Source organism: Thalassospira profundimaris, assembly GCF_003326795.1.
Lineage (GTDB): Bacteria > Pseudomonadota > Alphaproteobacteria > Rhodospirillales > Thalassospiraceae > Thalassospira > Thalassospira profundimaris_C.
In genome coordinates this window covers 56,455-114,125 of sequence record NZ_JPWI01000008.1, presented here as the reverse complement: position 1 = coordinate 114,125, position 57,671 = coordinate 56,455, and the positions used below count along the sequence as shown (strand labels likewise).

Annotated in this window: 56 protein-coding genes (2 of these 56 only partly in view); 28 read left to right on the top strand and 28 right to left on the bottom strand. The window is 54.0% G+C overall.

Translation table 11 applies throughout. The annotated features are described in order from the left end of the window. On the top strand, positions 1-1,747 hold the 3' portion of the coding sequence (locus tag TH30_RS13275; protein WP_258548723.1) for an efflux RND transporter permease subunit. The gene continues 1,457 nt to the left of window position 1, outside the view; the window shows 1,747 of its 3,204 coding nt (coding positions 1,458-3,204); its start codon lies beyond the left edge, outside the window; the stop codon is at positions 1,745-1,747. Positions 1,748-1,848: 101 nt separating this feature from the next. Here the strand turns inward: TH30_RS13275 and TH30_RS13270 are convergent, their stop codons facing one another. Then, entirely contained in the window at positions 1,849-2,628 is a 780-nt protein-coding gene (locus tag TH30_RS13270) for a substrate-binding periplasmic protein (RefSeq protein WP_114098576.1), read from the bottom strand. A gap of 171 nt (positions 2,629-2,799) precedes the next feature. Here TH30_RS13270 and TH30_RS13265 point away from each other — a divergent pair, with 171 nt between their 5' ends. Both TH30_RS13265 and TH30_RS13260 read left to right on the top strand, forming a co-directional pair. After that, positions 2,800-3,717 (top strand): TIGR02285 family protein, encoded by a 918-nt coding sequence (locus TH30_RS13265; RefSeq protein ID WP_114098575.1) that lies wholly within the window; start codon positions 2,800-2,802, stop codon positions 3,715-3,717. Positions 3,718-3,854: 137 nt separating this feature from the next. After that, on the top strand, positions 3,855-4,739 hold the full coding sequence (locus TH30_RS13260; protein WP_114098574.1) for a hypothetical protein: 885 nt from the start codon (positions 3,855-3,857) through the stop codon (positions 4,737-4,739). A gap of 78 nt (positions 4,740-4,817) precedes the next feature. On the opposite strand, the gene pssA is transcribed toward TH30_RS13260, so the two are convergent. From pssA to TH30_RS13240, 4 genes are all read right to left on the bottom strand, one after another. Then, the gene (gene pssA, locus TH30_RS13255) at positions 4,818-5,678 is read right to left on the bottom strand and encodes a CDP-diacylglycerol--serine O-phosphatidyltransferase (protein WP_114098573.1); all 861 of its coding nucleotides are present in this window, start codon (positions 5,676-5,678) and stop codon (positions 4,818-4,820) included. After that, positions 5,678-6,367: a phosphatidylserine decarboxylase gene (locus TH30_RS13250; RefSeq protein WP_404969465.1), complete on the bottom strand. Its 690-nt coding sequence runs from the start codon at positions 6,365-6,367 to the stop codon at positions 5,678-5,680. The genes pssA and TH30_RS13250 overlap by 1 nt, the downstream gene beginning before the upstream one ends. A 187-nt stretch (positions 6,368-6,554) precedes the next feature. After that, complete coding sequence (locus TH30_RS13245; protein ID WP_114098572.1) at positions 6,555-7,670, bottom strand: Ig-like domain-containing protein; 1,116 nt, start codon at positions 7,668-7,670, stop codon at positions 6,555-6,557. 255 nt (positions 7,671-7,925) lie between these two features. After that, a complete protein-coding gene (locus tag TH30_RS13240; RefSeq protein WP_114098571.1) occupies positions 7,926-8,906 on the bottom strand; it encodes a hypothetical protein in 981 nt (326 codons plus the stop codon). 359 nt (positions 8,907-9,265) lie between these two features. Between TH30_RS13240 and TH30_RS13235 the strand changes: the two genes are divergently transcribed. The 9 genes from TH30_RS13235 (at position 9,266) to TH30_RS13195 (ending at position 17,628) form a co-directional block, all read left to right on the top strand. Continuing rightward, entirely contained in the window at positions 9,266-9,850 is a 585-nt protein-coding gene (locus tag TH30_RS13235) for an LOG family protein (RefSeq protein ID WP_114098570.1), read from the top strand. Between the two features lie 299 nt (positions 9,851-10,149). Then, complete coding sequence (locus tag TH30_RS13230; protein WP_114098569.1) at positions 10,150-10,935, top strand: DeoR/GlpR family DNA-binding transcription regulator; 786 nt, start codon at positions 10,150-10,152, stop codon at positions 10,933-10,935. Beyond that, entirely contained in the window at positions 10,932-12,056 is a 1,125-nt protein-coding gene (locus tag TH30_RS13225; protein ID WP_114098568.1) for an ABC transporter ATP-binding protein, read from the top strand. Before TH30_RS13230 ends, TH30_RS13225 begins: the two co-directional genes overlap by 4 nt. 16 nt (positions 12,057-12,072) lie before the next feature. Further along, on the top strand, positions 12,073-13,338 hold the full coding sequence (locus TH30_RS13220) for an ABC transporter substrate-binding protein (RefSeq protein ID WP_114098567.1): 1,266 nt from the start codon (positions 12,073-12,075) through the stop codon (positions 13,336-13,338). A gap of 92 nt (positions 13,339-13,430) precedes the next feature. Further along, positions 13,431-14,324, top strand: coding sequence for a carbohydrate ABC transporter permease (locus tag TH30_RS13215; protein WP_114098566.1), 894 nt, complete (start codon positions 13,431-13,433; stop codon positions 14,322-14,324). Further along, positions 14,321-15,169, top strand: a complete 849-nt coding sequence (locus TH30_RS13210) for a carbohydrate ABC transporter permease (protein WP_114098565.1) — start codon at positions 14,321-14,323, stop codon at positions 15,167-15,169. The genes TH30_RS13215 and TH30_RS13210 overlap by 4 nt, the downstream gene beginning before the upstream one ends. Positions 15,170-15,341: 172 nt before the next feature. Beyond that, complete coding sequence (locus TH30_RS13205; RefSeq protein WP_114098564.1) at positions 15,342-16,055, top strand: SDR family NAD(P)-dependent oxidoreductase; 714 nt, start codon at positions 15,342-15,344, stop codon at positions 16,053-16,055. An 82-nt stretch (positions 16,056-16,137) separates the two neighbouring features. Continuing rightward, positions 16,138-16,383 carry a tautomerase family protein gene (locus tag TH30_RS13200; protein WP_114098563.1) on the top strand — a complete coding sequence of 82 codons (246 nt, stop codon included), beginning with the start codon at positions 16,138-16,140 and terminating at the stop codon, positions 16,381-16,383. Between the two features lie 183 nt (positions 16,384-16,566). Further along, positions 16,567-17,628: an NAD(P)H-dependent flavin oxidoreductase gene (locus tag TH30_RS13195; protein ID WP_114098562.1), complete on the top strand. Its 1,062-nt coding sequence runs from the start codon at positions 16,567-16,569 to the stop codon at positions 17,626-17,628. A gap of 31 nt (positions 17,629-17,659) precedes the next feature. Here TH30_RS13195 and TH30_RS13190 read toward each other — a convergent pair whose 3' ends face one another. Then, positions 17,660-18,643, bottom strand: a complete 984-nt coding sequence (locus TH30_RS13190; RefSeq protein ID WP_220150316.1) for a LysR family transcriptional regulator — start codon at positions 18,641-18,643, stop codon at positions 17,660-17,662. Between the two features lie 143 nt (positions 18,644-18,786). Here TH30_RS13190 and TH30_RS13185 point away from each other — a divergent pair, with 143 nt between their 5' ends. Then, positions 18,787-19,827, top strand: a complete 1,041-nt coding sequence (locus tag TH30_RS13185; protein WP_114098673.1) for a D-cysteine desulfhydrase family protein — start codon at positions 18,787-18,789, stop codon at positions 19,825-19,827. Between the two features lie 187 nt (positions 19,828-20,014). Further along, a complete protein-coding gene (locus TH30_RS13180; protein WP_258548722.1) occupies positions 20,015-20,986 on the top strand; it encodes an EamA family transporter in 972 nt (323 codons plus the stop codon). Positions 20,987-21,215: 229 nt separating this feature from the next. Here the strand turns inward: TH30_RS13180 and TH30_RS13175 are convergent, their stop codons facing one another. The 6 genes from TH30_RS13175 to TH30_RS13150 all read right to left on the bottom strand — a co-directional run bounded on the left by TH30_RS13175 (position 21,216) and on the right by TH30_RS13150 (position 29,939). Next, complete coding sequence (locus tag TH30_RS13175; protein WP_147251999.1) at positions 21,216-23,069, bottom strand: autotransporter outer membrane beta-barrel domain-containing protein; 1,854 nt, start codon at positions 23,067-23,069, stop codon at positions 21,216-21,218. 282 nt (positions 23,070-23,351) lie between these two features. Then, a complete protein-coding gene (locus TH30_RS13170; RefSeq protein ID WP_181850279.1) occupies positions 23,352-24,170 on the bottom strand; it encodes a transporter family protein in 819 nt (272 codons plus the stop codon). Positions 24,171-24,221: 51 nt separating this feature from the next. Then, positions 24,222-25,226, bottom strand: a complete 1,005-nt coding sequence (locus TH30_RS13165) for a formylglycine-generating enzyme family protein (protein WP_220150315.1) — start codon at positions 25,224-25,226, stop codon at positions 24,222-24,224. Between the two features lie 7 nt (positions 25,227-25,233). After that, positions 25,234-26,829 (bottom strand): arylsulfatase, encoded by a 1,596-nt coding sequence (locus TH30_RS13160; protein ID WP_114098670.1) that lies wholly within the window; start codon positions 26,827-26,829, stop codon positions 25,234-25,236. Positions 26,830-27,234: 405 nt separating this feature from the next. Further along, positions 27,235-28,836, bottom strand: a complete 1,602-nt coding sequence (locus tag TH30_RS13155) for a DHA2 family efflux MFS transporter permease subunit (RefSeq protein WP_114098559.1) — start codon at positions 28,834-28,836, stop codon at positions 27,235-27,237. Continuing rightward, on the bottom strand, positions 28,836-29,939 hold the full coding sequence (locus TH30_RS13150; RefSeq protein WP_114098558.1) for an HlyD family secretion protein: 1,104 nt from the start codon (positions 29,937-29,939) through the stop codon (positions 28,836-28,838). Before TH30_RS13150 ends, TH30_RS13155 begins: the two co-directional genes overlap by 1 nt. A gap of 96 nt (positions 29,940-30,035) precedes the next feature. On the opposite strand from TH30_RS13150, the gene TH30_RS13145 reads away from it, so the two are divergent. Further along, on the top strand, positions 30,036-30,707 hold the full coding sequence (locus tag TH30_RS13145; protein ID WP_114098557.1) for a TetR/AcrR family transcriptional regulator: 672 nt from the start codon (positions 30,036-30,038) through the stop codon (positions 30,705-30,707). Here TH30_RS13145 and TH30_RS13140 read toward each other — a convergent pair. Beyond that, positions 30,688-31,392 carry a glutamine amidotransferase gene (locus TH30_RS13140; protein ID WP_114098556.1) on the bottom strand — a complete coding sequence of 235 codons (705 nt, stop codon included), beginning with the start codon at positions 31,390-31,392 and terminating at the stop codon, positions 30,688-30,690. The genes TH30_RS13145 and TH30_RS13140 overlap by 20 nt on opposite strands. 11 nt (positions 31,393-31,403) lie before the next feature. Continuing rightward, the gene (locus TH30_RS13135; RefSeq protein ID WP_114098555.1) at positions 31,404-32,132 is read right to left on the bottom strand and encodes a hypothetical protein; all 729 of its coding nucleotides are present in this window, start codon (positions 32,130-32,132) and stop codon (positions 31,404-31,406) included. 147 nt (positions 32,133-32,279) lie between these two features. Here TH30_RS13135 and TH30_RS13130 point away from each other — a divergent pair, with 147 nt between their 5' ends. Next, positions 32,280-32,786, top strand: a complete 507-nt coding sequence (locus TH30_RS13130) for a MarR family winged helix-turn-helix transcriptional regulator (RefSeq protein WP_258548721.1) — start codon at positions 32,280-32,282, stop codon at positions 32,784-32,786. Positions 32,787-32,937: 151 nt separating this feature from the next. Here TH30_RS13130 and TH30_RS22120 read toward each other — a convergent pair whose 3' ends face one another. After that, a complete protein-coding gene (locus tag TH30_RS22120; RefSeq protein ID WP_181850277.1) occupies positions 32,938-33,111 on the bottom strand; it encodes a hypothetical protein in 174 nt (57 codons plus the stop codon). Positions 33,112-33,533: 422 nt separating this feature from the next. Between TH30_RS22120 and TH30_RS13125 the strand changes: the two genes are divergently transcribed. Then, a complete protein-coding gene (locus tag TH30_RS13125) occupies positions 33,534-34,748 on the top strand; it encodes an NADP-dependent isocitrate dehydrogenase (protein WP_114098553.1) in 1,215 nt (404 codons plus the stop codon). Positions 34,749-34,965: 217 nt separating this feature from the next. Here the strand turns inward: TH30_RS13125 and TH30_RS22115 are convergent, their stop codons facing one another. Continuing rightward, positions 34,966-35,709, bottom strand: coding sequence for a hypothetical protein (locus tag TH30_RS22115; RefSeq protein ID WP_258548720.1), 744 nt, complete (start codon positions 35,707-35,709; stop codon positions 34,966-34,968). Between the two features lie 198 nt (positions 35,710-35,907). Between TH30_RS22115 and TH30_RS13110 the strand changes: the two genes are divergently transcribed. The 3 genes from TH30_RS13110 to TH30_RS13100 all read left to right on the top strand — a co-directional run bounded on the left by TH30_RS13110 (position 35,908) and on the right by TH30_RS13100 (position 38,318). Then, complete coding sequence (locus tag TH30_RS13110; RefSeq protein ID WP_114098551.1) at positions 35,908-36,438, top strand: sigma-70 family RNA polymerase sigma factor; 531 nt, start codon at positions 35,908-35,910, stop codon at positions 36,436-36,438. Further along, on the top strand, positions 36,428-37,213 hold the full coding sequence (locus TH30_RS13105; RefSeq protein WP_114098550.1) for a hypothetical protein: 786 nt from the start codon (positions 36,428-36,430) through the stop codon (positions 37,211-37,213). The genes TH30_RS13110 and TH30_RS13105 overlap by 11 nt, the downstream gene beginning before the upstream one ends. A gap of 109 nt (positions 37,214-37,322) precedes the next feature. Continuing rightward, entirely contained in the window at positions 37,323-38,318 is a 996-nt protein-coding gene (locus TH30_RS13100; protein WP_147251993.1) for a TapB family protein, read from the top strand. Between the two features lie 75 nt (positions 38,319-38,393). Here the strand turns inward: TH30_RS13100 and TH30_RS13095 are convergent, their stop codons facing one another. The 9 genes from TH30_RS13095 to TH30_RS13055 form a co-directional block, all read right to left on the bottom strand. Then, positions 38,394-39,152 carry a substrate-binding periplasmic protein gene (locus TH30_RS13095; RefSeq protein WP_181850276.1) on the bottom strand — a complete coding sequence of 253 codons (759 nt, stop codon included), beginning with the start codon at positions 39,150-39,152 and terminating at the stop codon, positions 38,394-38,396. A 176-nt stretch (positions 39,153-39,328) separates the two neighbouring features. Then, a complete protein-coding gene (locus tag TH30_RS13090) occupies positions 39,329-40,192 on the bottom strand; it encodes a pirin family protein (RefSeq protein WP_114098547.1) in 864 nt (287 codons plus the stop codon). Between the two features lie 182 nt (positions 40,193-40,374). Continuing rightward, positions 40,375-40,977 carry an NAD(P)H:quinone oxidoreductase gene (gene wrbA, locus TH30_RS13085; protein ID WP_114098546.1) on the bottom strand — a complete coding sequence of 201 codons (603 nt, stop codon included), beginning with the start codon at positions 40,975-40,977 and terminating at the stop codon, positions 40,375-40,377. A gap of 108 nt (positions 40,978-41,085) precedes the next feature. Then, the gene (gene glpQ / locus TH30_RS13080; protein ID WP_114098545.1) at positions 41,086-42,135 is read right to left on the bottom strand and encodes a glycerophosphodiester phosphodiesterase; all 1,050 of its coding nucleotides are present in this window, start codon (positions 42,133-42,135) and stop codon (positions 41,086-41,088) included. A gap of 137 nt (positions 42,136-42,272) precedes the next feature. Next, positions 42,273-43,460, bottom strand: a complete 1,188-nt coding sequence (locus TH30_RS13075) for a vWA domain-containing protein (protein WP_114098544.1) — start codon at positions 43,458-43,460, stop codon at positions 42,273-42,275. Between the two features lie 5 nt (positions 43,461-43,465). Then, positions 43,466-44,314: an AAA family ATPase gene (locus TH30_RS13070; RefSeq protein WP_114098543.1), complete on the bottom strand. Its 849-nt coding sequence runs from the start codon at positions 44,312-44,314 to the stop codon at positions 43,466-43,468. Positions 44,315-44,457: 143 nt separating this feature from the next. Next, entirely contained in the window at positions 44,458-45,453 is a 996-nt protein-coding gene (locus TH30_RS13065; RefSeq protein ID WP_114098542.1) for a helix-turn-helix transcriptional regulator, read from the bottom strand. Between the two features lie 219 nt (positions 45,454-45,672). Further along, positions 45,673-46,248: a YdeI/OmpD-associated family protein gene (locus tag TH30_RS13060; protein WP_114098541.1), complete on the bottom strand. Its 576-nt coding sequence runs from the start codon at positions 46,246-46,248 to the stop codon at positions 45,673-45,675. Between the two features lie 171 nt (positions 46,249-46,419). Then, a complete protein-coding gene (locus tag TH30_RS13055; RefSeq protein ID WP_114098540.1) occupies positions 46,420-47,040 on the bottom strand; it encodes a TetR/AcrR family transcriptional regulator in 621 nt (206 codons plus the stop codon). A gap of 142 nt (positions 47,041-47,182) precedes the next feature. Here TH30_RS13055 and TH30_RS13050 point away from each other — a divergent pair, with 142 nt between their 5' ends. The 8 genes from TH30_RS13050 to TH30_RS13015 all read left to right on the top strand — a co-directional run bounded on the left by TH30_RS13050 (position 47,183) and on the right by TH30_RS13015 (position 55,231). Continuing rightward, complete coding sequence (locus TH30_RS13050; protein ID WP_114098539.1) at positions 47,183-48,271, top strand: ABC transporter substrate-binding protein; 1,089 nt, start codon at positions 47,183-47,185, stop codon at positions 48,269-48,271. 158 nt (positions 48,272-48,429) lie between these two features. Then, positions 48,430-49,293, top strand: coding sequence for an ABC transporter permease (locus TH30_RS13045; protein ID WP_114098538.1), 864 nt, complete (start codon positions 48,430-48,432; stop codon positions 49,291-49,293). 1 nt (position 49,294) lies between these two features. After that, complete coding sequence (locus TH30_RS13040; protein WP_114098537.1) at positions 49,295-50,086, top strand: ABC transporter permease; 792 nt, start codon at positions 49,295-49,297, stop codon at positions 50,084-50,086. Further along, positions 50,083-51,198, top strand: coding sequence for an ABC transporter ATP-binding protein (locus tag TH30_RS13035; RefSeq protein ID WP_114098536.1), 1,116 nt, complete (start codon positions 50,083-50,085; stop codon positions 51,196-51,198). Before TH30_RS13040 ends, TH30_RS13035 begins: the two co-directional genes overlap by 4 nt. Then, positions 51,198-51,929: an MBL fold metallo-hydrolase gene (locus TH30_RS13030; protein WP_114098535.1), complete on the top strand. Its 732-nt coding sequence runs from the start codon at positions 51,198-51,200 to the stop codon at positions 51,927-51,929. Before TH30_RS13035 ends, TH30_RS13030 begins: the two co-directional genes overlap by 1 nt. A 70-nt stretch (positions 51,930-51,999) precedes the next feature. Next, the gene (locus TH30_RS13025; protein ID WP_114098534.1) at positions 52,000-53,424 is read left to right on the top strand and encodes an aldehyde dehydrogenase family protein; all 1,425 of its coding nucleotides are present in this window, start codon (positions 52,000-52,002) and stop codon (positions 53,422-53,424) included. Between the two features lie 66 nt (positions 53,425-53,490). Further along, on the top strand, positions 53,491-54,210 hold the full coding sequence (locus tag TH30_RS13020) for a hypothetical protein (protein WP_181850274.1): 720 nt from the start codon (positions 53,491-53,493) through the stop codon (positions 54,208-54,210). Between the two features lie 169 nt (positions 54,211-54,379). Then, positions 54,380-55,231, top strand: coding sequence for a tetratricopeptide repeat protein (locus TH30_RS13015; protein WP_114098532.1), 852 nt, complete (start codon positions 54,380-54,382; stop codon positions 55,229-55,231). Between the two features lie 62 nt (positions 55,232-55,293). Here the strand turns inward: TH30_RS13015 and TH30_RS13010 are convergent, their stop codons facing one another. From TH30_RS13010 to TH30_RS13000, 3 genes are all read right to left on the bottom strand, one after another. Then, complete coding sequence (locus TH30_RS13010) at positions 55,294-56,553, bottom strand: MFS transporter (protein WP_114098531.1); 1,260 nt, start codon at positions 56,551-56,553, stop codon at positions 55,294-55,296. Between the two features lie 65 nt (positions 56,554-56,618). After that, entirely contained in the window at positions 56,619-57,329 is a 711-nt protein-coding gene (locus TH30_RS13005) for a TetR/AcrR family transcriptional regulator (protein WP_147251992.1), read from the bottom strand. A gap of 228 nt (positions 57,330-57,557) precedes the next feature. Continuing rightward, a protein-coding gene (locus TH30_RS13000; protein ID WP_114098529.1) for a DUF2798 domain-containing protein crosses the window boundary here: on the bottom strand, positions 57,558-57,671 show its final stretch. The gene runs 117 nt beyond the window's last position; 114 of the gene's 231 nt are visible here — the last part of the coding sequence; its start codon lies beyond the right edge, outside the window; its stop codon occupies positions 57,558-57,560.

Genomic DNA, 57,671 nt, shown 5'->3' with positions numbered 1-57,671 from the left:
CAAACCGGGCAGCGAAAACAATGCAAGCCTTGAAGCCATCGCCGCAGATCATGCCGATGACATTGACAAGGTCACGGGCGGCACGGGCCTTTATGTTCGCATCCTTAAGGGGTCGCTTCGTTTCTATTGGCTGATTGTACCACTGGCCTTTGTCGTACTGATCGTTGTCTGGGGTGCCTTTGGCAAACTTGGCAAGGGTGTTGAATTCTTCCCGGCAGTAGAACCTGAAGTCGCTGTTGTTCAGGTCCGCGCACGCGGCAACCTGTCCTATTACGAACAGGATGCGCTGCTTAAGGAAGTCGAAGACCGTATTCTTGCCCTTGATACCCATCATGAAGGCGAGAACTGGTTTGACACGGTCTATGCCCGGTCGGGCAAAAGTGCCGGTGGCAACGAAGCCCCCGAGGATGTCATCGGGGTGGTTCAACTTGAATATGCTGACTGGCAGACCCGCCCGAAGGCAACCGAGATTGAAAAACGCATTCTCGAAGATACGGCCGATCTTGCCGGTATTCAGATCGAAGTACGCGCCCAGGAAGCAGGTCCGCCACAAGGCAAGGATATCCAGATCCAGCTGCGATCCTTCTATCCCGAACTGCTTGATCAAACAGCAACCATGCTGTTGACCGGTCTGCAGGACATGGGGGGTATGTATAACTTCGAAGACGGCAAGTCGCCCCCGGGCATTGACTGGGAATACACAGTCGACCGTGCCCAGGCGCTTAAATTCGGGGCTGATATCAACCAGATCGGCAACGTCGTCAAACTGGTGACCAATGGGATCAATTTCTCGACCTATCGCCCGGATGATTCGACCGAGGAAATCGATATTGTCGGCCGTTATCCGGCGCGTTACCGGTCGCTTGACGAGCTTGAAAACCTTCAGATCGTTACCGAAAAGGGTCTGGTGCCGCTTGCAAACTTCATCTCGCGGACCCCGAAACCCAAAACCGGAACACTGACCCGCGTTGACAGCCGCCGTGCGCTCACCGTCAAGGCAGACGTTCAGGATGGGATTCTGGTCGATACCAAGCTTGGCGAGGTCAAGGCATGGATGAGCACCCTTGAAATTGATCCGCGCGTGTCGGTCGAATTCAAGGGTCAGGATGAAGAACAGAAGAAGTCGGCAGAATTCCTTGTGAATGCCTTTACTGTCGCACTTTTCATCATGTTCATCATTCTGGTCACCCAGTTCAACAGCATCACAAGTTCGCTTCTGATCATGATCGCGATTATCATGTCAACGGCGGGCGTGTTCCTTGGTCTGATGATTACAGGACAAGCTTTCTCGATTGTGATGAACGGGATCGGGGTGGTTGCGCTGGCCGGTATCGTTGTGAACAACAATATCGTTCTGATCGATACCTTTGACCGGCTTAAACACACAGCAGGCAGCATCGAAGCCGCCATTCTTCAAACCGGCGCACAACGTTTGCGCCCGGTGATGCTGACGACGGTGACGACCATTCTTGGTCTGGTGCCGATGGTGCTTCAGATCAATATCGACTTCGCCGCCCGTGCGGTTTCGGTTGGCGCACCATCGACCCAGTGGTGGGTACAGCTTTCGACATCCATCGCATTCGGTCTGGCCTTTGCCACGGCACTGACACTGATCTTTACGCCCTGCGCCTTGATGATGCGTCACAAGCTTGGCGGCAAGTTCCGCGGCTTTGGCCCATGGATCAGGTCGCTTGTCAGCGTCTGGACGGGACGTGCCAACAAGACCCAGCATGATCCGAACGCCTAGAACAGAATAGCCGCGCGACTTTTCCCCCGACCCCGCCGCGCGGTTACACCGGCCCCCTCCCCCGAGGGGGCCGGTGATTTATTTCCGGGAAATTGTATTGATCAGTTGGATGGGGAAGATGTCGTCATCGCCCAGATCTGATCATAGCTGCCGCTGTTTTTGAGCTGATCAAGTGCTGCACGCAGAACTTCTACCGCATCATCATCGGTCGCAAGGCTGGCCGCCAGATAAAGATCGCTTGAAAGTTCGGGTATCCGGGCAACAACCTTAAGCCGATTGCTATCGACATCAAGCATGCGCACCCGATAGGGCAATGACAGGGCATCACCAGCAATCAGATCGGCCCTTCCGGCATATAACATGCGAATGGTGGCTTCTGCGGACGGGACCATTTCCACATCGAAGCCCGACTTTTGCAAATATTGCGCCTTTACGTCGCCCAGCTGTCCGGCCACGTGAAAATCGCTTAGTTCCCGCCAGTTGTCCGTAGCCTGCACGCCGTTTCTGTCTAGCGCAAACAAACGCACCTGATAGGGGGCCACGGTACCAATCCATTTGAATTTTGTTTCACGATCCGGTCGGCGGGCGATACTGAAAATCAGGGTATTCGGCTGTTCAAGCGCCGTCGCATAGGCCCGCGCCCAGGGTTCGACATGGATTTCACATTTGGTCTGGCTCAGCACGCAGATCCTGTTGATCACATCCACTGCTGGGCCGTGCGCCTCGTTGGTTGCTTCATCAAAAATCACATAAGGCGGAAAGGATGTTGTCATCACGCGCAGGTCGGCCGCAAAGGTCAGGACAGGGAAAACAGCCGCAAGACCGCCGACAAACCAGCCAAGCCATCTTCCGGCCACTACCCTTGATTGATTAACCGACATCACCCAACCTCGCTAAAATACTCTTTTAAGGTAGATATTGCTTATATTGTTCGGATCAAGACGTCGCGGCACTCAAATACATACTTTACTAACAAGCTGACCTGTATCCTTGCGATAAAGCAAAACAAAAAAAGTGAATGCGAGGAGCAGCGGAATGGAGTGGTGTTGCGCATGAAATGTTCTGCAAGGTCGGGCTTGTATATCGCCGCATGGCTTTTTGCGTCACTTGCCGGTGAAAATGCGAATGCACAATCTTCGCAAACCACGTTGAGCTGGGCAGTTCCGCCATTTGCACCAGCCTTTATTACGGATGGTGATGAACTCCGTGGTTATGCCGCCGACACCCAGAACTGGTTTGTTGAAAAACTTCCGCAATATCAGCACGAAATCCTTCAGGTTCCGCTGGCCAGACTTCTGGCCGAGATGAAAAACGGAAACAGCGAATTACGCTGCTCGACAACCCTGATCCCGACAGAAGAACGTCGCGAATATATTACCTTTGCCAAGACAATCCTTTTGCATCTGCCGATCTCGGTTGTCATTCGCGTCAAGGACAAGGCGATGTTTGCCCCCTATGTGAACCAAGCGGGCCACATCGATCTTGCACAGCTGATCGCAAACAAGGACATGACAACCGCCATTCGCATCGGGCGGGCCTATGGTACACAGGTTGACAAATATCTCGACACGCATCGCGAAGACGCCAATGTCATGCAGGTCGCCGATGACACCAAGTTTTTGCGCATGCTTGAACTCAACCGGATTGACTGGACCCTTTATTTCCCGTCCGAGGCGGAATTTTACCGCCGTCGCCATGCGCCCGATCTTGATATCATGGCCATCCCGATTGCCGGAAACACCTCCTTGCTGACAGCAACGATCGGCTGTGCCGACACCCCGGAAGGGAAACAGGCGGTTGCTGAAATCAGCAAGATTGTCGATGAATATCCGTCCATGCCCTGGACAGATTTCTATGCCGACTGGCTGAGCCCGCAAGACCGGGAATGGTTCAAGGCCGCCCGCGAGCAATTCATCAATTCCGACCAGTTCGAAGCACGCCTGCAATATCGACAAGACACCCCAAAATAGAATTACATAACGATTTATTTGCATTTATGGATACAAATACCCTTATTAAGTAGGCAGCTCTTATAGCCTGCCTGAATGGGGAGATGATCCGGATGCGGCCTGCAGGCCACTGTTCCCGTCGCCTATTGGCGCGCAGCATGTTTGCTTTTCTGATCGGGCTGGGATGCCTGATCCCCTTGACCTCGACTGCCTCTGCGCAAACGGGTGAAAAGCAGTCTGTGACATGGACGCTTACCCCTTTGCCGCCAGCAATGCTTGAAAAGGACGGGCAGATTGTTGGTTACGGGGTTGATATCCTCAACTGGTTTTCCAGTCGCCTGCCACAATACAATCACATCAGGGAAATCGTACCGCTTCCACGGTTGCTTAAAACCATTACCGGACCGGGGACCTTTTGCAATATCGGCATGAACGCCACGCCGGAACGCAGGGAATTCCTGCATTTTTCCAACGCGGTTCTTCCCCATTTGCCCGTCAGCCTGATAACCAAAGCCGAACGCAATGAGCAGTTCAAGCCATTCATCAACAAGGATGGTGAAGTCGATCTTGAACGCATGATTGCCTTTGGCAAAATGAATGGTGCCCTGCGTTCACAGCGTTCCTATGGCCCGGTCATTGACGCCATTCTTCGACGCAACATCAATAATCCGGGACTGAGTTTTATTGGCAATGACGCCAATTTCCTGCAACTGATTTCTCTGGGGCGTCTGGACTGGACGCTTTATCTGCCCGCAGAGGCCGAATTTTATCGGCGCGCCAAACTTCCCGAAGAAATGTTTGCAAGCTGGCATATTGCCGGGAACGACCACTTAATGCCTGCATCGATTTCATGTAGCAAGACAGCAACCGGCGATGCCATCGTTGCTGCGATCAACAGGCTTGCCAAAGACAATCCTGACATGCCCTGGACAAGGTTTTATGCATCCGCCCTGTCCCGTCAGGACAAGCAGCATTACGAACAAAAACTGCAAGCCTATATCCGTAATGGCCCACCCGTACTGAATTTGGCGGTTGATCAGTAGGCCGGTTTCAGTCATCTGCGAAAACAACAAAAAAGCCGACGCATGCGTCGGCTTTTTCAATTCAGACCGGAAATCAGATCAGTTCTGATGGACGCGGTTCAGTCCCTCTTCGGGGTCGTCATCGGGTTCGCCATCATCATCTTCTTCATCGGCTGTGTCCTCTTCCTGCTGGTGCTCGACCCCCATACGACGATAGGACCGATAAGACAGCGGGAAGGTGATGAAATAGATCGCAGCGATGGCAGACAGCGTCAGCCAGGGCGAGGATACCAGAAACGCCACCGACGCCCCGAATGCCAACATCAATGGCAGCACCCAGGCACGCGGCACCTTGACCTTCTTGAAGCTGAATGTCGGCAACCGCGACACCATCAAACCCGCGATAATCACGCCATAGGGCGCAACGATATAGGGGCTGTCAAAAATGCCTTCGCCAAACTGGAAGGTCAGAACAATCGGCCACATCGCAAGGGCCGCTGCCGCCGGGGCCGGGACCCCGGTAAAGAACCGGTATGCCCAGGTTGGCAATTCCGGTTCGCCCAGCATCTGGGTGTTAAAGCGTGCAAGACGCAGCATCATGCAAACCGCAAACAGCAATGACAATGCCCAGCCAATGCCCCCAAATTCATGGAGCGACCAGAAATACAGCATCATCGCCGGTGCAACGCCAAAGCAGACAAAGTCCGACAGACTGTCAAGCTCGCCGCCAAAGCGGCTGGATGCGTTCAGCATACGGGCCAGACGGCCATCAAGACCGTCAATAATCCCGGCAATCAGAATGGCGGCAACGGCGGCTTCCCAACGATCCTGCATTGCAAAGCGGATCGAGGTCAGACCGGCACACATGCCCATTATCGTTGCGACATTAGGCACCAGCCGCGTAAGCGACATCGCCTTGAAGCGACGCGGACGACGAATGGGATCGATGCCGCCACTCATTAGCGGATCTCCCCAACTGCGGCTTCCTTGCCCTTGACCGAAACATCGGCAAGAACAGTTTCACCGGCAATCGTGGTCTGACCGACAATCACATTGGGTGACACGCCTTCGGGCAGATACACATCAACACGCGAACCAAAGCGGATCAGACCGAAACGTTCACCTGCCTTAAGCTGCGAACCGGTACCGACATCACACAGAATACGACGCGCAACCAGACCGGCAATCTGGACCACACCAAATTCACGGCCTTCCTTGTCGCGGACCAGAAGGATCTGACGTTCGTTGTTTTCCGATGCCTTATCAAGCTCGGCATTAACAAACTTGCCCGGAACATAGGCTTCGCCAACGATCTCGCCATTGACCGGGCAACGGTTCACATGGACGTTGAAAACGTTCATGAAGATCGAAACGCGGGTGCGCGGGGTCTTGTCGTCAAGTTCCAGTTCCTTGGGCAGCGGCGCCTGCGAAATCATGCATACGCGGCCATCTGCCGGCGAAATCACCAGATTTTCATCGGTCGGGGTGATACGGTCCGGGTCGCGGAAGAAATACGCGCACCAAAGTGTCAGGATCACACCGATCCAGCCCAGCGGTTCCGCAATCAGGAACAAACCCACAGTGATCGCCGCGAAGATCGCAACGAATTTCCAGCCTTCAGGATTGATCGGTACAAGAACGGATTTCAAAGTCTTAATTCCCTGGTTGCCATCGATTGGGCATATCAAATTGGTACGATTGGTACCATGCGGGGGCGTTCTTAGCATCTAGTGATGACAAAGGGCAACGCAACCCGTGTAAAACTGTTCACCCAAAATTCAAAAGGGGCAAAACACACTTACCATGTGTTTTGCCCCCGGGAAAGAAAAGCAGTGCTTACTGCGCTTTTTCTTCGTTGGGCAGTGCAAAGATCTGCCCCGGATAAATCAGGTCCGGATCACGGATCTGTTTACGGTTCTGGTTGTAAATGACCCAGTATTTCAGGCCGTCACCATAGGTCCGGCGCGCAATCCGCCACAGGCTGTTGCCCGGCTGAACCACATAGCGCGAACCCGGTTCCAGAATTTCATCCGGCTTTGCACGCTCAAACGGAATTTCAACACGCGCGGTTACCTTGCCGCCATCATCAAGCTGATCGGCGCGCATGGTGTAATTGCCCGGTTCGATCGGTTCGCCAATCGTCAGCGCCCAGTTGCCATTTTCATCGGCCGGGGCAGTTCCGACATGTTTGTTATCAAGATAGACCTGAACGGTGTGGTCCATATCCGCCTTGCCCGACATCGCGACACGACCCTGCTGGTCATAATCGACAACATCGATGGAAAGACGCGGCAGACCCGGTGCGGTTTCGTCGGAGGCGGCATCATCGGCATCCCCCGCATCGTCCATCTTGGCCGGTCCCTGCAGGACGGTTGCGGCACCCTCGCCTTCGGTCGGGACCTTAAGGGCGATGATCGGTTGGGATTCTTCTTTGCTTTCCGTGGCTTCGCCATTTTCCGTTGCCTCGGATGCGGCGCGGTCTTCCGGCTTGGCATCGGGGATCAGAACGACAACCTTGTCTTCGGCCTTGGCCACAGCACCGGTTGCGTCTTCGGATTCAAGCGACAATTCGCGATCACCACTTGCCAGCGGCTTGCCCGGAAGGACCACCCACTCGCCGCGCTCGTCTGCGGTTGCCTCGCCGATAACTTCTTCACCTTCGCGAATGCGAACCTTGCTGTTGGGGGCTGCACGACCGGCAATCACGGCATTACCGTCCGGTCCGATGCGCACGACATCAAAGCTTGGATTGGTGATTTCCGGGGCGTCGGATTCCGGCGTTGTCGCCGGCTCGGGGGTTTTGACCTCGGAGGTATCAGTGGTCGTAACCGCGGGCGCCTGAGTGACCGGTGCAGTCTCTTCATCCGCACTTTTGGTCAACATGTAATTCAGCGCAATCGCCGCAATGATCAGTACAACGCCGACAATGACGAGGATATAGGGTCGTTTCACCGGAAATATCCTTGAACGATGTTTATGTTATCGGGGTTTGCCCCCATGGTCGCACCCAAAACACTGGAATTGCTTGCCATATTCCCCTCAACCAATTCCTTTGGGCACGTTAATTAGAAACTTGTACTACTTTCAGATCACAGTTTCCATAACGTAACGAACAAACGATACCGCGGAACCGTTAGGTAAAGATGAATAGAATCAGTCTCTTTGCTTAATTAACAGGAAGCTCATCTATCCATCAGAAGCGCGATGTTACGAAACCGTCCCTGCCATCTGAGCACCGACATAGGCGACCAATGCCGCCATGATCAATGGTAGTGCCAAAACTCCGAACCGGATCACGCTGCCAATCACAACCGCCTGTGCCGGATTGGCTTCGGGGACAAGCGCGCCAAGCTTTGCCGCCCCACGCCCCGAAGACACCACCAGCAGCAATACCGCAAATGAAACGGCCGATGCGGGTATGGCAATCATCATCACCGCTGCACTTGCCATCAGGGCCCCGACCACACCCAGCCATACCGCCGCACGATATTGCGGGGCTGCCTTTTCCGAGACCAGCGCCACCATCAGCGCGATCCAAAGTGCGGCCTGAAAGACAACATGCTGATCAAGGGCGAACTGATGGGCAATGATCCCCTGCCCCAGTGCCAGTGTCATCAGAACGGCAACCGGGCCGGGCTTTGCCGCATTTGCCACATCGCCCCCACTTTCAGTGGTCGTCGATTTAGACGATCTGGTTTTGGCGATCTTGGTCTTTTTGCCTTTGGCTGCTTTGCCATCAGGTGCGTCATCCTCGGTAAAGTCGGGACGCGTCACCCACAGGAAACAGCCGCCAATCACCAGAAATGCGAGCCAGGCCAGAAACTTGATCCCGCCCGGATGATAGGACAATCCGTTGACCGGCGCCGCCAGAACAAGCCAGCCGCCAAGCAACAAAAGAACGCCCGAGACAATCAGGCAAACACGTTCAGACAGCCTTGCAAAATCAAGGATCGCCCCGCAAACACCGCCCAGCACCAGCATCAATAATGCCGCACCAACACCACCGCGCGCCGTATCAGGCAAGCCGATGGCTGCCGGAACCGCAACGGCCACAGCGGGAATGATCGCTGCCAGCACCAGACGCCGGGCCAGGGCACGTTCAAGTCCCAGCCAAAGCGCCAGCATCAAAACCGCAGCGATGATGCCCGATACCAGAAGGGCGAGTATAAAGGGATTGTCGACAAACACGTTGGGCGGTCCTGCCTTCTTTTCGTTGCTTCGCGATGTACTTCTTTATGCCAGGCACAAATCCGTGCGCAGCATTACCCATCCCACAATCAGGTTCATAACTTGTTAACCCTGCGCCACAGCAGCACGGATTAATCAGAACAGGAGCCCTTCGCGGTGACTGTCCGTGGGCATCACCGTTCTGGCAAATAAAAGCAACGAAAATGCGGCGCAAACACGTCATTTAAATTTAAACTGCTGCCATGCACAAATTCCTGCCCCATCGCTGATTTGATCGGCTATGTTCGTTTCGAGTACGGGGCATCATTGAAAAATGTTGCACCGCTACCTGCGAAACAAGAAACAAAAGGCAGGTCGCCATGACAAAAGTAAAATCAATCTGTGTATTCTGCGGCGCTTCGAACGGCAAAAATCCACAGCATATGGAAAATGCCGTCGCGTTTGGCAAAATGATGGCCGAACGGGGCATCGCACTGGTTTATGGCGGGGGTCGCATTGGCCTGATGGGCGCGGTCGCCGATGGCGTCATGCAGAATGGCGGCGAAGTTATCGGAATCATCCCCGAACACCTGCATGATATCGAAGTTGGCCATAAAGGCCTTTCCGAGCTGATCGTCTGCAAATCCATGCATCAGCGCAAGGTCGAGATGTTCAAGAGATCCGACGCCTTCGTTACCCTTGCCGGTGGCCTTGGCAGTCTGGATGAAGCCTTTGAAGCCATGACACTGCGTCAGCTGGGCATTCATGACAAGCCGATGGTATTCCTCAATGCGCTTGGTTATTGGGACAAGTGCTTTGACATGATCGACGGTATTATCGAGGAAGGCTTTGCACGCGAAAGCCACAAGAACCTCTATACGGTTGCCGATACGCTTGAAGAAGTATTCGAACAGCTTGCGGCAGAACCGGCACCGAAATTCGACCCGCGCGAAAAGCTTTTCTGATCGCGCTGCGAAACAGACAACCTTATGATTTGTCTGCATTAATCGATCAAAATTGACATTGTCATCTTGTCTGATGGCCCGAACGCCGCCCGATTTTTCGGGCGGCGTTTTTGTCACAATGTGACCGCCCGCAATCTCTGATCACCGGACTTTCATTTGATCATTTCCACGAAACCAAGGTTTTCCGCGGCTCTTATAACCGCCTGAATATTCATATGAATGTCATGCTTCTGAAATCTTAGTGACAACGAAGCCGCGTATGATCGTTTCATGTTCAAAGCAACAAATTGAACGATCAAATGAATATTTCGACACGACAACGCGACATCATCGACATTCTGCGCCGCGACAGCTTTGCCTCGATTGACAAACTGGCCGAACATTTTGACGTTACCCCGCAAACCGTGCGGCGCGACGTCAATATGCTAAGCGACGCCAATCTTGTGCGTCGGCGTCACGGCGGCGTTGAATATGCTGGCGAACCGGGCATGAACCTGTCCTATGAAAGTCGGCAGGTCACCAATATTGCCGCCAAGCACGCCATTTCATTGCATGTCGCAAACCTGATCCCGGACGGGGCATCAATCCTGATCGGGATCGGCAGCACGCTGGAACTGATTGCGCTGAACCTTGTCGAACACCGGCATCTGACGGTGGTGACCAACAATCTCAATGCCGCCATGGCTCTTGGCAACAATACCAGCAACCGGATCGTCATTCCCGGTGGCACCTTGCGCCTGCCTGATCGCGATGTCATCAGCCCCGATGCCGAGGCGATGTTTAACAATTACAAGGTTGATTACGGCCTGTTCGGGGTTGGCGGGATCGAGCCCGACGGCACGCTTACCGACTTTGATCATCGTGAAGTGTCATTGCGTCAGGCGATTGCCGCCAATTGCCGCAATTCGATCCTTGTGGCCGATCAATCCAAATTCGGCCGCCCGGCCCCGGCCAAGGGCGGTCATATCACGGCCCCTGACCTGATTGTGGTGGATGGCGTGCCCGGCGGATCGTTCGCCCCGCTGTTTAATCGTCAGGACGTCCGCGCACGTCTGCAAATTGCAAAAAGCGAAAATTCCAAATGAGTGCCCAATCGCCTTTCATCCAGATCAAAGCGGTATCGCGCGTCTTTAACGGCTGCAATGGCGTGCATGATCTGTCCATCGACATTCCACGTGGAAGCTTTGTCGTCCTTCTGGGGCCATCGGGCTGTGGCAAGTCAACAACTCTTCGACTGATTGCCGGTCTTGAAACCGCCGATCAGGGCACAATTGCCATAGACGGCAAGGATGTAACCAATATGCCGCCCTCCAGACGCGGCCTGTCGATGGTGTTTCAGTCCTATGCCCTGTTCCCGCATCTCAGCGTTGCCGAAAACATCATCTTTGGCCTTAAGGTCCGCAAAACCGGCAAGGAAGAAATCAGAACCCGCCTTGATGATGCGCTCAGTGTCACAGGACTTGCCGGATATGAAGATCGCAAACCTGCCGAACTTTCAGGCGGTCAGCGTCAGCGCGTTGCCCTTGCGCGTGCCATTGTCGCCGGTCATCCGCTGTGTCTGATGGACGAGCCGCTCTCGAACCTTGATGCCAAATTGCGCCATTCCGTCCGCCGCGATATCCGCGAACTGCAACAGCGCCTTGGTATCACGGTTGTCTATGTCACCCATGACCAGACCGAAGCCATGAGCATGGCCGATATCGTCATCCTGATGAAGGATGGCCGCATCGAGCAGGCGGGCAACCCGGCCGATCTTTATCTCAAACCCGCGACATCCTTTGCTGCCGGATTTGTCGGAAGCCCGCCCATGGCACTGATACCGGCATCGGCCTTGCCGGGTGACGTGATCCCGGCTGGTTTGGATATGACCAAACTGACCTTTGGCATTCGCCCCGAAGATCTGGTTTTGACCACCAGTGCAGATCAATCGGCATGGAGCATTGCCGCCACGGTCACCGGAAGTGAGTTCCTTGGCGCGGAAACCTTTGTTTCTGTTGCGATCCCGGGAACAGAGGGCGCAACCGCCCGCCTGCCCGGTCAGGTCCATATCGCGCCGGGGACAAAAGTTTCGCTCAGTTGGGCTGGCGCTGCGGCCCACTGGTTTGATGGCGAGGACGGCCATCGTCTTGAACCGGCGATGCCCCGTCAAACAGCGCAGGAACCAAATACCTCTATCGAAACTGACACTGCAATTCCGAGTTTGTAACAGGGAAAACAAATCCATGCGGAATATCGTAACCAGTGCCGCCTTTGCGGCCGGACTGATGGCAACGGCAGCATCACCTGCTTTTGCTGCGACCGAGTTGACCATGTATTATCCGATTGCTGTTGGCGGCCCGCTGACCAACGTGATTGACGGCATGATCGAAGGTTTTGAAGCCGAACACCCCGATGTCAAAGTCAATGCCATCTATGCTGGCAATTATGACGATACCCGTCTGCGTGCCGTATCCGCGCTTAAAAGCGGCGATCCGGCACAGCTGTCTGTCATGTTCTCTATCGATGTTTATGACCTGATCGAACAGGACCTGATTGTTCCGTTTGATGATGTCGTCAAAACCGCAGAAGACAAGGAATGGCTCAAGGGCTTCTATCCGGCGCTGATGGCCAATGGCGAAGTCGATGGCAAAACCTGGGGCATCCCGTTCCAGCGTTCAACCATTGTCATGTACTATAACAAGGACATGTTCCGCGAAGCCGGTCTTGATCCGGAACACGCACCGGCCACCTGGGAAGAACTGGTTTCGGCTGGCAAGGCCCTTGCCAAGGACGGCAAATGGGGCCTGATGGTTCCGTCGACCGGTTACCCGTACTGGATGTTCCAGTGCTTTGCCATCCAGAATGGCAAGGAACTGATGAGCAAGGATGGTACCGAAACCTATTTCGATGATCCGGCTGTTGTCGAGGCGCTTGAATTCTGGCGTGGCCTTGCCACCGACGAAAAGATCATGCCCGAAGGCACGATTGAATGGGGCACGCTTCGTCAGGCCTTCGTTCAGGGTCAGACGGCCATGATGTGGCATTCGACTGGCAACCTGTCGGCTGTCAAACGCGAAGCCAAGTTTGATTTCGGCGTCGCCATGCTGCCGAAACATAAAAAGCCGGGCTCACCGACCGGTGGCGGGAACTTCTATCTGTTCAAAAACTCCAGTGACGAACAGAAAGCAGCATCGCTTGCGCTGATCAAATACATGACCGCACCGGAACGTGCTGCTGAATGGTCGATTGCGACCGGTTATGTTGGCGTCACGCCAGAAGCCTATGAAACCGACGCGCTGAAATCCTATGCGGCTGAATTCCCGCAGGCGGTTGTTGCCCGTGATCAGCTTGAAGTCGCGATCCCGGAATTCTCCACCTATGACACTGCGCGTGTCCGCGAAGGTCTGAACAACGCCATTCAGGCTGCTCTGACCGGTGAAAAGTCACCGAAAGAAGCCCTTGAAGGTGCACAGGCCGAAGCAACCCGTCTTCTTCGGGCGTTCCACTAACCCGATCTGCACGCCGAAGCGGGTTTCACGCCCGCTTCGGCACCCTTGTTTGTGACTTGTTTAATCCATTATCTTATACGGACGTGCCGACCATGAATGACATGGCCCGACTTCAGAAACAAAGGCTGGCACTTTATGGCTGGATGCTTGTGGCACCGGCTTTGGCGCTGATGAGCCTGTTTGCCTTTTACCCGGCCATTGCAACCTTGTGGCACAGCCTGTTTACCCGCGGCACCACGCGCCGCCCGTCGGTCTTTGCCGGATTTGACAATTACGGCGACCTGTTTGCCGACCCGACATTCTGGACCGTGGCCTGGAACAACATCATTTATGCCGGAATCACCATTCCGGTTTCGATCATCTTTGCCCTGATCATGGCGCTTTGGGCCAATGCCCATATTCCGGCACGGTCATTCGTGCGCAGCGCCTATTTCACGCCGACGATCCTGCCGATGATTGCTGCGGCCAATTTGTGGCTGTTTTTCTATACACCCGACCTTGGCGTGATTGACCAGATCACCGGGTTCTTTGGCGCGTCCCCGACCAACTGGCTGGGACAACCTGAAACAGCACTGGCATCCGTCATCATGGTGACAATCTGGAAAGAAGCCGGATTTTTCATGATCTTCTACCTTGCTGCCCTTCAGACAATTCCGCCTGACCTGCGCGAAGCCGCCCGGATCGAGGGGGCAGGTCGATGGACCTATACGCGCCGGGTATTGCTACCGCTTTTGATGCCAACCACGATCTTTGTCTTTGTGAATGCGATGATCAATTCGGTCAAACTGATCGACCATCTGTTCATCCTGACCAAGGGCGGGCCGAATAACGCGTCAAAGCTGATCCTGTACTGGATTTGGGAAATGGCATTTTCCTATTTCGACAGCCCGCATGCCGCCGCCATGACCATTCTTGTTCTTCTGACGCTTGGCCTTGTTGCGGTCATTCAGTTCCGACTGGTTGAAAAACGGACCCATTACAGATGAATACTGCATTTGCCTCGCATCCGGCCAAACGCACCCTGCCTGATTTCGACAAGATCCTTGATACCATCGGCGCATGGGCTCTGGCGATTGTCTGGATATCGCCGCTTCTGTTTGCAACATGGGCCGCATTGCAGCCATCGGGCACCGCCCTTGGTCTTGATTTTTCAAGCCCGCTGACAATCGAGAATTTCGTCTATGTCTGGAACGCGGTGCCATGGGCAGGGTATTTTGCCAATACGGTGGTTCTTGTCACCCTGATCCTTGCCGGTCAGTTGGTTCTTTGCACGCTGGCAGGGTTTGCCTTTGCCCGGTTTGAATTCAGGGGCCGCGATACGATCTTTATCCTTGTTCTGCTGCAGCTCTTCATCCTGCCCGAAGTTCTGATTGTCGAAAACTATGCCATCGTTTCCAAGCTTGGCCTGTTTGACACCGCGCTTGGCATCGGGCTTCCCTATATGGCCAGCGCGTTTGGCATTTTCCTGTTGCGTCAGGCCTTCAAATCGGTGCCGGTCGAACTTGAAGAAGCCGCCCGGATTGAGGGATGCAGCTGGATGGGCGTTTTATGGAAGGTCTATGTGCCCGCGGCCAAGCCGGTCTATCTGGCCTATGCCCTGGTGTCGATTGCGACCCACTGGAACAATTTCCTGTGGCCGCTGATTGTCACCAACTCGCCTGATACCCGCCCGCTAACCGTCGGATTGTCGCTGTTCGGAGCACCGGAAACCGGGGTGGATATTTCAGTCATCAGTGCCGCAACCATCATGACCGTAGCGCCCCTTCTGATCGCGTTCCTGATTTTCCAGCGCCAATTCATTCAGGCCTTCCTGCGCGCCGGCATCCGATAACGGATCGTTTAAACTGAAACCAAAATACACAACTATTCCACCGAAAATCGGCATAGTGAAAAGCTTTTTTCGATAATTCACCTTATTAACCGGCATATCTATCCTGTTCACAACAGCGCAGATCGCGCAGACGAGCCAACTAGCGGCTCTCGCTTTTGTGAAAGGACTAGCTATGACCACGCAGAAAAAAACAGTCATCATCACCGGCGCATCCCAGGGTATGGGTGCGGCACTTGTTCAAGCCTATCGTGACCGCAATTACAACGTTGTCGCAACTTCCCGATCAATCAAGCCAGGTAACGAGATTGATGTGGCGACTGTTGCAGGCGACATCAGCAATCCTGCAACTGCCGAACAAGTCGTTCGTGAAGGCCTCGAACGCTTTGGCCGTATCGACACGCTCGTCAACAATGCAGGCGTGTTTCTGGCGAAACCGTTCATTGAAATGACGCAGGAAGACTACGACCATAATCTGGGCGTCAACGTTGCCGGTTTCTTTAACATCACCCGCCTTGCTGCTGCCGAAATGTTCAAGCAGGGTTCCGGCCACATCGTCAGCATCACCACCAGTCTGGTCGATCAGCCGATTGCCGGCATGCCGTCTGCTCTGGCGTCTCTGACGAAAGGCGGGTTGAATGCCGTTACCAAATCCCTTGCGATCGAATTTGCGCAGAACGGCATCCGAGTGAATGCAGTGTCGCCAGGCATTATCAAAACACCGATGCACCCCGAGGAATCCCACGAATTCCTTTCGAAACTCCACCCTGTTGGACGGATGGGTAATATCAGCGACATCACTGATGCCGTGCTTTACCTTGAAAACGCCAACTTCGTCACGGGTGAAATCCTTCATGTTGACGGCGGTCAAGCCGCAGGTCGCTGGTAATCGTTCACGCGATCACAAACGCAGGATCGACTTTCGGGATCGATCCTGCCCCCCCGATCACATTTTACAAAGGGTAATCAACATGCCGATCGTAACAGTTCAGGTTACACGCGAAGGTACCCAACCCGGTTCCGACAAAGTGACCGCAGAAGAAAAAGCCGCAATCATTCAGGGCGTGAGCGAAGTCTTGCGCGACGTCCTGAATAAACCGCTTGAATCCACATATGTGATTATCGAGGAAGTTGATCTGGAAAACTGGGGATGGGGCGGTATGCCGACCCAGCATTATCGTCAGTTACTGGCGCAGAGAAAATCTTCCACTATCTGAATTCAGAAAGCCTTGCCCGTCGCGCCTGCCTGGTTACAACGGGCAAGGCATATTGTTCATGGTGAAAATTCAGCACACCGGAGCAAATTCAAGCTGGTTTTGTCAGCAAAACCTGATTGCTGAGCGCCTTCGGCACCAAATATCAGCGCGCTGCTTTGGCACATCGAAAACGGGGACAGAACGATGACCAGGATTGGAAATTCCTTTCAACAGCTCGATCTCGGAATTCCGGTGGTTCAGGCACCAATGGCAGGTGTCTCGACGCCGGAGATGGCAGCCGCCGTCACAAACGCTGGCGGTTTGGGCTCAATCGCGGTTGGCGCAAGCACTGTGGATGACGCACGCGCGCAAATCCAGCGGGTAAAGGCGCTCTCCTCCGGTGTATTCAACGTAAATGTGTTCTGCCACAAACCAGCACTTCGTGATCCGATAAAAGAACAAAAATGGCTGGATACCCTGAAACCCGAATTCGCGCGGTTCGGCGCATCGGCACCCAACGACCTATCAGAGATTTACCAAACATTTCTGACAAACGATGCGATGCACACGATGCTGCTTGAAGAATGCCCGCGCGTCATAAGTTTTCATTTTGGATTGCCCCGTCCCGATCAACTCGATGCAATCAAAAACAGGGGCATTATGACATTTGCAACTGCGACCAATCCGAAAGAAGCGCTGGAAATTGAAGCCGCGGGCATTGACGTGATTGTTGCACAAGGCTGGGAAGCCGGAGGGCATCGGGGATGCTTCGATGAAAACAGCTTTGACAGCAAACTGGGAACCCTGGCACTGACCCGGATTCTGACTCAATCAGTTTCCATTCCGGTCATAGCCGCAGGTGGCATTATGGATGGATCGGGCATACGGGCTGCACTTGGTCTTGGCGCTGTTGCCGCGCAGTTGGGCACAGCATTTGTGACCTGTGACGAAAGTAAAGCCGACGCTACTTATCGTGCAAGGTTCACCGGAGAATCTGCAAGCAGTACTGTAATGACGCGGGCAATATCTGGTCGACCTGCGCGCTGCCTTGCCAACAAATTTACCGCTTGGGCGGAAAGCAGATCTGACGGGGAAGTCCCCGACTATCCGGTGACCTATGATGCGGGCAAGGCGTTAAACAGCGCAGCCAAGGCGCAAAACGAGCACGGTTTCGGCGCGCAATGGGCTGGTCAAGGTGCCCCGCTTGCGCGGCCAATGACGACAGCAAAGCTGATGCAGACACTTGCAACCGAACTGGCGGGGTAATCCACTTTCACCATAGCGGTGTCGTGCGTCCCTATATATCCAGCGAGCGGGCATCTTTTTCGAGCTTGGCAAGCGAAGCACGCAAGCGCGGTGCTGCAAAGTCAACAAAGGCACGCACCTTTGGAACCGCCATTCTCCCATGCGGCGCAATCAAATGTACGGGCAAAGGTGGTGCTTCGGCGTCAACCAGAACAATCTTGAGCTGCCCGGCGGATACCTGCCGGGCAACATGGTACGAATACAATCTCGTCAGCCCCAAACCAGCAACAGCTGAACCAACTGCGGCGCGAATGCTGTTGACGATGATGCGCGGCGTAAAACTTATGGTCTTGGGGATTTTTCCTGTTTGTCCGGGCGAAAAGGTCCAGGCATTGAGTCCAAAATGGGAGAATGCGATGATTTGATGTTTCTCCAGATCTTTTGGCTCATGGATGCGAGGATTGCGTTGCAGATAGTCGGGCGAAGCCGTAACAACGCGTCGAACAGCGGTGCCGACCTTTGTGGCGACGTTCGAAGAATCTGATAGCTCACCAATCCGAAGCGCCAGATCCACGCCCTCCTCTACCAGATTAACGAACCTGTCGAGCATCAGGAACTGGACAGAAACCGTCGGAAACTCCTTTAGGAACTCATCGATGATTGGCCTTAAAACTTCTTCGCCCAGGAATGGTGGCGCAGATATTGTAACCGTTCCCCTTGGGGCGGAGCGCTCACCTCCAGCCACCATTTCTGCCTCTTCAAGATCGGCAAGAATGCGCCGACAGGCAGCAGCATAATGTTCGCCGGTTTCACTGAGACGAAGCGACCTTGTTGTTCGATAAAGCAGGTCCGCACCGACATGACTTTCAAGCGCATTCAAAGCACGGCTAACAGCCGTTGGCGACCTGTTCAGACGGCGTGCTGCACCGGCAAGACTGCCTTCATCTATCGCAGCCAAGAATACCTTGATTGAGTCAATTTGGTCCATGATTACACCGATTTTCGGGATGCTGAGTGCTGATTGATAGATATTCACAACAAAACTGCAGCAAGTAAATATCTATGGGACGTTTATCCGCTCAGTGATCAGCACCGATAATCCCGCATATGAAAACTATCATATTTTCAGAATGTTCGCGCGATCACATTCTTATTCACTGCCGCAAAGAAGGGATGACAATGTTCTCGCACGATACCCTTGATCACTTTCCGAAGGTCAGCCTGCTGGACGACGCCACACCAATTCAGCGTCTGGAACGCCTTGAACAAACGTTGGGACTGCCAGCCAAAGACATCCAGTTATTTGTGAAACGCGATGACTTCAATTCACTGGGTGGTGGCGGTAACAAACTGCGAAAACTTGAATTTATTGTGGGTGATGCCCTGCACAGGGGTGCAGATACCGTGGTTGCCGTTGGCGGTTTACAATCAAATTTTGCCAGACTGACAGCAGCCGTTTGCGCGAAGCTTGGTTTGCAATGTGATCTGGTTTTGACATCGCCGACAAGTTCAATGCCCAATGACTTCGCACGTAACGGCAACATGGTGCTTGATCGTATATTGGGTGCGCACATCCACATTGTCCCAACCGGGATAACCGGCCGAGAATTTGCCCACGAGATTGCTGCCAAACTGTCACGGCGCGGATGCAATCCCTATCTCGTCGAACTGGGCGGTTCATCGCCGATCGGCGCCCTCGGTTATGCCCTATGTGCGTTCGAGATAGAGAATCAGATGCGTGCACTTGGGCAAAGTGTCAGTTCAATTGTCTTGCCAAACGGAAGTTCCGGCACCCATGCAGGCCTTGCCGCAGGGATGTACCTGGCAGGTAAAAATCCCGCTTTGATCAAAGCATTTTCTGTCCTCGCGCCAAAAGAAATTGCTCATGCTGCGACGGTTGAGAAAACACAGGCTGTGTTGAAGTTGCTTGGTTCCTCTGTTGAAGCCAATCCAATGGATATCGAGATATCTGACGAACAGTTGGGGGACGGTTATGGAATCCCGACAGACGCCATGAAAGCCGCTGTTCACCAGATGGCAAGAACAGAAGGGCTCTTTCTTGATCCCGTATATGGTGGGAAAGCCTTCGCCGGACTGCTTTCGGACCTCTCTTCCGGTCACTATCAAAGCGGCGAAAGAATCCTGTTTTTAATGACAGGCGGATCTCCGGGCATCTTTGCCTATGCCAATCACTTTCTGGACGAACCGGCATTCGACTAGTAATCGTCAATCGCCAATGTCTCTGCGAATTTGAGATCAGGTCGGCCAAATTCCGAAAGTAGCAGACCTGACTCTTCATGGATTAAATTCAGTAATTTAGCCAAATATTTCTGTCGATATTTTTCCTTATATGGTGCAGCATACGAAATCATTTTCATAACTTTTTTTAATTCTTCATATGTCCGTCATGATCTTGCTTTTCAGCACCACACTGATCTGGTCGCTGCTTTTGGTGAGCAACCGGATTGCATTGACCAGCTTTGATATTGATCCTTATGCCATGACATGCTGGCAACTGGTGTTTGGCGGGGTATCGCTGGTGCTTCTTGCGCCCGGTCGCAGGATCCCCTGGCGGCAATTCACCCTTCCGATCAACTGGGCCTATGGGGTTTTGCGGGTTCTGACCGGCGTAACCTGGACAGCGTCGCTTCTTTACATCAGCGCACCGGAAAGCGGCATTCTGTCGCAGACCGGCATGCCGATGGCCGCCCTTGCCGCGACCTTTATCCTTGGGCGCACGCCGGGACGGTCGGAATGGCTGGGCCATGCGATCCTGATTTCGGGAGCTGTGTGGATGGCATGGCATTTACCCGGTGGCTTTTCCAACCCAGCCGTGTTGCTGATGCTGGCATCCGAAGTCACCGCCATTGCATCAACTGTTCTGGCCGAACTTCATCCTGATAACCAGATCAAGGATACATGGGCACATCTGCGCTTCACCGGCGTCCTGTTGCTGATTACCGCGTCAGTCTTCCTGATCGTGCCGTCCTTTATCGAACGGATCAGTCCGGTTCCGATCCCGTACATTTCCACCGCCGGATTGTTTGGCACCGAAACATTGTTGGCAGGGCTTTTGATCGGGGTTCTGTTTCGCGGGCCTGCGATGGTTTTGTCACTTCGTTCTGTCAAGGTCGCAGGGATCGAGAAATACATCCTGTCGACCACGATCCTGCCCTTTGTCCTTCTGGCGCTTGAGATGCTGGCATCGCGGTTCGACCTCACGCCACCACCGACCCATGACAGTGTGTTCTGGATCTCTTCCCTTTTGGTGATGATCGGGATTATTCAGATAACAGTATCGAAACACCGCCATGCTGCGAAACTCAAGGCACTGGCAAAAATCGCGGCACCTGCCCCGACACCGGGCAAGGCCACCTGATTGGACTACCGGGCGCCTTTGACCCCGTCCCGGTATTCGACCAGTAACCGGCGTAATGTCGATCCCTGCAAGATGCGTATCCCCTTGTCCCAAGGAGATACCGTACGACTTCCCCGGTCGTTATGTTCCCATTGCATCTTGCCCCTTTCGGAGTCTCCCCCGAAAGGTCAAAACGCCCGGGTCCCCACCCGGGCGTTTTTTTTGGGCGTGCAACTGTCCGGGCAAGCGATCAGAAGGCAAATGAGACACGTGCCTTGGCTTCCCAGATATCAAGGCCGTTCTGCCCGAGACTGAGATAGCCCGCCCCGACATCAAAATAGATCCGGTCATCATAAATAAACCGCATCCCGCCGCGCAATGTACCGGTCACGTCTGATGTTTCCTCAAGCGTCAGGTTCCCCGAAAGGATCTTGCCGTCATTGGGCCGGTCAAAGGCATAACGCAGGCCGAGCTCGCCATAGGGTATGCCCAGAAGATTGCCCTCAAGCTCGACATAGGTGCTGGCCTCACCGGCAATTTCGGCCTCGCCAAAGCTGAAATGATCCGAACCGATATCGACCTTGACCGGGGTATTGGACACAGTACCACTGAGATCATAGGCCTCGGTAAAGGTCTCGGCATAGGAAAGGCCGACGCGCGGACGCAGCGTCCAGTCCTTATAATTATACTGCCCGTGAAGGGCGGTGGCAGCCGACAGCTGATGGGAAAAATAGTCGCCCTCAAGCACCACAACATCAAGATCGTTATGGCGCAGCATATAGCCAAGCGATCCCTGAACCGCCCATTCCCGTGACAGACGATGGGCAAAATAGGGCCCGACGGAAATACCATAGGCCTCGTTGACAAGCCCGCCGTCATAACCGTCAGAGCCACTGCTTTCAAACGATCCGGAAACGCCAACAACCGTTTCGTTATCAAAATTGCGATCAAATCCCGCAATAACTGATCCGCTATATCCTTCGATATCCAGATTGTGACGCCGGTCCCGGGCATAGACGCCGCGCGTTTCTGTCCAGAAATTCCAAAGGGGTTCGGCCACGAACTGCCGCCCGGATGTCAAAGGCACATCTGATTGCTCAAGCAAGGAGGCAACCGTAATTCCCTGATATCCGCCCTGCCGGACAAGCGTACAGGGGGCGGTAAAAACAAGACCGTCTTCGTTACGATAAAGCTGCCCGCCACCTTCAAGAATGGCGCAGGTATCACCGGCAAGGAAGTCCTCCGGCCGCTTTGAAAGTTCGGCATTGGCAACGGTTTGGGGAACACTGATCGTCGGCGGAACCGTTGGTATTTCGGGGTCCGGGGATGTAATCACCGGCACTTCCGGCGTAATACCGACCGGTGGCGGGGTGATCACCGGAATTTCCGGCGTGATCCCTGTCGGGGGTAACACCCCAATCGGTGGTCTGGTAGCAACCGGCACTTCCGGCGTAATACCAACCGGCGGCGGAGTGATCACCGGAATTTCCGGGGTAATCCCCGTCGGGGGCAATACACCGATTGGCGGAATGACATCAACCGGTGGCGCGACGATAATCGGGAGTTCCGGCGTGATACCGATCCCGGGCGGTCTTATGACCGGAATTTCCGGAGTAATCCCGATCCCCGGCGGTCTTATGACCGGAATTTCCGGGGTAATCCCGACCGGCGGTACGATCCAGATTGGCGGTTTGGTCGCCACGGGAATTTCGGGTGTCAGGAAATCGGGAAACAGCTTGCCGATCGGCGGCAGGTTAAATCCGCCACGCTGGTTCTGACTGTCAAGCAAACAGCCCGAACCACTATTGTCATAAAGGTGATGAACACCACCATTTCCCGGCGAAACAACGTCCGAAAGCGTCAGATGCAATCCGCCACGTGTCTGGCTCCAGGTATCCTTGGTTGTCCCGGCGGCATCAAGACGAAAAGCGCCTGAACTTGTGCCTGACAACCACAAGGAATTTGCCTTATCCGAGGTCTTGCCAAGGAAAATCAACCCGCCTTCGGCCGAGCAACTGGCTGCGCGCGCCGCGGACATTGATGCACTTACCAGCAATGCGCCCACCCCGCACATCGCATACTGATACACTTTTGATCGCCGCACGCCCAGCTCCCCGCTTTGATTGCAATGGCCATTTACCGGCTTCTCACCATGGCACTATTTTGATCGCAATCCTTCTCACGCCCCGATAACGGAACGCCGTCTACTTTTAACCAACCCCAACCACCCGGTTCTTTTATTGTTCAGTCTAGCGCAAATTTGCGTCAGGAAAAGCATCTGCATGCAGACAATTTACAGTGACAATCAGAACCCCGAACGAGTTTCTGTTCGTTCAGGGTTCATCGACCAAGCCCCGTTCGGCCGCTTCCTGCCCCTGAATGGCAGCTATTTCGGGAACAGGAACGTCAGGATGAACCGTGCCCCCCATCCGTCAGGACCGGCATCCGGGCTATCGACCCAATAGCGAACGCCAGCACCCAGACTGATTTTCTGCCCGCCAACATCGACCAGTTTCGACACAATACCGTTGACCGGAACCGACCATTTCTCGGCGTTCCAGTCATAGGTACTTTCGGTATTAAGTGCGAAGGTCCATGCATCGGGCGTCGTGTAATTGATGAAAGGCTGCAGGAATGTGGCATTCGTTGCCGATGCTGCCGATCCGTCATCGGTGCCCCAGATATGATTGCTCAAAACACCAACCGTCCAGGCATCCTTGATGAACAATCCGACCGCCGTCGGTCCTGCGCCCCATTGATCAAGACCAAGGCTGCTTTCCGATGCAGTGGGCAACAGGAAAACAGGCCCAAGCCCCCAAACCAGCCCGCCGGGGCCCGGTTCAGTTGGCGATAAAAACAAACTTTGTACCGTATCGCCGATGCCGGTATCCGTACCGCTATTGCCATTGATGTCATTCTGATAAACGACCGGCAAAATCGTCCGCGAAATCAGGTTCCAGTCTTCATTAAGACTGACAGGCATGACCGGCTGCACATTGACATAGAACTTGCTGCCGTCTTCGGAACCATAGCCATGATCATAGTTGGCCTGAAATGGCAAACTGATCAGATTGGCCACCGGATTTGACAGTTTCTTGGCAAGATCGGCATCGCCTTCCTGCGCCAATGTCAGGGACGAGAACCCGCAAACACAGGTCAATGCGCCCAGAAAAGTGATCGACAGTCTTCTCAACAGATTGGACATCACTGTCTCCTTCGTTCTTCACAAGCGGCAGAAACCTCTTCGATCCCTGTTTCAATTCACATCACGTGCAATCCGGAATCCGATATGGTTTGACCCGATATGGCTTTCGGCGGGCTGTCGGGCAGCCGGACGATAGCGCAGACAAAAATTCGGTGCACAAAGCCACGATCCGCCCTTGACCACGGTCATCGGACCGACCGCAGGACTGGCAAAGCGCGCCGCAAGCTTTAAAGGTGGGCCATCGGGATCGGTTTGATCGGTTTGGGGATGCCCGGGCACCCACCAGTCCGACACATGTTCCCAGACATTGCCCGCCATATCCGAAAGCCCGTACCCGTTCGGGTCAAAACTGCCGACCGGGGCCGTGCCGTGATGTCCGTCATCTGCCAGATCGGTTTTCGGAAAGGTTCCCTGCCAGCTGTTTGCTTTCCATCCTTCAAGCGGGCTATAGCTGTCACCCCAGCTGTAATCCATACCATCAAGACCACCGCGCGCGGCGAATTCCCATTCGGCCTCGGTCGGAAGTCGCCCGCCAGCCCACTTGGCATAGGCACGGGCATCTTCGACGGAGACCTGCACCACCGGATGATCTTCCAGTCCTTCGATCGTGCTTCCCGGTCCGGCCGGATGACGCCAGTCTGCCCCGGCGATATAGCGCCACCAGTTGCGCAGATCGCCCATATCCACATCATCGGTCGGCTGGGCAAAAACCATGGACCCCGCCTTAAGGAGTTCGTCTGGAACGCCCGGATATTTAGCCGGGTCGAGCGGCCGTTCGACCGAGGTCACATATCCGGTTTCCGCAACAAAGGCGGCAAACTGGGCATTGGTAATTTCAGTTCGACTGATGGTAAAGGATGAAACAGTCACCCGATGCACCGGCGTTTCCTCGCGGTAATGACGGGTATCCCCCATCATGAAAGTCCCGCCTTTGATTTCGACAAATTCGGGCATCGGCTTTTCTTCGGCCAGTGCGCCAGCAGAAGAAAAAAGCACTGCCAGCAAGATCGGGACAGCCCGGCCCAAACGGCCGGGCTGATCAGGTATCAAACGCATTCCCACGTTACTGTCGTCCTTTGGCAAGGAAATCTTCCACAAGACGCGACATGTCAAATGTGGCCCCGCCCTGTACCGGCGGATATTTCGCCAATGTTTGCAGGTGATCGGCAATCAGGACATTCATCGGCTGGACCTGCCAGGATACCTTTTGGGCGAGATGCCCATAGGAATCGATGCTGTCATAACTTTCGAACGGATCCATCCGAAGGTTGAACACCATGGGGAAGTTACGCGGTGTCATGTTGTCGTAATAGTCTTCCTTGGTGGCAAAGTGCCATTTCCATGGCCCCATGCGCACAGCCGTCAGCTGACTTTCAAAGTAATAGAAGATGTGATCACGGGCTGATTTGTCCGTTTCACCTTGCCAGTACGGCAGGTTGTTCACACCATCGATATACTGGCTCTGTTCATCCATCACCTTTTTGGCTGCATCGTCGATGCCTGCCGCCGCGGCAAGGGATGTGAACATGTCCTGATGGCCCTGAATACCATTCAGGGTCCGGCCCGGTTGCAGGTTACCCGGCCAGCGGATCATGGAAGGAACGCGCACACCGCCTTCGTAGGTCGTCATTTTTTCACCGCGGAACGGCGTGGTTGCCCCGTGGGGCCATGATGCATGTTCCGGACCGTTATCGGTCGAATACCAGATGATGGTATTGTCAGCCAGACCCTGCTGTTCCAGCCAGTCCAGTACAGTGCCGATATCGTGGTCATGCTGAAGCATGCCACTGCCGTGATAATCGGCCTCGGACGTGTATTCCTCGGCGGCATAACGCCACTTGTCATCAAGGCGGGTGTATAGATGCATGCGGCTGGTATTAAGCCAGACAAAGAACGGTTCATTGGCGTCCTTCGCAGCGGTCATGAAGCTCAGGGCAGCCGGGATCACCTCGGCGCTGTCAAATTCCTTCATGCGTTCCTGTGTCAGCGGGCCGGTATCCTGAATCATCTGTTTGCCGACACGGCCAAAACGTGGATCAACGGTGCTGTTATCTTCGTCGGTGGCAAAGCTGTGAAGAACGCCGCGCGTGCCAAAACGCTTGTCATATTCTTCGACCGAACCTGCAAAGTCCTTGGCGAAACGCTGGTAGTCACGCTGTTCGGACTCTTCCTGCGTGTTCAGGTGATAAAGATTGCCAAAGAATTCGTCAAATCCGTGAACCGTCGGCAAATGTTCATTGCGATCACCAAGATGGTTCTTGCCGAACTGACCGGTGCGATAGCCTTCTTCCTTGAGAAGTTCGGCAAGCGTCGGAGATTCTTTTTGCAGACCAAGTGTTGCACCGGGCTGCCCAACCGTTGTCATGCCCGAACGGATCGGATATTGACCGGTGATAAAGGCAGCGCGCCCAGCAGTACAGCTGGGCTGTGCATAATGGTCGGTAAACTTGATACCTTCATTGGCAACACGGTCAATATTGGGTGTCGTGTAGCCCATGGTACCAAGACCATAGGCGGACACGTTCTGCCAGCCGATATCATCGCCCCAGATCACAAGGATATTGGGTTTGTTCTGTCCCGAGTTATCTTGCGCGGATACGACACTTGTCGTTCCGATAACCGAACATGTCAGCATTGCTGTAAATAGAAATCGCTTCATCGTCTGCTCCTTGAAACAGGGCATGTGTGATGTGCACACAAATGACCGCATCCATACCAGTCGGTGGTATTGAGAGCGGCAACGTGTTTCCTTCAGGACAGGAACGACCATCACGTTCAGGTTTTGGTAGATGCGGGACCAAGACGATGTGTCGCCAACGGAACAGATGCCTCCGAGTTGTATCCGTATCCGGTGGGGCTTTTCTTATATTTCGTCCATGATACCGCACAACCACCTGAAATTGAATAAGATAATCCAAAAACCCAACTAATACACAAATCCGCAACAAATAAAAAAATGCCGACCCCCGTAAAACGGGGGCCGGCCAGGCCGCACTCGAGCGGGAAAAGCTCGCGGGGTCGGGGAATAAATGTGCGGCCCGTTTCTGATGCGTATTCCTGTTTGTTAATGTCCGCCACCGCCACCAGCGGCCTGCGCGCGCGGTGGTTTGGCAAATGGTAGCAACAAGAAGGCGATAAAGAAGGTTACGGCCATCGCAAGATAGACATCATTAAACGAAATGATCGATGCCTCGCGATTGACCAGATTGACAATGAACTTCATAGCCGCGGCATGCGGATCGGCAATGCCCATCTCGGAATAGCGTGCGATCACGGTTGCCAGATATTCCTTGAAGGCGTTGCTTGCCGGATTGATATGCTCGGACAGAAGCGAGAAATGATAGTCAATGCGCTTATCGAGAAGCGTGTTGATTGCCGCCATGCCGATCGCGCCGCCAAGGTTGCGCATCAGGTTATAAAGCCCGCTGGCATTCTTGATCTTTTCGGGCGGCAAGGTGCCGAGCGCAAGGTTGGTGATCGGCAGCATACAAAACATCAAGGCGGCACCGCGCACGATCTGCGGGAAAATCAGCTCGTTGAACGAAACTTCGCTGGTATTGAAGCCGTGCATGGCAAGACCGGTTGCAAAAAGCACAAGCCCGATCCCCAGCACCACACGCGGCGGGAATTTCGCGGTCAACCGACCGGCAATCGGGGCCGAAAGGAACTGGGCAACACCGGTGACGGCCATGATCATACCGATCTCAAGACTGTCATAGCCTCGCACGCGGCTAAGCATCAGCGGCATGATATAAACACTGCCATAAAGCCCTATGCCAAGCGTAAAGCTGAAAATGCAGCCCATGGTAAAATTGCGATCGGAAAAGGACTTCAGATCAACTATCGGCTTGTCGTAACTGAACATGCGCCAAAAGAAAAAGACGCCCGCAATCACACAGGTAATCGTGCCATAGATAATTGCGGTTTCATCAAACCAGTCATCCTTGGGTCCTTCGTCCAGAACATATTCCAGGCTGCCAAGAAACACTGCCATCGCCAGAAGACCGGTAACGTCAAACCCCTTGAGAAGCGATCTGTCGCCCTTGTCGATCCTGAGCGTCAGGGCAACCACAGCTGCGATCAAAAGGCCCGGCACAACATTGATCAGAAACAGCCAGTGCCAGGACATCGATTGCGTCAGGAATCCGCCCAGCGTCGGTCCAATGGTCGGTGCCATGGTCGCAATCAGGCCGATCATCACCGATGCGCCATTGCGCTTTTCGGGCGGGAAAATGATATAGGTCGTGGCAAAGACGGTCGGGATCATCGCCCCGCCAAGGAACCCCTGGGCCGCACGGAACCAGATCATGCTTTCAATCGACCAGGCAAAGGCCGACGCAATCGACATGACGGTGAAACCGATTGCCGACATCACAAACAGCCAGCGTGTAGAAAACAGCCGCGACAGGAACCCTGAAAGCGGGATCATCACGACCTCGGCAATCAGGTAACTGGTCTGAACCCAGCCGATTTCATCGGGGCTGGCAGACAGGCCTGCCTGAATGTTTTCAAGCGAGCTCGCCACGATCTGAATATCCAGGATCGCCAGAAACATCCCCACAACCATCGCCACCCAGCCAATGAACTGGGCATTGTCCACGTGCTGGCCTGCATCGGGAATGGCTTGCGGTGCGGACGGGCCTGCGCTGGTTGCCGAACCGCTCATCAGTTAAGCTCCGAGACTTCCGTGGACGGAATGATATTTTCGGCAAGTCCCGATCCTGCAATATGCCGGGATCCGTCAGCATCGCGGGTATCGACATCAACCACAACCGAAAGCCCCGGACGCAAGGCAGCCGCCCATTTACTATCGTCAAGCGAGATACGGATCGGCACACGCTGGGTGATTTTGGTGAAATTGCCGGTCGCATTCTCCGGCGGCAACAGGCTGAATTGTGCGCCGGTTGCCGGGGCAAAGCTTTCGACCTGACCAGTGATATCTGCATTCGGGAATGCATCTATTTCAATCCGGACCTTCTGGCCATGGGCCATGTGTTCGATCTGGGTTTCCTTGAAATTGGCCACAACATAAACGCCCGGCAACGGCACCAGAACCAGAAGCTGCTCGCCCGGCTGGACCAGCGCGCCGGTCTGAACCGAACGGTTCCCGACCACGCCATCAAACGGGGCATAGATTTTGGTGTCATCAAGTGCCTGCATCGCCAGGTTGCGGGCTGCCTGAGCCTGACTTACGGCACGCTCGGCTTCGATCTTCTGGGCGCGCAAAACACCCAGACGGCCCTTTTCAACGGCCAGCGTCGCATTGGCCGCAGCAACCTGTGCCTGCGCTTTCTGACGGTCGGCCTTGGCATAGTCGAATTTCTGACGGCTTGCCGCACCCTTTTTGACCAGATCCTGATAGCGCTGGAAATCCTCGGTCGTACGATCCAGTTCGACCCTGGCAATGCGAACATTGGCACCAGCTTGCTCGATTGCGGCTTCCTGCAAGGTGATCTGTTCGTCCATGGTAGTCACAGCAGACTGGCGCGCTTCAAGGGTTGCGGTCGCCTGCGCGACTTCAAGACGATAATCCTCGTCCTTGATCGACATCAGAAGATCCCCCTTGCGGACCGACTGGTTTTCTTCAACTGCAAGCTCGCCAACATAGCCAGATACCTTGGGTGAGATGGCAACCTCGTCTGCCTGCAAATAGGCATTGTCGGTACTTTCAAAGTACTGACCCTCGGTCACCCAGTAGAACCCGTAATATCCACCGCCACCGATAACCGCCACAGCGATCAGGGGCAGGATGATTTTCTTCACACTCATTGTCCTGCTAAATCCTTTTGGTATTGATCAGTACCATTTGTGCATTTATGGTACCAATCAGTACCAACCGTCAAGTACCGAATTGGAACAAATCATTTGTCTGACGCAAAAAAGATCGACCCCAGAACACTGAAACGCCGCGAAGCCATGATCGAGGCGGCGAGAGAACTGTTTTGCGAACATGGACTTGCGGGCACGACACTGGAAATGATCACGGCCGAGGCTGGCGGATCACGCCGAACGATCTATGAGCTGTTTGGCAACAAGGATGGTGTCTTCGAGGCGGTCATTCGCGATTGCACCGGCCGGATCACATCAATCATGGCCGATCTTGAACTGTCGCAATTGCCGTTGCGGCAGGCGCTTATTCATTTTGGCGAAACCTTGATGACGCTTTTGACCACGCCAGACACCATTCGCTATATGCGGCTGTTTCTGGCCGAAGTGCCCCGCTTCCCGCACCTTGGGAAGGTGTTTTATGAAAGCGGCCTTATGACCGGTCGCCGGATCATTACATCCTATTTCGAACGCCAGATGGAAGAAGGCAAGTTTCCCAAGAACGATCCGAAACAGGCCGCTGTCTTTTTCACCAGCCTGCTTAAGGCCGACTATGACTTCCGGCAAATGACCTATGTGGGATGGGAACCTCAGGCCAAAGATTTGCATGCCCATGTCATCGCTGCGGTCGATATGTTTCTGCGCGGCTATGGCATTGAACCTGGCAATAGCCACGCAGATGGCTCGCCAATCAAACCTGAATTTGATTGAGCCAGGACCTGCAGACAATGCCGGCCTTTTTGTCCAGTGACTCCCCAAGCATCTTCGCATCAGCGCGAAGCCGGGGGATATTTATACCAGCACCCGCCAGTTCTGCTGTGTGACCAATCAGCCATTGCTCAAAACCAGTTGATGTTGCCTCTGGATGGAATTGGAACGCAATAATGTTCTCACCCAGGGAAAAGGCCTGGTTTTCATATAGCTGACTGCTTGCCAGAAGCTGCGCACCTCGCGGCAAATCAAAAGTATCACCGTGCCAGTGCAAAGTTGTCGGGCTTTCATGAAAAACCGCCAAACATGATTTCTGCCCGGCTTCGGTAAGTGTAATCGGAGAAAAACCGATTTCCTTCACTGTCCCGGCATACACACGGCTTCCGGCTGCCCGCGCAATCAGTTGTGCGCCAAGGCAGATTCCCATCGTCGGCCAGCCACGTTCCAGTCGACTGGCAATAAAACGGATATAATCCGTAAGAAAGGGATAGTTGCGTTCATCATGCGCGCCGATGGGCCCCCCAAGGACGATCAATAGATCGGGGTCCAGTGTTGCCAATCGTTCCCGGTCATCGATACCGACATCATGATAGAGAATTTCATATCCCGCTGCCCTTATCGCCGGGGCAAAAGCACCAAGGCTCTCAAACCCGACATGACGAATGGCGATTGCTGTTTTCCCCATCGGCGGCTCCCTTAGTTTATCGTGCCGGGCATTTTCAAACCACCGGCAGCTTCAAAGACATCGGTCACACACAAAAGTGGATCATGAACGCTGGCATTCACCTGCAAGGCAGCCGTCACCGCATCAAAATTGGCCCCTTCAAGATCAGCTTGTGCATCAAATGGGACCGTCACGACCAGACTGTCCTGGGTAAAGCGCGGATGCCAACCGGGACTGTCGATCAGAATAGGAAGGCCCGGCCAGGTTTTGGGTAGGTTGGGTGTTGCGCCCTCGGGAATATCGCGCACCTTCAACCCGTTCTGCCCACAGGCGTCATCCGGCACAAGAACCACCCAATGCGAATGCCAGCGACGGCCGTCATTTTCCGGATCTCCATCACCGTCTTCATCAAAAAGAGGTGTGTCATCAAAGTCTGGATGAGACGTTACCGCAAACGACAGAATACCAGCATCTGCATCAAAACCGATTACAGAGGTATCAATCGAGGTTGGCCACACATATGACCACACCGGAGCGCCTGCCAATTGTCCGTGTGCATCTGGTGTTTTGGTTCCTGGACGCCCCTTGAAATACATGGTGAATTCAAGGCTTGTATGTTTGCGAACGATATCTGCATGATGAATGTCAAATGCAGGGTGATCCGCAGTCAGGGGAGCTTCAATCTGGTGTGCATATGCTGAGCTTTCAATCAATCCTGAAATCAGGATGGCGCCAGCCAAGGGGAGAATACGTGCAGTCATTTTGCGATCCTTGTGATAATAGTATCGAGTCGCTATTATCTATATTCGCAGACCGCGAGAAGGTCAATTATTTAGTATCGAGTAGCTATCAAAATGAATACCGACGCACATAAGGCGGCAGATCTGATCGAACGGATCGCCCGCCTGATGCAGGCCGAAGAACAAAAAGGCCAGCTAAACCCGGCACAATGGGAAGCATTACGCTATCTTGCCAAAGCCAACCGCTTTTCAAGAACGCCAGCCGCACTTGCAGAATATCTCGGCTCAACGCGCGGGACGGTGTCCCAAACATTGATTTCACTGGAGAAAAAAGAGTGCATCAAGCGCACGCCCAGTGCTCGCGACAAACGCTCGGTGGATATTGCCCTTACCCCACTGGGACAACAGCACCTGACAAATGACCCGCGGCAAAAACTCGCTTCCTGCATCGAAGCAACCCGGAACGGCTTGTCCCTGCAAGAGGCCCTTTCACACGTTCTGAATGAGGCAATCCTTCGTAACAATGCGAAAAGCTTTGGAATTTGTGCAAGCTGCCGCTTTTTCCTGCGGACGGACAACCCCGAACACGCTGGCGCGTCACATCGTTGCGGGCTTTTGAACGTGCCGTTGTCAGACAAGGACGCTGAAAAAATTTGTGTTGAGCACGAAAAGTAATCTTGCGCTAATCGGCGTTGAGTGCCCCATTGGTCGCACGAAGAGAAAAATTCTGCGCGATTAGCCCCTTATCCAGAACAGAACCGGATCAGAAGACTTCAAGAACTGCCCGATCTGCGAGCAGCCCGCGCCTAAAAGTATCTGACACTTTTTATGCAAACAGGGTCAGCAGTCGCCAAGCTATCGGACCAAGCATGGTCAGGACGCCGCCCCACATCATAGTGACGCCCCAGTTCCGATCACGATTGGTAAACCCGAAACCAAGCAGGCAAAAGCCGATAACGCAGATGATCAGAACAATGATGTTTTCGGTCGCCAAGTTCATGACAGCCCCCTTTTTGCCAAACCTTAATGCGTGGCGGAGTCTTCGCCGCCTTGCATCAATGCATGCAGTTTAGAACCATTTCGGTTCGACCTTCTTTGATCCGGATCATGCGCACTGCAAAATACAATTGATCTGTCACCTGCTTTGAAATTTGCGCAATCATGCCCGTAAATGCCGGACAAACATGCGCTTTTCCAACGCGCGAACCCGCACAAACGCACCTTCTTACAACACAAGAATCCGCAATTGAACGAATGACTACAGGTAAGTTGCGTCGCCCTCTTTGATTTTCTGATGGGTTCCTGTATGTTGCGGGCTCCCGACGCGGCCAGGGCGCTCCCTCGCGCGCCGGAAGACAAAGATTAACCATCTTGAATGGCAGCCGCGCTGCATTCCGGCCGCGGCCAGCAAGGGAGTATTCTATGAGCAAGATTCAAGTTAAGAATCCGATCGTCGAACTTGACGGCGACGAAATGACCCGGATCATCTGGGACTTCATTAAAAACAAGCTGATCCTTCCGTATCTCGACGTTGACCTGAAATACTACGATCTTTCGGTTCAGAAACGTGACGAGACCGACGACCAGATCACCATTGATGCGGCAAACGCCATCAAGGAACACCGCGTTGGCGTCAAATGCGCAACCATCACCCCTGATGAGCAGCGCGTTGAAGAATTCGGCCTGAAAAAGATGTGGAAGTCGCCGAACGGCACCATCCGCAACATCATCGGCGGTACCGTTTTCCGCCAGCCGATCATCTGCAACAACGTTCCGCGTCTGGTTCCGGGTTGGACCCAGCCGATCGTTATCGGCCGTCACGCATTTGGTGACCAGTACCGTGCGACCGACTTCAAGGTTCCGGGCGCAGGCAAGCTGACCATCAAGTTCCAGCCGGCAGACGGCGGCGAAGCCATCGAACACGAAGTCTTTGACTTCCCGTCTTCGGGCGTTGCGATGTCGATGTATAACCTTGATGATTCGATCAAGGGCTTTGCACGTGCTTGCATGAACTATGGTCTGTCGCTCGGTTGGCCGGTCTACCTGTCGACCAAGAACACCATCATGAAAGCCTATGACGGTCGCTTCAAGGACCTGTTTGAAGAAGTTTTCCAAACTGAATTCAAAGACAAGTTCGAAGCCGCTGGCATCACCTACGAACACCGCCTGATCGACGACATGGTTGCATGTGCGATGAAATGGAACGGTGGTTTCGTTTGGGCTTGTAAGAACTATGACGGCGACGTTCAGTCTGACACCGTTGCGCAAGGCTTTGGCTCGCTTGGTCTGATGACCTCTGTTCTGATGACCCCGGATGGGCAGACCGTTGAAGCAGAAGCGGCCCACGGCACCGTTACCCGCCACTATCGCCAGCACCAGCAGGGCAAAGAAACCTCGACCAACCCGATTGCGTCGATCTTTGCATGGACCCAGGGTCTCAAGTACCGTGGTGAGTTCGATGGTACCCCGGAAGTCGTCAAGTTTGCAGAAACCCTTGAAAAAGTTTGCGTCGATACCGTCGAAGCAGGCTTCATGACCAAGGATCTGGCACTGCTGATCGGTCCGAACCAGAAATGGCTGACCACCACCCAGTTCCTCGACAAACTGGACGAAGGTCTGAAAGCTGCAATGGCCTGATCAATCTGATCACGCTGGCTGCTTTGCCAAATATCAAGGCCCTCGCCGATCACTCGGCGAGGGCTTTTTCTTTGTCACCCTGGTTTGCATTTCTGCCAGTTGATTGCGGATAAAAAGAACCCCGCCGGCGGGGGACCAGGCGGGGTTTCCAGTTACCTGCGGTCTGGGTGCAGACCGCAGCGGTCAAAGCAGGATCAGCTGCTTTGCGTGGGAACTATTATGCTGCGGTATCGCCGGTATCACCTGTGTCTCCCGTGTCACCGGTATCCGGCTCGCCATCATCGGGGGTGTCCCCGGTATCGCCGGAATCCGGGCGGGTCAGCTCTTTCCAGCCATGGGTGATAATTTCCTGCTCGACATCAGGATCAACGTCAGGGCCAGTCGCCGCGCCAAAGACGCGCTGGATACCAGGCGGCAACGCGCCGGCAAGTCCAGGCGCATTTGCAATACCCCGCGGCATGCTTTTTCCACCAACTTCGCCTTCCTCGCCTTCTTCACCTTCGGCCGAAGCCGCACCCCGTCCTACGCCCCCGGACTGGAGACCAAGACCCTGTGCGCTTGACCGTGCTGCGGCACTGTTTCCTGGACCATCGGCACCGTTGCCACCACCGTTTCCATTGCCGTTGCCACCACCATTGCCATTGCCATTGCCGCTGTTCCCCGGACCATCGGGGCCGCCCGAACCGCTGTCGCCATTGGCGCCACCGCCATTGCCGCCACCATTACCGTTGCCACCGCCATTGCCGCCGGAATTGCCGTTACCGCCACCGTTACCGTTACCGCCACCGTTACCGCCGCCGTTTCCATTGCCACCGCCATTACCATTGCCTTGCGCAACGGCGGTATTGCCCGACAGGTCAAACTTCGTGAAATCAAAGGAGACCGGAGCTGCAACCAGTGCAAAGGCACCAAAGCCCAGAATTCCAGCCGTCACCATCTTGTTGCGAAGTGATTTGTTCATTTGGATTGCCATCTTAAAGCTCCAGTCCGTTGTCCAGGATTTCGCGTTCTTTGCTGGGACAACGCACCGGTTGAACATATTCTTCCCCAACCTCGAAAATAATTTTCAAAACTTTTTTTAAACTGTGACGGAAGAAACAGCCCCGCGCGAACGTTATATGCACAATAGAACCCAGAAAACCGAAACGGGACATCAGGTTTGGACACCGCACTTCGCTCAGAATTGGCTGATCTTCTGCCACGTGCCTTGCGGTTTGCCAGGTCATTGACGCGCGACGCCGTCGCTGCCGAGGATCTGGTACAGACTGCTTATATAAAGGCGGTCGAACGGATCGAACAATTCGAACCGGGCACGCGACTTGACAGCTGGCTTTATCGCATCATCCAGACAAGCTGGATTGACGAGAAGCGCCGTGACCAGCGACGTGGCAATGTCATTTCGTTTGAAGATGCGCGTGAAACGGCTCTTCCCATGCAAAACCATGGCGGAACCGACCGGATTTTCCTGCAAGCAGCCATGGCATCACTGGTTGAAGATCAGCGTGCGGCAATGACACTGGTTTTGATTGAAGGATACAGCTATCGCGAAGCTGGCGACATATTGGGCGTTCCCGATGGCACGGTCATGAGCCGCGTTGCACGCGCCCGCAAGATACTGGCCGCCCTGCATGACGACGATAGCAATTTGACAAATATGACGGCATCCAGCGAGGTTCGCCATGACCACTGAACTCAAGGAACAGGATTACGTCCTGTTGTCAGCCTATATCGACGGTGAACTTGCGCCGACGGAATGCCGCAAGCTTGAAGACCGGATTGCAAATTGTCCTGTCCTGACGCGGCAATTCAACATCATGGCCGGGCAATCGATTGTCTTGCGCAACCAGTCTGACCGCTTGCTGAATGACCGGGTCTATCCGGAACTGAGCAAAAGCATCGCCGACATCCTTGATCAGAAGCCGGTTGCCAAAAGAAATCCCGCCCATGAGCAGACCGAAAGTCCGCTTAAGGCGCGTGCTGCAAACAACAATACCGCGATCTGGACCGGCGTCGGTGCGGCTGCCGCTGTCTTGCTGGCCTTTGTTGGAGGCAACTGGTTCAATGAAAACCTGACCAATGATCCGGTGGTATTGGCCCCAAAGACCGACACCCATCTGGCGTCCTTCTTGCAGATTGGTAATCCGGTTCTTGATCGCGAAATCAGCCTGACCCTTGAAAAAACCCTGAGCGGTGACATCCGTCATGTTGCACTGGCGCAGAACCAGACCCGCGACAGCGCATCCGACATCCAGATCGAACCCTTGCGGACCTTCCGTCAGGGCGGGCGTTTCTGCCGTGAATATCGGGTGACTTTCCCGGTCGATGCGGCCACCGCAACCCAGGACGGTTTTTATGGCCGTGCCTGTCGCACGGGCGAAGGACAGTGGGAAACGGTTTATCGCCTGATTCCCGGCGTTGAACTTCCCGACCTTGAGGAAGCTACCCCCTCGAAACACAAACTCTAAGACAGCCGACAACGACGAAGAAGGGGTTTCGTCGTTGTCGGTTGCGGCACAAGACACCAGATAAAAAAGCGACATAAAATCTACCAAAAGAATATGCAGGATCAGGAAGATGAATAAGCCGACTATTCAGCGCCACCTTATGGCGCTTTCTTGCGTTTTGGGCATCGCATCACTCGGAGCGTGTCAAACGCTTGATGAATTTGGCGCGAAGCTCAATGAACTCAATGACGGCATGGGTCAGTATGCCGAAAAGACCGAGAATACCGGCCCCGATCTTGCCCCTGCATCGCTTCCTGATTTCGGCATCGGGGATGCCTTTGTCTATGACAGCGGACGCGCAATCTATGTCGAGGATATCAAGGGCGAAAACTTTGTCTGGAATGGCGGCGGTGATTATCTGTTCCAGACCAGCGCCGATTTCACCGGTCCTAATCTTGAATGGTCCTATACCGACAAGGAAGATCGCAAGCGGTCCGGATCAGCCACCATCAAGAAAGGCTCCGAAAGCCTGTGGCCGCTGGAATATGGCAAGATGGTTCGTATTTCGACTGTCTCGGAAAACATTGATCCCGATACAGGAAAAACCAGCAGCTATGACCAGTGGCTGACCTGCAAGGTGCCCGCGACCGAGACGGTTGACGTCCCTGCTGGCACCTTTGACACCTATGTCATCGAATGTTCGCGCTATTACAAACAATGGTGGATGCAGACCACAAAATGGTGGTACGCGCCAGAAATCGGATTTTACGTCAAACGTGACCGTTCCTGGAATTCGGGAACCGATCATAGCGAAGAACTTCTGACTTATGGCCCGGCACCGGCCAAGATCCCGAAAAAGGCCCGCGATCAGCTTGCCATGACGGTTCAGACCGCACTTGAAAGCAATAATTCCGGCGATCAGGAAAGAACCAAAGTTGCAGAGCTCACAATTGCCGTCACTCCGCTCAAAACCGTTCAGACCGACAAGGGGGTCTGGTGCCGGACTTATCGTCAGGAACTTTCATCCCACAACCGCACCAGCCAGCAAATCAAATCTGCCTGTCGCACCAATGACGGTTGGGTGATCGAGGACGAAGTTGCCGACAAGACAGCAGTCACGAAATAAACCTGAATATCAAAGCCCCATCCTTAACGGGTTGGGGCTTTTTATCCGGGTTTAAGCAACATTTCCGACCGAGGATCAGTACTCGACGGCATCAAGAATGGCGTCGAGCTCCCCGTTTTGCCGCAGTTGCTTCAGACCGGCATTGAACAGGCTGATAATGGTTTCGGCATCCGGATGGGTTTTGCCGACAATGAAATGCAGCGGCACGTTTGAAAGCCCTTCTTCGATATGGGCAAAATCATCTGTGGAAAGTTCGGCAGCCTGAATGGAGCTTAAAGCTTCGGGACGCGGACTGATGACACAATCAACCCGGCCTGCTGCCAGAAGTTTGAAACATGTTTTCATGTCCGGTGGGGAAACGCGCTTGGCCCGGCCATTGGCAAACAATTTGCCGGTAAATCCAAGTTCGGCATGCCCCAGCGGCAGACACAGGTTTTTACCAATCAGATCGCTATTGGCATCAAAAGATCCGCGCTTTACCGCATACCACCCATAGGCCGTCAGGTTGGTAATCGGATCTGAGAACAGAACGCTTTTGCTTCGAGCCCGTGTATAGGCATAGGGAAATGTTCCATCGACTTCCCCGTCGATGGTCATTTCAAAACCCTTAAGCCAGGATCGCCAGATGATCTCGACACTGTCATGACCATCACGCTCAAACACCTTGCGAACAATATCGGTCACAACGCCGCCATGATCCATTTCACGATCAGCAAAGGGCGGAAACGCATCACCCGTTACAAATCGCAGGTTTCCGGCATGGGCCGGGGATGCAAAAACACCTGCCACCAGCACCAAAAACCACATAACCGCGCATTGCCGCGACTTCATCATTCTGACGGCTACCTTTCTATTGCCTTGCCTCAAAAGCCCGGACAATAGGGCCGCCATCCCGAGGCGACAAGCCTCTTGGTTGACTGCTTATTGGAAGCATTACAAAAACACCCTGATCCGCATGAACCAGGGTGTTTCTTCTTAAATGCTCCAGAAGCATAGCTGATACGATTTGGTCAGGACGCCGCCTTGCGCACGAAATTTCCGCGCTGATAGTCGTCAAAGGCCTGCATGAGTTCCTGTTTGCTGCTCATAACAAACGGACCATAGCGAACCACCTGCTCGTTAATCGGACGTGCGGCAATCACCAGCATCCGGCCACCATTCTTGCCACCCTTAAGCGTGACACCATCGCCATCTTTCAAAATGGCCAGATGATGGGTCGGAACATCTTTGCCGCTCACCACGGCATCGCCGATAAAAACATAAACCACTGCGGCATGCCCCTGCGGAACCGGAATGCTGACTTCGGCACCGGCATCAAGTTTGGCATCAACAAAGACCGGATCGGTTGAAATACCGTTGATCGGACCGGTCTTGCCAAACATATCGCCTGCGACAAGGCGAAGGTCTGCCCCCTTGGAAACTGCAATCTCGGGAACATCAGGCGCTTCGATATTCTGATAGCGCGGATCAATCATCTTGTCCTTGGCCGGCAAATTGATCCAGAGCTGAAAGCCCTGCAAAAGACCGTCTTCCTGCATCGGCGTTTCGGAATGAATGATCCCCGACCCTGCGGTCATCCACTGCACGCCACCAGATCGCAGAACGCCCTTGGAGCCAATGCTGTCTTCATGGCCCATCGCCCCCTCGACCATATAGGTCACGGTTTCAAAGCCACGATGGGGATGTTCGGGGAAACCGGCAATGTAATCGTCAGCATTATCGGTCGAAATGGAGTCAAGCATCAGGAAGGGATCAAGCATATCAAGCTGTGGCGTTCCAATTGAACGCTTAAGCGACACACCCGCACCATCCGATGTATCCATGGCGCGTAAAACGCGATCAACGGAACGTGCATTACTGATGGCATCAGTCATTTCAAAACTCCTCTTCCTGCCGGTGTGTTACACCGGATACAATTTCATGACTGACACTTTCGCATAAAACTGTCGCCAAACAAGGCACAATCAGGCACCTGATTGTTTACCCAGATGCAACAAAAAGGGCAGTACCGGTTTGACCCGATACTGCCACTTCATTCAGATACATGTCTTGCGGATCAACCGGCAAGCTTGGCAGCCAGTTCGGCAACATGCTTGCCCTGGAAACGGGCAATCTCAAGCTCGTTCTCGGATGGCTGACGCGAACCGTCTGCACCAGCAAGGGTCGAAGCACCATAAGGCGATCCACCGGTGATTTCGTCCATATTGGTCAGGCCTGCGCAGCTATAAGGCACACCAACAATTACCATGCCATGATGCAAAAGCGTGGTGTGGGTTGAGGTGATCGTCGTTTCCTGACCACCATGCTGGGTGCCGGTTGATGCAAAGACCGAACCGATCTTGCCAATCAGCGCACCCTTGGCCCACAGACCACCGGTCTGATCAAAGAAGTTGCGCATCTGTGCGGACATATTGCCAAAGCGGGTCGGAACACCAAAGATGATCGCATCATATTCCGGAAGATCCGAGACATCTGCAATCGGGGCAGCCTGATCAAGTTTGGCACCGGCTGCCTTTGCCACATCTTCGGGCATGATTTCAGGTACGCGTTTGATATCGACCTGCGTTCCCGCAACGCCGCGCGCGCCTTCGGCGACCGCATTTGCCATGGTTTCGATGTGACCATACATCGAATAGTAAAGAACCAGTACCTTGGCCATTTCTACCTCCTTGGTTGAATTTGACGAAGCACAATAATGACTTGCTGCTGTTCCCCTGATAATGACCAGATTGGAAACAGACTGCTTCGAAAATCGAAAAGATCGCCCTTATGACGCCGGGTTTTGCGCCAGAAACTGAACAACCTGATCGGGGAAATCGGTAAAGATGCCGTCAATGCCCGCGTCATCGAAAATCGCCTTGAGGGCAATATTCATGTCCCCTGCCCATTTCGGCAACTGATCGGCACGCAGCGTGTATGGATGCACCAGCAACTGGGCGCGCTGGGCAGCAATCAGTGTCGGGGTCATCACCGCCTTGCCATTTTCACCCAGTCCTGAAATCACCTGAGGCAACCATGGACCGATACCATCAACGATCTTGGCCATTTCAAGGATGCCATCACCGGATTTCAGATAATCGTAATCCGTGCCTTCTGGCGGACCCCAGCGGTTTTCCCCCAGAAGCTGAACCAGTTTGCCCTGATAACGGAGATCATTGCGGATACGTTTGGTTTCTGCCCAGTCAAAACATTGGACAAAGGAATTGGAATCCGGGTTGTTATAGCCCCACTTTTCCAGAACCGAGATCACGGTTTTGGAGATGTCCTGACCTTCGGCATGATGGAATGCGGGGTCCTTGATTTCCGGATAAATCCCGACATCGCGCCCGGTTGAATGGTTCAGACCGCGGACAAGCTTGATTTCTTCTTCAAGGGTCGGGATTTTGAATATTCCGAAATCACCGGGAAACCGGTTTTCATAAACCTGTTTGCCTGTATCGGCCTTGAACCGTTCGGTAACAGTCAGGGTTTTGAGTTCATCAAGCGTAAAATCAATTGCGTAATAGCGCCCGTCCTCGCGCTTGCGATCCGGAAATTTGGTGCTGACATCGGTTGTCGTATCAAGATGAATGTCATGCAGGATGACCGGAACCCCGTCCTTGGACAACACGACATCCTGTTCGATGTAATCCGCGCCCATGCCATAGGCCAGCGCCTTGGCCGGCAATGTATGTTCAGGCAGATATCCCGATGCCCCGCGATGGGCAATCACAACCATTTCGGCCTGAATATCCTGTGCCTGGACAGGGTTTATGGCACTTGTGACGAGCAACCCGACAACAAGCAAGCCCGACTTGATCAGTTTTTTCACCGGCATCCCAGAATTCCTTTTTTTATCGCTGCCCCTTTGGCAGGGGTTCAGGACTATAGGCGCGGTTTCATGGTTCAGGAATGCCCGCAGGGCACCTGACAACAATCTTCATGAAACTGTTACCCTGTCTGGGTAACGCGGACCTAGCGGTTAAGTTCCCCGGTCATGCGATCAAGACCATCCAGCGTCAAAGGAAACATCCGGCCTTCCATCAGTTTATGCATGATCTGGATTGACTGGTGATGCCGCCACCAGTTTTCCGGCTGCGGGTTTATCCAGGCGGCATGATGGAAATGATCGACAAGGCGCTGCATCCACACAGCCCCGGCCTCCTGGTTCCAGTGCTCCACCGCACCACCGGGATAGGTGATTTCATAGGGGCTCATGGTGGCATCGCCCACAATCACCAGCTTGTAATCCGCCCCATAGGTATTGATCACATCCCAAGTGGAAACCTGTTCGTTCCAGCGCCGCGCATTGTCCTTCCACAATCCCTCGTACGGGCAATTGTGGAAGTAATAATATTCAAGATGCTTGAACTCGGTTTTGACCGCCGAAAACAGTTCTTCGCAGACCTTGATGTGATCATCCATTGATCCGCCAACATCAAACAGCATCAAGACCTTGACCGCGTTATGGCGTTCCGGGCGCATTTGCACATCAAGCCAGCCTTGCCGCGCGGTTGATGTAATGGTGCCGGGTAGATCAAGCTCATCGGCGGCCCCGGTGCGCGCCCATTTGCGCAAACGACGCAGTGCGACCTTGATGTTGCGCGTTCCGATCTCGACATTGTCATCAAGATTCTTGAATTCGCGTTTGTCCCAGACCTTGACCGCGCGCCGATGACGCGATTCATGTTGCCCGATGCGTACGCCTTCCGGGTTATAGCCATAGGCGCCGAACGGTGATGTCCCCGCCGTTCCGATCCATTTATTGCCGCCCTGATGACGGCCCTTTTGTTCTTCCAGACGCTGTTTGAGCGTCTCCATCAGCTTTTCCCAGCCGCCAAGCGCTTCGATTTCGGCTTTTTCCTCGTCCGTCAGGAATTTCTCGGCAAGCTTGCGCAACCATTCTTCGGGGATTTCGGTTTCGGCAACCTCGTCCATGCCATCGGCCAGATTGACCACACCCTTGAAATGTTCGGAAAACACCCGGTCGAACTTATCAAGGTGGCGTTCGTCCTTCACCAGTGCGGATCGCGCCAGATAATAAAAATCCTCGACCGAATACCCCGCCAGCCCCTTTTCCACCGCCTCAAGCAGCGTCAGGTATTCCCGTAATGAAACGGGAATGCGCATATCCTTTAGCTTATAGAAAAAGCCGGTGAACATAATGCTTAACGCCCTTCGCGGCGCGCCATGAATGCAAGCCGTTCAAACAGGTGCACATCCTGCTCGTTCTTGAGCAACGCACCATGCAATGGCGGCACGGCGGTTTTGGCATCCTTGGCGCGAAGGGCCTCTGGTGAAAGATCCTCGGCCATCAGAAGCTTCAACCAATCGAGAAGCTCGGACGTTGACGGCTTCTTCTTGAGCCCGGATACATCGCGAATGTCATAGAAAAGGTTCAATGCCTCGGCGACCAGACGTTTCTGGATACCGGGATAATGGACCTCGATGATTTCGGCCATGGTATCGGCATCGGGGAAACGGATGTAATGGAAGAAACAGCGGCGCAAAAACGCGTCGGGCAATTCCTTTTCATTATTTGATGTGATGATGACGATCGGCCGGTTGGTTGCCTTGATGGTTTCCTGCGTCTCATAGACAAAGAATTCCATGCGATCGAGTTCCTGCAACAGATCGTTGGGGAATTCGATATCTGCCTTGTCGATCTCGTCAATCAGAAGAACCGGCGCATCTTCTTCGGCCTCGAATGCTTCCCACAGCTTGCCCTTGACGATGTAATTGCCAATGTCATGGACGCGCTCGTCACCCAGCTGACTATCGCGCAGACGCGACACCGCATCATATTCATACAGCCCCTGCTGGGCGCGGGTGGTCGATTTGATCGACCATGTGATCAGTTTTTTGCCAAGGGATTTGGCGATTTCTTCGGCCAGAACGGTTTTGCCGGTTCCCGGTTCCCCCTTGACCAAAAGCGGACGCTGCAACGTGATCGCGGCATTAACGGCCACCATCAGATCTTCGGTTGCGACGTAATTCTCCGTACCCTGAAACTTCATTTTTGCCCTGCAACATAAGTTGACGTTTGCGTTAACCTAGGGCGTTGAAGAAATTTGGGCAAGAGGCCAAACCGACCTTCCCTTGCACCAACAGGCAACAACCATCCAAGAATGCAATCGCATCAACTGTTTGCCCGTCGCGATCACGCGCTATTGCGACTAAGCGCCTGTGCAGGGCTTTCCCCATACCAGTCCCGGTATGATCTTGAAAAGTTGCTGACATGGCCAAAACCAACCGCTGCGGCAACCTGCTTGACGGTGAATTCACCAGATGCGAGCAGTTCCTGTGCGCGCTCCATCCTTTGGGATCGAATAAAGTCGGCACAGCTTTTGCCCGTCTCACGCTTGAACAGGGTGTTCAGGCGACTTTCGGCCATACCAGCCACATCTGCCAACTGCGCTACTGCCAGCGGTGAAGCCAGATCGTCGGTGATTTTGGCGATTGCGTCCTCAATCACCGTCTTCTCAAGAACACTTGGTTCGGGTGCCCTTTCGGCATCTTCACAAACAAGACAATAGGCATCTATCATCTCGGCCAGAAACAGGGTCGACAACCCTTCCAGTTTGAACTTGTGCCCGATCCCCGTCATTTGTGCCGAGAACATGGCGCTTACGATGCTTCTGATCTTGCTGTTAAGGACAAGTGGCCGGATTTCGATCACGCTCTGTTCGTCAGACAGAAACGGATCAAGTGCATCCGGTAACTCATGACCAAACCGTTGCCGAAGCGCATCGAGCTTGATGGTTACACCAGCGTGACGGATCAACTGCCCGGCCGGAAGAAAATAGCGCGTCCCAGCCACATCAACCCGCATCATCAAACCGATCTCGGGTGACATCATGTGTTGACGACCATCCGGACTATTGAAATCAAGATTGCCAAGAATATTCACCGACCCTGCCACCCAACCCGGCGTCAGGGCATTTTGCACATCAAATATGGAATCTTCACGGACATTCAGTTCTGCGCGGTGCAAACAGATGCCATTGCCAAAATCGATCCGTTCAAGACGTCCGCTGACACCGGGCAATTCAAACAAATCCCCGTCGGCAAGCCTGAGCTCACCAATGCCTTCTACGCGGTCATCGTTTGAAAGAATATCAAACGCATCTCCCGCGCCTTTCCGAAGGTCGCTCATAGCTGCTTGTTCCTGACAGTTTGCTCATACTATCCACCGTCGATTTTTTTGACTGATGGCCGGTAAGGTGTCCTTGGCTTCATCGGTGCCCCAACACCCTGAACCCTTATTTGTTCCTTGTAACAATGGCTTATAATCATGACAGCCTAGGACTTTGGCCGTAAATGGGCAAGCCATTGGAACGACGTTTCCAAGCTGTCCGGTGACAACGGCCTCGCCCTAGCGGTCGTGAATGCCCTTGCCTTCAAGGATTTTGGGACGGTATTTGTCGATCCGGGCCATACGTGTCGCAGATTGTTTGGCCCCACCGATGTAAAGACCGTAACCGCGTTGACGTCCCGGCGTCAGAGCTTCGAACGCTGCTTTTAACGCGCTATCCTGCTCAAGCCGGGAAAGCAATTCAGCAGGCAAATCGATCTCGCTGCTTTTTTCGACCTTCAGGCCTGCTTGCTCGATTTTGATGGCCGCTGCGATATAAGATTTGATGCTGTTCTCGCATCCGGAAACTTCATCAACACTGGTAAAGCGGATCTGACGACCGGAATTTGAATTGGGACCGGGCGGAACCAGAATATTTGCCGGATCATCCATCATCGCCCCCTTGAAGAACATCAGGGCCAGAAAATCCTTCATCCCCTGAATGATCGCGATGTTCTTGCCATCATGGGTATAGCAAGGCTTGGCCCATTTCAGGTCTTCTTCAAGGTCACATCCCAAAAGGATTTCGCGAAGGCGGGCGGACTCAAGCGGCCAGTTTTCGTCCTTCTTGAAATAACCATCTGCCGGTGAGCTCATTATTTTCGGCTCCGTTCACATGTTTCAACCCTAAGGATTAAAAGTCATAACATCACGATGCGAACACAACCATAAATAATAGCAGGCCATAAACGGCTCCTGCCAATCTGCTGACGACTTTAGAATATCGGCATATTCAGACTTATGTCTGTGATGCGGAAGCCCCCGGTCCTAGCCGGTTTGTGACACCAGATGGGCAAGTGGGATATTCTGGCGTGCGACCTGATCCTTGAGGCCGTCAATATCCATGTCCTCGTCCTTGACGAACTCGATGAACATCATGTTCACATTGTTAAAGACCAATTCGCCAATCGCGCTGCAATCGACATCCTTGCGCACAATCCCGCGATCCTGCAACGCACGGAAAAGATCGCAGACCTGTTTTGAAAGCCGGTGATCAAGGGCCGTATAGCGTTTGGAAAACGGTGTTTCGGGCTGCGCGATCGACAGGGACATCGCCGTGCGCCACATTTCCTTGGACAGATATGTCAGCGAATGGTCGTAATATTTTCCGATCAGTTCAAACAGGGCATTGGCAACCTGATCATGCTTTTTGGCGATGATTACGTCACCTGCTGCCAGCACTTCCTCGACCTCCATCGAGACGGTTGCCATCAGCATGTCGCCCTTGTTTTTATAGTAATTATAGAACGTTCCGACCGACACACCGGCCATTTCGGCAATGTCCTCTATGCGTGCGCTGTCATAACCGACCTTGCGAAACAGGGTTGTCGCCGCCTCAAGAATTCGGCGGTTTTTATCGGCTTTTTTCTGGGCGCGCAGACTTGGCATCGTTACTCCGATAAAACTGAACGGGTTCAAAAATTACATTGACTCAAAAAATGAACGCGTTCAATATTTTTTCAACGGCACCGCAATGAGTGCCGATTTACCCAAGAAAAGGGAGGCCTCAATATGAAATCAGGGAGAGCCTATGTTTCGTCACGTTTCCACGGGGAAGACCCGCAATAAGCTTTTGGGTGGTGCTGCGACCTTCTTGCTGACTGCTGTTGCATTTGGCCAGGGCGCACAGGCGACCGAAGAATTGAACGCGCTTGTCTGGTGTGATCACACCGACCCGGCATTGATCGAGCCGTTCGAAAAGAAATACGACGTCAAAGTCAATCTCAAGGAATATGAAGGGACCGGTGCGGGCCTTTCGATCATCGAACAATCGCGTCCGGGGGACTGGGACGTGTTTGTGATTGACGGCGTTGATGTTCATCGCGCTGTTGAAATGGATCTTCTGGCGGAAATTCCGGCGGATGCCCTGCCGACGTCTGATATCTTCCCCGAAGTCGTGATGGCGGAAAACAATGTGGTGGATGGCAAGATCTATGCCGTCACTGAAAAGTTCGGCTACAACACCATTTCGTTCGACAAGACCAAGGTTGATCCCAAGGACATGGAAGACATGTCGGTGATCTGGTCAGACAAATATGCCGGACGCATTGCCATTTATGATTATTACCTGCCGGTGATCGGTCTTGTCGGACTGGGACTTGGTATCGATACGGCTGATCTTGGTGCGGACGATATGGACGCGATCAAGGACAAGCTGTTTGCGATGAAGAAGGTTTCCAAGCAGGTTGGTGAAGTTGTCTCCTCGCAAACGGCTCTGGCCACGGGTGAGGTCGATATTCTTGTTGGTGGTGGTGAATGGATCACGGCGGTTCTGTCCGAGGACAAACCGAACCTTGATTGGGTCATCCCCAAACAGGGCGGTCTGCGCTGGGCCCAGTCGATTGGCGTGATGAAAGAGTCCGCCAAGCCCGACCTTGCGCTTAAATTCGTTCAATACATCCTGAGCCCCGAAGGACAGGCACGTCTTGCGACCTCGTCCTGTTACTGGGGAATGCCCGCCAATGCCAAGGCCGGGGTAAATTTGACCGATGCGCAAAAAGCTGCCCTGCGATGGGATGATCAGGCGGGCTATCTTCAAAACTCGCAGCTTTATCCGATCCCGGATGCCGATCTGGATGCCCAGATGCAGGATGCCTGGGTCGAGATGCTCCAGCAGTAAGCTTCCCTTGCTTATTGCCACCTGCCATTGCCCCGCTTTTTGCGGGGCAATGGTTCCGACTTGCGCTAAGCTTGCCACAACGGCGACCAAACCCTCCACGACACCCAAAATAGCAACCGGATCCATTGTCCGATACGTTGCTAGCAAAGGACACCGTGATGGCCCAAGCCACCCTTGAAACACGCGAAAACCGCCGCGCATGGGGATTTGTGACCCCTGCCTTGCTGTGGACCATCGCGTTTTTCGTGATTCCGTTCATCGTCATGGCCGCGATCAGCCTTGCCACCCGCAAGGGCCGCGAAATCGTCATGGCGTTCAATCTGGACAATTACATTACGTTTTTTGAAAAAGCCCATCTGCTTAAGGGGCTTTTCGTCTCGCTTGAGATCACATTCACCGTCACCATCATCTCGGTCGTTCTGGCCTATCCGCTGGCATGGATCATTGCCGAGCGTGTCCCGCAAAAATGGCAGCGCATGGCACTGATCATGGCGATCCTGCCATTCTGGACCAGCTATGTCGTGCGGTCCTATTCATGGCTTCTGGTTCTGGCCAAGAACGGCGTGATCAATAACACGCTTCTTCATATCGGCCTGATTGCCGAGCCGCTTGAACTGGCAAGTACACGCACCGCCACCGTGATTGGATTTGTGCATTTCTTTGTCATGCTTTTGACCCTGACGATCTATGCCAATCTTGTGCAGATGCCGCCAAACTATCGCCGTGCCGCAGCCGATCTTGGTGCCAACGGGTTTCAGGTGTTCTGGCATGTGGTCTTGCCGCTGACCCTGCCCGGTATCATGGTCGGGGCGTTTCTGACATTTGTTCTGTGCATCGGGGATTATATCACGCCCCAAATTCTGGGCGGCAATAACGAACTGGCACTGCCACAGGTCATCATGCTGCAACTTGGTCGCCGGGCCGACTTCCCGATGGCAGCAACGCTTTCGATCATTCTGATGGCGGTTGTGACACTGGCCTATATTGCCTGCGCGCGCTGGCTCAAGATGGAGAGAACATAAAATGATCTCTTCACGCTTTTCCAAAATCGCCTCCTGGGTTTATCTGGCAACACTTTACGGCTTTATCTTTTTACCCGTCGCCGTGCTTGTCCTGTTTTCCTTTCAGGATGGCCGCCTGCCCGTCCCGCCCTTTAACGGTGCGACCCTTAAATGGTATGGCGAGGTCTTTGCCGATAGTCGCCTGATGTCTGCCCTTGGCAATTCATTGATGGTTGCCATCGGATCGTCGCTGGTTGCCTGTGTGCTTGGTTTCTGTGCGGCTTATGGTCTTGCACGTTATGTCCTTCCGGCATCGCGCTTGCAGCGCGGGCTTCTGGTTGCGCCCATGACGGTAAGTTATCTGATCATTGCCCTTGGCCTGCTTTCGACCTTTAACTGGGTGGGGATTTCCCTGTCACTCTGGACGGTGGGGATCGGGCATGTGATGATCAACTTGCCGCTATGCTTTGCGATCATTTATGCATCCATGGGCGACCATCAAAAGAACATCGAACGCGCCGCGCGCGATCTTGGTGCCGCCGAATGGCAGGTCATGACACAGGTGTCCGCCCCGATGCTGATGCCATCGATCCTTGCCGCATTCTTCCTGTCGGTCACGTTCAGTTGGGATGAATTCATCATCGCATTTTTGCTGTCGCGCTTTGACGTCACCCTGCCTGTCGAAATCTGGAGCATGCTGCGTTCGGGTCTGAACCCGAAAACCAACGCGGTCGGAAGCGTTGTCTTTCTGGTCTCGGTTGCGCTGCTGCTTATTCTTGAACTGATTGTCTTTAGAAGGACGGCAAAGAAATGACCGCCCCTGTATCCATTCGCAATGCAACGAAAACCTTTGGCGATTTTACCGCCCTTGATGATGTCAGCCTTGACATCGCCGCTGGTGAATTCATTGTCCTGCTTGGCCCATCGGGCTGTGGCAAGACCACTTTGCTGTCCCTTCTGGGCGGGTTCCTGTCACCAACCAAGGGGGTGATAGAAATCGCCGGGCGCGATATGGGCGACGTTCCGCCCGCCAGACGCCCGACCACCACGATGTTTCAGGATTATGCCCTGTTTCCGCACATGACCCTGCGCGACAATGTCGCGTTCGGCCTTAAGATGCGCAATGTCGCAAAGCGCGAACGCCAGACAAAAGCCGAAGAACTTCTTGATATGGTCGGGCTTAAGGCATCAGCAGGCAAGAAACCCCATGAACTTTCCGGCGGTCAGCGACAGCGTGTTGCCCTTGCCCGCGCGCTTGCGGTCGAACCTGATGTCTTGTTGCTTGATGAACCGCTTGGTGCGCTTGATCTGAAACTGCGCCGTCAGATGCAGGATGAACTCAAGGCGATCCAGAAACGTGTTGGCACCACATTCGTTCATGTCACCCACGATCAGGAAGAAGCCATGGCGATTGCCGACCGGATTGTGGTGATGAATGCTGGCAAGATCGAAGATGTCGGTCGCCCGGAAGATATCTATATGCGGCCCAGAACCCTGTTTTCGGCAAGGTTCATGGGTGAAGTCAACTTTATCCCCGGCACACTTGAGGCCCTTAGCAATGAAAGCATTTCGGTCAAGACGGTGCTTGGTGCGGTCACCTTGCCGAACGCGGCGCTTGGTGATCAGGCCCTTAAGCCCGGGCAAAAGATCACCCTTGCCATTCGCCCGGAACATTTTCGTGCCAGCACGGGGACCGGCCCGCGCATCACGCTGGGCAAGGCCAAGGTTGAAGACGGATCGTTTTTCGGCACCCATCATCGTGCCCATCTGAGTCCGCTGGATTATCCGGATATGGTGATCACCGCCCATATGCCGCAATCGGCCATCATCGAACCGGGCGCATGGGTTGATCTGACCATTGATCCCGCATCGGTGGTAATCCTGCCCGGTCATCCCGCCGCCACAGCGCAAGAGGACGCCGCATAATGCCCCTTGATCATGCAAAACCCGAAGACTGGTACAGCACAAAAACCGTCGGCGATGATGTCACCTATATCAGCGAGCCGTTTATCGAGGAGTTTTATCGCTGCAATATCTGGCATGTGCGCGGACGCGACGGCGACATGCTTGTCGATAGCGGTATGGGCGTGGTGTCGCTGACCGAGTGGGTCCCGCTGGTAACCGAACGCCCGGTTCAGGCGGTTGCCAGTCACACCCATTTTGACCATATCGGTTGCCACCACGAATTTGATCACCGGATTTGCCACCGCTGTGAGGCCGACCTTTTGGCTGCACCAACCCGCAAAAACACGCTGGCCGATCCCTACGTCACTGACGAGATTTTCACCAAACTCCCGCCGCTGCCATATTCGTCAACCACCTATGCGGTCAAGGCGGCCCCAGCAACCCGGATTGTCGAGGATGGCGATGTGATTGATCTTGGCGACCGGCATTTCGAGGTGATCCACACACCAGGTCACTCGCCGGGTGGCATCGCCCTTTGGGAAGCGGCCACCGGCATTCTGTTTTCTGGCGATATTGTTTATGATGGACCTTTGATCGAAGACACTTATCATGCAAATGCAAAGGATTACGTGCGATCAATGGAGCGGCTTTATGATTTGCCGGTCCGGATCGTCCATGGCGGACATTTTGCCAGTTACAGCGGCGAACGCCACCGCGAGATTATCAAAAACTGGCTGAGGGAACGGACCTGAATTCAGGCACTCAGCGTCGGGAACACATAACCCGACCAGTCACCACCATATGATCAGGAAGGCTTCCTTAATGGAAAACGCAGGCAAATTTTACATCAATGGCAAATGGGTTGATCCGATCTCGTCCCAGAAAATGGATGTCATCAATCCGGCCACCGAAGAAGTCATCACCCGGATCACGCTGGCCAGCGAAGAAGATGTCGACCTTGCAGTTGCCGCGGCCAAGCGTGCCTTTTCAACCTATAGCCAGACGACGATTGATCAGCGCCTTGGCTGGCTTGAAAACCTGCTTGCGATCTATAAACGCCGCTACGAGGAAGTCGCCCGAACCATCAGCATGGAGCTTGGCGCGCCGATCACCATGGCCCGCGAACAGCAGGCCGATGCCGGTACCGCCCATCTTGAAGATTTCATTCATGTGCTGCGCGATCTGAAGCTTGAAGAAACCCTGCATAATGGTGAAACGCTTTTGCGCGAACCGATAGGCGTGTGCGGTCTGATCACGCCATGGAACTGGCCGATCAACCAGATCGTGCTCAAGGTCATTCCGGCCCTGGCAACCGGCTGCACCTGTGTGCTTAAACCGTCCGAATTCACCCCGCTTAATGCCACCCTTTATGCCGAAATGATCCACGAGGCGGGATTCCCGGCCGGGGCATTCAACCTTGTGCAAGGCGCAGGCCCGGTCGCCGGTGCCACCCTTTCGCAGCATCCCGATATTTCGATGATGTCCTTTACCGGATCGACCCGCGCGGGCAAGGCGATTACGCGCGATGCCGCGGAAAACATCAAGCGCGTCACGCTGGAACTTGGTGGCAAATCGCCAAATATCGTGTTTGACGATGTTGATGTCGAAGACCGCATCACATTTAGCGTCCTTGATGTCTTTAACAATACCGGCCAGACCTGCGACGCACCGACCCGGATGCTTGTTCAGCGATCCATCTATGACGAGGCCCTCAAGGTTGCAAAACGCGTTGGCGAAGCCGCAAAGGTCGGCGATCCGTCCGTTGAAGGCGATCATATCGGCCCGCTGGTCAGCCATATTCAGTTTGAAAGGGTACAGACCCTTATTCAGGCGGGCATCGATGAAGGTGCGACCCTTTTGGCTGGCGGAGTTGGCAAACCTGACGGGATCAATGAAGGCTATTACACCAAGCCGACCATCTTTGCCGATGTGAACAACACGATGCGCATCGCACGTGAGGAAATCTTTGGCCCGGTTGTCGCCATGATCCCGTTCGACACCGAAGAAGAAGCGATTAAGATCGCCAATGACACGCCCTATGGGCTGGCGGCCTATATCCAGACCCCGGATGCCGCAAAGGCCGATCGCGTTGCCCGCAAATTGCGTGCTGGCATGATCCGCATCAATGGTGCCTTCCCGCGTCCTGGAAGCCCGTTTGGCGGCTATAAACAATCGGGTATCGGGCGTGAAGGCGGCCTGTTTGGCCTTGAAGATTTCATGGAAATCAAGATGCTGCATAAACCATAAGCGAATTCATGCATGCGTGCCGGGCGGCATATCAATGCCCCCGGCACGACCATTGCGGGGAAACCGATGATCAAACTGTTGCTGGTGTTTTTAACGGGTCTCTTGATGTCATTTTCGGCCTTTGCCGAAAGCCTGTTTAAGGACAATCCCCCCATCGGGACAGTGATGGTTCAGCAAATTGAAACGCCACACGGTCAGGTCATGTTGCCAAAGGGGAACTGGACACTTGCCGGTGTCAAAACCTTTGACGCTGATGGCCCATACCCCCTTGGCAAAGCTGTTCTTGCCCGGATCGGGCAGGACCACACCCTTGATGGCCTGATCTTTCTGACAGTTTCGCTCAATGACGGCGCGGATTACCATCCCGGCACTGAAAAATGGTGTGCGCGAAACTCCGATGCCCTGTTCTTCAGGGAAATAGCGCCATCCTCCCCATCGGAAACCGGTTGCCTTGTCCTTGAAGAACTGGTCAGCCGGTTTGACAATCTGACACCACCACACTTCAAACAAGCATCAAGCTATCTTGCCGATCGCAAAATAGTGCATCCCGACACGATGTTTTTTGCGACATTTCAGATCGCCCGCGACCATCAATTCCTTTCGGTTTCCTACGGCTTTGACTTCCGCCTGCCACCAACCGAAATGCTGCCCGGATACGCGCCGTCAAACGATACCCGTTATGACGGTCCCTATTCAGATCTGACGCGACAGTCCAATTTTGATCTTGTTGTGGATTGGGCACAGGCCACGAAAACAGAAATCCATCGTGCATTTGTGAACCGATGATCGCGGTTTCGCGACATTTCCAAAGCATCGCCCGCAATCAATCACCACTTATGACATAAGGCTGGTGACATAGGGCTGGCAATGCCCGTCCCGGACCTTATAATCCTATCGTTGATCGATAAATCTAAAGATCCGGGCAACGGATCAGGAATGGATTGGGAAACCGGTTATGAATGCAATGTCCTTTGCAGATATGGGGCTTGCAGCACTGAAAAGGCGACAGTTTGATGCCGCCATCAATATGCTGCGTCAGGCCCTTGGCGAAGATATGGATAATCTTGAGGCCCGCTTTGGTCTGGCCCGCGCCCTTCACGAAAAAGGTTCGATTACCGAAGCTCTTGGCGAATATCGCACGGTGCTGCAATCTGATGGGGACAATGCCGACTGCCTCTATCACATTGCACGCGCCCTGTTGCAAAATGGCGATGCGCGCAGCGCGCTCAATCATGTCGATATTGTTCTGCGAACCAAACCGACCGATGCTGCGCTGCTGACGCTGCGTGCGCAGGCTTTGCTGGAACTTGATCGCAGCGAAACGGCCCTGTCATCACTTCAGACCGCCGCCCATCACCGTCCGGGTTCGCAAACCATCCATCGCCTGATGGCAGCCTGTTATCGCGCCAATGACGATATTGAAGGCGAACGGCGAGCGGTTGAACAGTTGCTTCGGATTGATCCTTCGTCGCTTGCCGCATCGAATGATCTGGGCGTGATCAATCTGCGCGAAGGCCATCTGATCGCTGCCTTTGAAGCTTTCGAGCAAATCCTGTCGCAGGATCCCGACCATATCGAAGCCACCCTGAACCGGGCCATTGCCCTGACCGTCATGGGCGGGATGGATCATGATGCGATCTGGGCGCGCGTGATGGAGGTATGCTCTGATCTTGATGAACTCGATATCACCCGCAGCCTTGCCGATGATCTGGCAAAAATGCCCGATGACAAACGCAAGGGAACTGATGCCGCCAGTGCGCTGATGGCACGCGCCGCCCTTGCCCCTTACGATCTCACAGATATCTGAAACAAAAAACGCCCGCAAACGATGCGGGCGTTTCATGATTTTCCATGATCATCAGACCCGGATTATTCGGCGGCGACTTCCGCGGGTGCGGGTGTCAGTGCGCGCGACTTTACCCAGCCCAGAATACCGATCACACAAATCATGGCCGCCACCCCGCCGACCATGAAGGGCGACGTGTTATTGAGCCCCGCCAATACACCGCCGGTCAGAACGGCTGCAGCCTCGGCCAGAACATGGACGGATCTGTAAATACCCAATGCCTGCCCCTGTTCATGGGCCCCGGCCCCGTTTGAAATGAACAGGCTGGTGGTGACTTCGCACCATGCGATCCCGAAGGCGGCAATGCACATCGGCACAAACACCCAGACCAGACCATCCGGCAAAACAAAAGTAATCAGGCCGATGGCCAGCAACAGATGCCCAAGGGTCGCAACCCCGCGAAGCCCGAGCGGACGCTGCGCGCGTTCCACCGTCAATCCGGCCAGAATAAGCGGGATCGAAATGATTGCCGAACACATGCCAAGGAAGCTGCTGGTGACGTCATGGGTCTGGACCAGATAGACGCCAAAGAAGCAGAAGAACAGATAGATCGCAAAATAGCTGGCAAAGGACACCGCATAGCCCGGCAGCAATACCGGATCACGCAGCGTCGCCCATACCGAACGCCCGGCAACGATCTGATCATCCTTGGTCCGCCCGCGACGGCGCGCATATTCGGGAATATGCAGAACAACCGCGACAACCAGAAGGTTAAACCCGTACATGCCTGCGGCAAAGAAGAACGGCCAGGACACGTTAAAGGACGGATGAATGGACGGGTCCGAGAAAAAGCCCCCCATCAGGGGTCCGATGATCCAGCCGACATTGATCGCAACCGTGATCAGGCCGAAATTGCGCACCTTGTTTTCAGGTTTGCTGATATCCGATGCAATCGACTGTGCGATTGCCATATTGCCCTCGCACAGACCCGACACAAAACGGCCAATCAGAACCATCGGCAAATTGGCATTCGCCACGCCGACCGCAACCACAACATAACCACTCGCCGCTCCCAGAAGGGATGCCACCAAAACCGGTTTGCGCCCGACCCTGTCTGAAAGTCGGCCAAGCCAGGGGGCGCCAATAAATTGCCCGATGGGATAAAGCGCCATCGCAACACCAAGCAGGATGGTGCGATATTGTTCGGGTACCGAGGGATCAAGAAAACCAAGTTCGGGTTTCAGGAACATCGGACCGAACACCGGATAGGGCAAACTGAAACCGGCAAAGCCAAACAGCACAGTCAGAAAGACTGCCGACATTGCCTTGTTTTCCTGCGACATGGGGAACTCCGTGGGGCGCTATTGGTGGCGTCGTAAAAGGGGTAAACGGGCTATTCAAGTCATCATCAAAGGGCGCTGGCACTGGCATAGGTGACAGCAAGAGCGCGGACCTTTTCGCGGGCATCATCCACCTGCCAGCCTGCCCCGATCATCAGATCGGCAAGACCGTCACACAGGATACCCAGCGCGTTCTTGCGCAGCTCCTGACCGTAATGCCGGTCGGTAATTTCAGACAGAACCAGCACATTGATCCCGTAACCAAGCCCCCAACTTCCAAGGTTAAGGTTGCGGCTACGACTGGTCATGTCCGATGCAATGCCAAGCTCGTCCTCACCCTCGGTCAGGAAGGTCTGAAACATGGTGGTAATGGCATTGATCTGATCAAGCTGCGCCTGATGTCGGGCCGGTGTGGCACGCTTCCAGACCGACGGCGCAAGGGCAAGATATTCGGCCTCGAACAATTGCGGATTATCGATGGAAAAGCTCAGATCAAGCAAATTGGCGATGATGTATTTTTCAATTGCACTGCCATCGTGATTGCGTGCGATATCGAACTTGTCGGCCCGTTTGGCACCGGCCATAACGGCAAGCCCGATCAGCAAATCCTCCTTGCTGGCAAAATGGCCATAAAGGGTGCCGACCGAGATATCACAGGCCCGCGCAAGATCGGACATCTTGAGCTCGAAAAAGCCGACTTCTGCAATCAGCTCCCCTGCAGCATCAAGGATCATTTCTTCGCGTTGCCGGCGTTTTTCCATGCGGTTTTGCGCAACCATGCCAATGCGGCCCTCTGCCAATGGATCATTTTTGACGTAAAATCGAATTTGGTTCAATTTCTTGATTTAAACAATCACCGTTTTTGCATGGGTGGGTTTCACGCCCGCATGACAGGTCGACAGAACACTGAAATTACGAAGAACAGGAAAACATAGAAAAAGCCCGGCAATCAGAACTGCCGAGCTTTCAAGCGCGTCTTTGGTGGCGCGTCGGGGGTCTGTTGTGTTTCAGGCAATCTGCCGAACAAGGCGCGATGTAATCCTGTTGACGGTGCCCGCACTGATCATCACCAGCGTAAAACCGATCGGCCATGCAACGATAAAGGCACGCGCCCAACGGGA

Excerpts from the sequence above, each read along its gene's own strand:
- TH30_RS13270 (WP_114098576.1), bottom strand. The coding sequence starts at position 2,628 with ATGTCGGTTAATCAATCAAGGGTAGTGGCCGGAAGATGGCTTGGCTGG.
- TH30_RS13265 (WP_114098575.1), top strand. The coding sequence starts at position 2,800 with ATGAAATGTTCTGCAAGGTCGGGCTTGTATATCGCCGCATGGCTTTTT.
- TH30_RS13260 (WP_114098574.1), top strand. The coding sequence starts at position 3,855 with ATGTTTGCTTTTCTGATCGGGCTGGGATGCCTGATCCCCTTGACCTCG.
- pssA (WP_114098573.1), bottom strand. The coding sequence starts at position 5,678 with ATGAGTGGCGGCATCGATCCCATTCGTCGTCCGCGTCGCTTCAAGGCG.
- TH30_RS13235 (WP_114098570.1), top strand. The coding sequence starts at position 9,266 with ATGACAAAAGTAAAATCAATCTGTGTATTCTGCGGCGCTTCGAACGGC.
- TH30_RS13230 (WP_114098569.1), top strand. The coding sequence starts at position 10,150 with ATGAATATTTCGACACGACAACGCGACATCATCGACATTCTGCGCCGC.
- TH30_RS13225 (WP_114098568.1), top strand. The coding sequence starts at position 10,932 with ATGAGTGCCCAATCGCCTTTCATCCAGATCAAAGCGGTATCGCGCGTC.
- TH30_RS13220 (WP_114098567.1), top strand. The coding sequence starts at position 12,073 with ATGCGGAATATCGTAACCAGTGCCGCCTTTGCGGCCGGACTGATGGCA.
- TH30_RS13215 (WP_114098566.1), top strand. The coding sequence starts at position 13,431 with ATGAATGACATGGCCCGACTTCAGAAACAAAGGCTGGCACTTTATGGC.
- TH30_RS13210 (WP_114098565.1), top strand. The coding sequence starts at position 14,321 with ATGAATACTGCATTTGCCTCGCATCCGGCCAAACGCACCCTGCCTGAT.
- TH30_RS13205 (WP_114098564.1), top strand. The coding sequence starts at position 15,342 with ATGACCACGCAGAAAAAAACAGTCATCATCACCGGCGCATCCCAGGGT.
- TH30_RS13200 (WP_114098563.1), top strand. The coding sequence starts at position 16,138 with ATGCCGATCGTAACAGTTCAGGTTACACGCGAAGGTACCCAACCCGGT.
- TH30_RS13195 (WP_114098562.1), top strand. The coding sequence starts at position 16,567 with ATGACCAGGATTGGAAATTCCTTTCAACAGCTCGATCTCGGAATTCCG.
- TH30_RS13185 (WP_114098673.1), top strand. The coding sequence starts at position 18,787 with ATGTTCTCGCACGATACCCTTGATCACTTTCCGAAGGTCAGCCTGCTG.
- TH30_RS13180 (WP_258548722.1), top strand. The coding sequence starts at position 20,015 with ATGATCTTGCTTTTCAGCACCACACTGATCTGGTCGCTGCTTTTGGTG.
- TH30_RS13170 (WP_181850279.1), bottom strand. The coding sequence starts at position 24,170 with ATGTCCAATCTGTTGAGAAGACTGTCGATCACTTTTCTGGGCGCATTG.
- TH30_RS13165 (WP_220150315.1), bottom strand. The coding sequence starts at position 25,226 with ATGCGTTTGATACCTGATCAGCCCGGCCGTTTGGGCCGGGCTGTCCCG.
- TH30_RS13160 (WP_114098670.1), bottom strand. The coding sequence starts at position 26,829 with ATGAAGCGATTTCTATTTACAGCAATGCTGACATGTTCGGTTATCGGA.
- TH30_RS13155 (WP_114098559.1), bottom strand. The coding sequence starts at position 28,836 with ATGAGCGGTTCGGCAACCAGCGCAGGCCCGTCCGCACCGCAAGCCATT.
- TH30_RS13150 (WP_114098558.1), bottom strand. The coding sequence starts at position 29,939 with ATGAGTGTGAAGAAAATCATCCTGCCCCTGATCGCTGTGGCGGTTATC.
- TH30_RS13140 (WP_114098556.1), bottom strand. The coding sequence starts at position 31,392 with ATGGGGAAAACAGCAATCGCCATTCGTCATGTCGGGTTTGAGAGCCTT.
- TH30_RS13135 (WP_114098555.1), bottom strand. The coding sequence starts at position 32,132 with ATGACTGCACGTATTCTCCCCTTGGCTGGCGCCATCCTGATTTCAGGA.
- TH30_RS13130 (WP_258548721.1), top strand. The coding sequence starts at position 32,280 with ATGCAGGCCGAAGAACAAAAAGGCCAGCTAAACCCGGCACAATGGGAA.
- TH30_RS22120 (WP_181850277.1), bottom strand. The coding sequence starts at position 33,111 with ATGAACTTGGCGACCGAAAACATCATTGTTCTGATCATCTGCGTTATC.
- TH30_RS13125 (WP_114098553.1), top strand. The coding sequence starts at position 33,534 with ATGAGCAAGATTCAAGTTAAGAATCCGATCGTCGAACTTGACGGCGAC.
- TH30_RS22115 (WP_258548720.1), bottom strand. The coding sequence starts at position 35,709 with ATGAACAAATCACTTCGCAACAAGATGGTGACGGCTGGAATTCTGGGC.
- TH30_RS13105 (WP_114098550.1), top strand. The coding sequence starts at position 36,428 with ATGACCACTGAACTCAAGGAACAGGATTACGTCCTGTTGTCAGCCTAT.
- TH30_RS13100 (WP_147251993.1), top strand. The coding sequence starts at position 37,323 with ATGAATAAGCCGACTATTCAGCGCCACCTTATGGCGCTTTCTTGCGTT.
- TH30_RS13095 (WP_181850276.1), bottom strand. The coding sequence starts at position 39,152 with ATGATGAAGTCGCGGCAATGCGCGGTTATGTGGTTTTTGGTGCTGGTG.
- TH30_RS13090 (WP_114098547.1), bottom strand. The coding sequence starts at position 40,192 with ATGACTGATGCCATCAGTAATGCACGTTCCGTTGATCGCGTTTTACGC.
- wrbA (WP_114098546.1), bottom strand. The coding sequence starts at position 40,977 with ATGGCCAAGGTACTGGTTCTTTACTATTCGATGTATGGTCACATCGAA.
- glpQ (WP_114098545.1), bottom strand. The coding sequence starts at position 42,135 with ATGCCGGTGAAAAAACTGATCAAGTCGGGCTTGCTTGTTGTCGGGTTG.
- TH30_RS13075 (WP_114098544.1), bottom strand. The coding sequence starts at position 43,460 with ATGTTCACCGGCTTTTTCTATAAGCTAAAGGATATGCGCATTCCCGTT.
- TH30_RS13070 (WP_114098543.1), bottom strand. The coding sequence starts at position 44,314 with ATGAAGTTTCAGGGTACGGAGAATTACGTCGCAACCGAAGATCTGATG.
- TH30_RS13065 (WP_114098542.1), bottom strand. The coding sequence starts at position 45,453 with ATGAGCGACCTTCGGAAAGGCGCGGGAGATGCGTTTGATATTCTTTCA.
- TH30_RS13060 (WP_114098541.1), bottom strand. The coding sequence starts at position 46,248 with ATGAGCTCACCGGCAGATGGTTATTTCAAGAAGGACGAAAACTGGCCG.
- TH30_RS13055 (WP_114098540.1), bottom strand. The coding sequence starts at position 47,040 with ATGCCAAGTCTGCGCGCCCAGAAAAAAGCCGATAAAAACCGCCGAATT.
- TH30_RS13050 (WP_114098539.1), top strand. The coding sequence starts at position 47,183 with ATGTTTCGTCACGTTTCCACGGGGAAGACCCGCAATAAGCTTTTGGGT.
- TH30_RS13045 (WP_114098538.1), top strand. The coding sequence starts at position 48,430 with ATGGCCCAAGCCACCCTTGAAACACGCGAAAACCGCCGCGCATGGGGA.
- TH30_RS13040 (WP_114098537.1), top strand. The coding sequence starts at position 49,295 with ATGATCTCTTCACGCTTTTCCAAAATCGCCTCCTGGGTTTATCTGGCA.
- TH30_RS13035 (WP_114098536.1), top strand. The coding sequence starts at position 50,083 with ATGACCGCCCCTGTATCCATTCGCAATGCAACGAAAACCTTTGGCGAT.
- TH30_RS13030 (WP_114098535.1), top strand. The coding sequence starts at position 51,198 with ATGCCCCTTGATCATGCAAAACCCGAAGACTGGTACAGCACAAAAACC.
- TH30_RS13025 (WP_114098534.1), top strand. The coding sequence starts at position 52,000 with ATGGAAAACGCAGGCAAATTTTACATCAATGGCAAATGGGTTGATCCG.
- TH30_RS13020 (WP_181850274.1), top strand. The coding sequence starts at position 53,491 with ATGATCAAACTGTTGCTGGTGTTTTTAACGGGTCTCTTGATGTCATTT.
- TH30_RS13015 (WP_114098532.1), top strand. The coding sequence starts at position 54,380 with ATGAATGCAATGTCCTTTGCAGATATGGGGCTTGCAGCACTGAAAAGG.
- TH30_RS13010 (WP_114098531.1), bottom strand. The coding sequence starts at position 56,553 with ATGTCGCAGGAAAACAAGGCAATGTCGGCAGTCTTTCTGACTGTGCTG.
- TH30_RS13005 (WP_147251992.1), bottom strand. The coding sequence starts at position 57,329 with ATGGTTGCGCAAAACCGCATGGAAAAACGCCGGCAACGCGAAGAAATG.